Annotated in this window: 45 protein-coding genes and 1 pseudogene (1 of these 46 running past the window's edge); 17 read left to right on the top strand and 29 right to left on the bottom strand. The window is 52.1% G+C overall.

The annotated features are described in order from the left end of the window. The 3 genes in view from FN808_RS06790 to ftsZ are tightly spaced (at most 54 nt apart) and all read left to right on the top strand, a layout consistent with a single transcriptional unit that may run on beyond the window. A protein-coding gene (locus FN808_RS06790; RefSeq protein WP_142713811.1) for a cell division protein FtsQ/DivIB crosses the window boundary here: on the top strand, window positions 1–285 show its 3' end. 468 nt of this gene lie to the left of the window's left edge; only the last 285 of its 753 coding nucleotides appear in the window; the start codon falls outside the window, past its left edge; its stop codon occupies window positions 283–285. A gap of 30 nt (window positions 286–315) precedes the next feature. Beyond that, window positions 316–1581, top strand: a complete 1266-nt coding sequence (gene ftsA, locus FN808_RS06785; protein WP_142713810.1) for a cell division protein FtsA — start codon at window positions 316–318, stop codon at window positions 1579–1581. A gap of 54 nt (window positions 1582–1635) precedes the next feature. Further along, the gene (gene ftsZ, locus FN808_RS06780) at window positions 1636–2970 is read left to right on the top strand and encodes a cell division protein FtsZ (protein WP_185958284.1); all 1335 of its coding nucleotides are present in this window, start codon (window positions 1636–1638) and stop codon (window positions 2968–2970) included. Between the two features lie 1225 nt (window positions 2971–4195). Here ftsZ and FN808_RS06775 read toward each other — a convergent pair. Continuing rightward, complete coding sequence (locus FN808_RS06775; RefSeq protein ID WP_142713808.1) at window positions 4196–5005, bottom strand: sulfite exporter TauE/SafE family protein; 810 nt, start codon at window positions 5003–5005, stop codon at window positions 4196–4198. Then, window positions 5005–5790: a PhzF family phenazine biosynthesis protein gene (locus tag FN808_RS06770; RefSeq protein ID WP_142713807.1), complete on the bottom strand. Its 786-nt coding sequence runs from the start codon at window positions 5788–5790 to the stop codon at window positions 5005–5007. Before FN808_RS06770 ends, FN808_RS06775 begins: the two co-directional genes overlap by 1 nt. A gap of 144 nt (window positions 5791–5934) precedes the next feature. On the opposite strand from FN808_RS06770, the gene FN808_RS06765 reads away from it, so the two are divergent. Continuing rightward, window positions 5935–8334, top strand: coding sequence for an endonuclease MutS2 (locus tag FN808_RS06765; RefSeq protein WP_142713806.1), 2400 nt, complete (start codon window positions 5935–5937; stop codon window positions 8332–8334). Here FN808_RS06765 and FN808_RS06760 read toward each other — a convergent pair. From FN808_RS06760 to FN808_RS06750, 3 genes are all read right to left on the bottom strand, one after another. After that, window positions 8321–9082, bottom strand: coding sequence for a uroporphyrinogen-III synthase (locus tag FN808_RS06760; protein WP_142713805.1), 762 nt, complete (start codon window positions 9080–9082; stop codon window positions 8321–8323). The two genes, FN808_RS06765 and FN808_RS06760, sit on opposite strands and share 14 nt — an antisense overlap. 112 nt (window positions 9083–9194) lie before the next feature. Beyond that, window positions 9195–10340: a BamA/TamA family outer membrane protein gene (locus tag FN808_RS06755; RefSeq protein ID WP_185958283.1), complete on the bottom strand. Its 1146-nt coding sequence runs from the start codon at window positions 10338–10340 to the stop codon at window positions 9195–9197. A gap of 7 nt (window positions 10341–10347) precedes the next feature. Further along, complete coding sequence (locus tag FN808_RS06750) at window positions 10348–10722, bottom strand: carboxymuconolactone decarboxylase family protein (RefSeq protein WP_246068291.1); 375 nt, start codon at window positions 10720–10722, stop codon at window positions 10348–10350. A 98-nt stretch (window positions 10723–10820) separates the two neighbouring features. Between FN808_RS06750 and FN808_RS06745 the strand changes: the two genes are divergently transcribed. Beyond that, window positions 10821–12332, top strand: a complete 1512-nt coding sequence (locus FN808_RS06745; protein WP_142713803.1) for a hypothetical protein — start codon at window positions 10821–10823, stop codon at window positions 12330–12332. A gap of 97 nt (window positions 12333–12429) precedes the next feature. On the opposite strand, the gene FN808_RS06740 is transcribed toward FN808_RS06745, so the two are convergent. From FN808_RS06740 to FN808_RS06720, 5 genes are read right to left on the bottom strand one after another with little or no spacing between them, the layout of a single operon-like run. Continuing rightward, window positions 12430–13410, bottom strand: a complete 981-nt coding sequence (locus FN808_RS06740; RefSeq protein WP_142713802.1) for an FAD:protein FMN transferase — start codon at window positions 13408–13410, stop codon at window positions 12430–12432. A gap of 3 nt (window positions 13411–13413) precedes the next feature. Further along, window positions 13414–13914, bottom strand: a complete 501-nt coding sequence (locus FN808_RS06735) for an Aq_1264-related membrane protein (protein ID WP_491523270.1) — start codon at window positions 13912–13914, stop codon at window positions 13414–13416. After that, window positions 13914–14477 (bottom strand): FMN-binding protein, encoded by a 564-nt coding sequence (locus FN808_RS06730; protein WP_185958282.1) that lies wholly within the window; start codon window positions 14475–14477, stop codon window positions 13914–13916. The genes FN808_RS06735 and FN808_RS06730 overlap by 1 nt, the downstream gene beginning before the upstream one ends. A 59-nt stretch (window positions 14478–14536) precedes the next feature. Then, window positions 14537–15658: an outer membrane beta-barrel protein gene (locus tag FN808_RS06725; RefSeq protein ID WP_142713799.1), complete on the bottom strand. Its 1122-nt coding sequence runs from the start codon at window positions 15656–15658 to the stop codon at window positions 14537–14539. A 57-nt stretch (window positions 15659–15715) separates the two neighbouring features. Next, on the bottom strand, window positions 15716–16780 hold the full coding sequence (locus FN808_RS06720; RefSeq protein WP_221929952.1) for an iron ABC transporter substrate-binding protein: 1065 nt from the start codon (window positions 16778–16780) through the stop codon (window positions 15716–15718). A gap of 133 nt (window positions 16781–16913) precedes the next feature. On the opposite strand from FN808_RS06720, the gene hemG reads away from it, so the two are divergent. Next, on the top strand, window positions 16914–18281 hold the full coding sequence (hemG, locus tag FN808_RS06715) for a protoporphyrinogen oxidase (protein WP_142713798.1): 1368 nt from the start codon (window positions 16914–16916) through the stop codon (window positions 18279–18281). A gap of 102 nt (window positions 18282–18383) precedes the next feature. Then, window positions 18384–20015, top strand: coding sequence for an L-glutamate gamma-semialdehyde dehydrogenase (gene pruA, locus FN808_RS06710; protein ID WP_142713797.1), 1632 nt, complete (start codon window positions 18384–18386; stop codon window positions 20013–20015). On the opposite strand, the gene FN808_RS18870 is transcribed toward pruA, so the two are convergent. From FN808_RS18870 to FN808_RS06700, 3 genes are read right to left on the bottom strand one after another with little or no spacing between them, the layout of a single operon-like run. Then, window positions 19997–20152 (bottom strand): hypothetical protein, encoded by a 156-nt coding sequence (locus tag FN808_RS18870; RefSeq protein WP_185958281.1) that lies wholly within the window; start codon window positions 20150–20152, stop codon window positions 19997–19999. The genes pruA and FN808_RS18870 overlap by 19 nt on opposite strands. Then, on the bottom strand, window positions 20142–20678 hold the full coding sequence (thpR, locus tag FN808_RS06705) for an RNA 2',3'-cyclic phosphodiesterase (protein WP_142713796.1): 537 nt from the start codon (window positions 20676–20678) through the stop codon (window positions 20142–20144). Before thpR ends, FN808_RS18870 begins: the two co-directional genes overlap by 11 nt. Then, window positions 20678–20953, bottom strand: coding sequence for an acylphosphatase (locus tag FN808_RS06700; RefSeq protein WP_142713795.1), 276 nt, complete (start codon window positions 20951–20953; stop codon window positions 20678–20680). Before FN808_RS06700 ends, thpR begins: the two co-directional genes overlap by 1 nt. Window positions 20954–21128: 175 nt before the next feature. Between FN808_RS06700 and FN808_RS06695 the strand changes: the two genes are divergently transcribed. From FN808_RS06695 to FN808_RS06670, 6 genes are all read left to right on the top strand, one after another. Continuing rightward, window positions 21129–22067, top strand: a complete 939-nt coding sequence (locus FN808_RS06695) for a hydrogen peroxide-inducible genes activator (RefSeq protein WP_142713794.1) — start codon at window positions 21129–21131, stop codon at window positions 22065–22067. 196 nt (window positions 22068–22263) lie between these two features. Then, window positions 22264–23217, top strand: a complete 954-nt coding sequence (locus tag FN808_RS06690) for a TerC family protein (RefSeq protein WP_221929951.1) — start codon at window positions 22264–22266, stop codon at window positions 23215–23217. A 22-nt stretch (window positions 23218–23239) separates the two neighbouring features. Continuing rightward, window positions 23240–23668, top strand: coding sequence for a hypothetical protein (locus FN808_RS06685; RefSeq protein ID WP_142713793.1), 429 nt, complete (start codon window positions 23240–23242; stop codon window positions 23666–23668). Beyond that, window positions 23668–24633, top strand: a complete 966-nt coding sequence (locus FN808_RS06680; protein WP_246068290.1) for a hypothetical protein — start codon at window positions 23668–23670, stop codon at window positions 24631–24633. Before FN808_RS06685 ends, FN808_RS06680 begins: the two co-directional genes overlap by 1 nt. 43 nt (window positions 24634–24676) lie before the next feature. Next, the gene (locus FN808_RS06675; protein ID WP_142713791.1) at window positions 24677–26395 is read left to right on the top strand and encodes an ATP-dependent DNA ligase; all 1719 of its coding nucleotides are present in this window, start codon (window positions 24677–24679) and stop codon (window positions 26393–26395) included. A gap of 17 nt (window positions 26396–26412) precedes the next feature. Beyond that, window positions 26413–27363, top strand: coding sequence for a DNA-3-methyladenine glycosylase family protein (locus FN808_RS06670; RefSeq protein WP_142713790.1), 951 nt, complete (start codon window positions 26413–26415; stop codon window positions 27361–27363). A 58-nt stretch (window positions 27364–27421) separates the two neighbouring features. On the opposite strand, the gene FN808_RS06665 is transcribed toward FN808_RS06670, so the two are convergent. The 8 genes from FN808_RS06665 to FN808_RS06630 all read right to left on the bottom strand — a co-directional run bounded on the left by FN808_RS06665 (window position 27422) and on the right by FN808_RS06630 (window position 39494). Beyond that, the gene (locus tag FN808_RS06665; RefSeq protein WP_221929950.1) at window positions 27422–28228 is read right to left on the bottom strand and encodes an endonuclease/exonuclease/phosphatase family protein; all 807 of its coding nucleotides are present in this window, start codon (window positions 28226–28228) and stop codon (window positions 27422–27424) included. Window positions 28229–28389: 161 nt separating this feature from the next. Beyond that, complete coding sequence (locus FN808_RS06660; protein ID WP_142713789.1) at window positions 28390–28788, bottom strand: L-rhamnose mutarotase; 399 nt, start codon at window positions 28786–28788, stop codon at window positions 28390–28392. Window positions 28789–28848: 60 nt separating this feature from the next. Further along, window positions 28849–30159, bottom strand: coding sequence for an L-fucose:H+ symporter permease (fucP, locus tag FN808_RS06655; protein WP_142713788.1), 1311 nt, complete (start codon window positions 30157–30159; stop codon window positions 28849–28851). Between the two features lie 111 nt (window positions 30160–30270). Next, entirely contained in the window at window positions 30271–31641 is a 1371-nt protein-coding gene (locus FN808_RS06650) for an Nramp family divalent metal transporter (protein WP_142713787.1), read from the bottom strand. Between the two features lie 114 nt (window positions 31642–31755). Then, window positions 31756–32535 carry an SDR family NAD(P)-dependent oxidoreductase gene (locus tag FN808_RS06645; RefSeq protein ID WP_142713786.1) on the bottom strand — a complete coding sequence of 260 codons (780 nt, stop codon included), beginning with the start codon at window positions 32533–32535 and terminating at the stop codon, window positions 31756–31758. 19 nt (window positions 32536–32554) lie between these two features. Beyond that, complete coding sequence (locus FN808_RS06640; protein ID WP_142713785.1) at window positions 32555–33868, bottom strand: L-fuconate dehydratase; 1314 nt, start codon at window positions 33866–33868, stop codon at window positions 32555–32557. A gap of 282 nt (window positions 33869–34150) precedes the next feature. Further along, entirely contained in the window at window positions 34151–36037 is a 1887-nt protein-coding gene (locus FN808_RS06635) for a SusD/RagB family nutrient-binding outer membrane lipoprotein (protein ID WP_142713784.1), read from the bottom strand. 25 nt (window positions 36038–36062) lie between these two features. Continuing rightward, window positions 36063–39494: a SusC/RagA family TonB-linked outer membrane protein gene (locus FN808_RS06630; protein WP_142713783.1), complete on the bottom strand. Its 3432-nt coding sequence runs from the start codon at window positions 39492–39494 to the stop codon at window positions 36063–36065. 274 nt (window positions 39495–39768) lie between these two features. On the opposite strand from FN808_RS06630, the gene FN808_RS06625 reads away from it, so the two are divergent. Beyond that, complete coding sequence (locus FN808_RS06625; protein ID WP_142713782.1) at window positions 39769–40848, top strand: substrate-binding domain-containing protein; 1080 nt, start codon at window positions 39769–39771, stop codon at window positions 40846–40848. 41 nt (window positions 40849–40889) lie between these two features. Here FN808_RS06625 and FN808_RS06620 read toward each other — a convergent pair whose 3' ends face one another. The 7 genes from FN808_RS06620 to FN808_RS06590 form a co-directional block, all read right to left on the bottom strand. Beyond that, window positions 40890–43037: a glycoside hydrolase family 31 protein gene (locus tag FN808_RS06620; protein ID WP_142713781.1), complete on the bottom strand. Its 2148-nt coding sequence runs from the start codon at window positions 43035–43037 to the stop codon at window positions 40890–40892. 39 nt (window positions 43038–43076) lie between these two features. Continuing rightward, a complete protein-coding gene (locus tag FN808_RS06615; RefSeq protein WP_221929949.1) occupies window positions 43077–45446 on the bottom strand; it encodes a glycoside hydrolase family 95 protein in 2370 nt (789 codons plus the stop codon). Window positions 45447–45521: 75 nt separating this feature from the next. Continuing rightward, window positions 45522–47108, bottom strand: a complete 1587-nt coding sequence (locus FN808_RS06610; protein ID WP_142713780.1) for a sulfatase — start codon at window positions 47106–47108, stop codon at window positions 45522–45524. 155 nt (window positions 47109–47263) lie between these two features. Then, window positions 47264–48778, bottom strand: coding sequence for an NAD(P)/FAD-dependent oxidoreductase (locus FN808_RS06605; RefSeq protein ID WP_142713779.1), 1515 nt, complete (start codon window positions 48776–48778; stop codon window positions 47264–47266). Further along, window positions 48775–49707, bottom strand: coding sequence for an archaeosine biosynthesis radical SAM protein RaSEA (locus tag FN808_RS06600; protein WP_142713778.1), 933 nt, complete (start codon window positions 49705–49707; stop codon window positions 48775–48777). The genes FN808_RS06605 and FN808_RS06600 overlap by 4 nt, the downstream gene beginning before the upstream one ends. A gap of 40 nt (window positions 49708–49747) precedes the next feature. Beyond that, window positions 49748–51076, bottom strand: coding sequence for an asparagine synthase-related protein (locus FN808_RS06595; RefSeq protein WP_142713777.1), 1329 nt, complete (start codon window positions 51074–51076; stop codon window positions 49748–49750). A gap of 1096 nt (window positions 51077–52172) precedes the next feature. Next, complete coding sequence (locus FN808_RS06590) at window positions 52173–53171, bottom strand: aldo/keto reductase (protein WP_142713776.1); 999 nt, start codon at window positions 53169–53171, stop codon at window positions 52173–52175. A 352-nt stretch (window positions 53172–53523) separates the two neighbouring features. Here FN808_RS06590 and FN808_RS06585 point away from each other — a divergent pair, with 352 nt between their 5' ends. Further along, entirely contained in the window at window positions 53524–54369 is an 846-nt protein-coding gene (locus FN808_RS06585) for a fumarylacetoacetate hydrolase family protein (RefSeq protein WP_221929948.1), read from the top strand. A gap of 94 nt (window positions 54370–54463) precedes the next feature. Continuing rightward, window positions 54464–55249 carry an SDR family oxidoreductase gene (locus tag FN808_RS06580; protein WP_142713775.1) on the top strand — a complete coding sequence of 262 codons (786 nt, stop codon included), beginning with the start codon at window positions 54464–54466 and terminating at the stop codon, window positions 55247–55249. Between the two features lie 307 nt (window positions 55250–55556). Here FN808_RS06580 and FN808_RS06575 read toward each other — a convergent pair whose 3' ends face one another. After that, on the bottom strand, window positions 55557–57374 hold the full coding sequence (locus tag FN808_RS06575) for a sodium:solute symporter family protein (protein WP_142713774.1): 1818 nt from the start codon (window positions 57372–57374) through the stop codon (window positions 55557–55559). Window positions 57375–57548: 174 nt separating this feature from the next. On the opposite strand from FN808_RS06575, the pseudogene FN808_RS06570 reads away from it, so the two are divergent. Next, a pseudogene (locus FN808_RS06570) lies at window positions 57549–57671 on the top strand (IS1595 family transposase); the annotation flags it as partial.

Here is a 57671-nt window from a genome sequence, read left to right as displayed (position 1 = left end):
ACCCTGAGTGGACAGGAAGCGCAAGCTGCATTGAATTTCCTGGGCCAGCTCCGCGAGAAACCGGTCAGCGATGCCACGATCAGTGAAATAGCCTGGACAGACAACGGTATCGTAGCACTGACAAACCAGCACGGCGTCAAACTCATTTTTGGTAAAAAGGACTTTGGCACCCGGCTGCGAAACTGGGAAGCTTTTTACGCAGAGATAATTAAACAGAAAGGCATTGAGAGCATGCGATCTGTCGACTTGAGATTTCAGGGACAGATCGTGACGCACGAACAATGATTAATCATATAACCGTACGTGGATAACATTATGGAAGAGCAAGAAGATAGAATTGTAGTTGGACTGGATATCGGCACCACCAAAGTATGTGCGGTCGTTGCTTCAATTGACCCACAGGACAGAATCCATATTCTGGGCGTGGGAAAAGCTGCGAATGAAGGACTCAACCGGGGCGTTGTGGTCAACATTGACAAAACCGTGAACGCTATTAAAGCGGCTGTTGAACAGGCCCAGCTGGCATCCGGCATTGAGGTAAACTCAGTAAACGTGGGCATTGCCGGCGATCATATCCGGAGCATGCGCAGCAAGGGCGTCATTACCATCAACAACAAGGATAACGAAATAACTGTGGACGATGTGGAGCGGCTGCTCGAAGACTGCCAGCGCATCATGCTGCCCACCGACCAGCAGATCCTCCACGTCATCCCCCAGGAATTCGTGGTAGACGGCCAGGACGGCATCAGCGACCCGGTGGGCATGAGCGGCATGCGCATGGAGGCCGAAGTCCACATTATCACGGGCCTCGTCTCGGCAGCCAAGAACATTTATCGGTGTGTGGAGCGCGCCGGCTACCAGGTGGCCGACATCATTCTCGAGCCCCTGGCCTCCTCTTATGCCGTGCTGGATGAGGAAGAAAAAGAGGCCGGTGTGGTGCTGGTCGACATTGGCGGCGGAACCACCGATGTAGCGATTTTCCAGGACAATACCATCCGTCACACAGCGGTTATCGCAATAGCAGGAAAAAAAGTAACCGATGATATTCGCATGGGCCTCAGCGTACTTGACGACCAGGCCGAGAAGTTGAAATGTGAGCATGGCGAGGCCTACATCGACCTCATTGAAGATGATGAAGCCATCACGGTACCAGGTATAGCCGGACGGCCGCCGAAAGAGATTACCAAAAGCATTTTAGGTAAAATCATCCAGGCGCGCATGGAGGAGATCCTGGAAATTGTCGCCATAGAAACCAAGCGCAGCGGCTACGCCGATGCCCTCAGTGCGGGGGTCGTGCTGAGCGGCGGTGGCTCGTTGATCAAGAATGTGTGTCCCCTCGCCAACGAGGTTCTCGGCATGGATGCCAAAGTAGGCAAGCCCATGGGGCTCAGCGGAGGACTGACCGAAGAGGTCAACAATCCCATTTATGCCACCGGCGTGGGACTTGTCATGCACGCCATCAAGACAGGAAGCGGTCCACAGAACCAGGCCATTGTTCCCTCCTCCACCAAGGGGTCCAGCGTGGAGAAAGTCATGGAACGGCTGGCGGATCGTATGAAAAGCTGGTTCAAGGAACTTTAAATAGTATCATAGCAATCAAGTCAAAAACAAAGCAATCTAAACAAGGAGTCAATTATGAGTAACTTAAATTCTCGTTTCAGTTTTGACATCGACAGTCAAGACAACGCAAAGATCAAAGTTGTAGGCGTTGGCGGTGGAGGAGGAAACGCCGTCAATAACATGATTCACAAAGGACTGACCAGCGTAGAGTATATCGCGCTCAACACTGATGCTCAGGCCCTCAAAAACAGCATGGCCGACATCACCATCCAGGTTGGGGCGAACCTTACCAACGGACTGGGAGCCGGCGCACGCCCCGAAATCGGGCGCGAGGCGGTTGAAGAGAACCGGCATGAAATTGAAGAAGCGATTGAAGGGGCCGACATGGTCTTTGTCACAGCCGGCATGGGCGGAGGAACCGGTACCGGCGGAGCTCCGGTCGTCTCGGGCATTGCCAAACGGAAAGGCATCCTGACGGTGGGCATCATCACTACGCCTTTTGAATGCGAAGGTCCCAAACGCATGAAATATGCCCGTGAAGGTATCACGGAGCTGAAAAAGAACAGCGATACCGTTATTGTTATTCCGAACGAGCGGCTGATGAATATTGCTGATGAAGATACCACCCTGCTCGAAGCCTTTGAACATGCCAACCAGGTACTGTACAATGCAACGCGCGGCATCTCGGACCTCATCCTGATGCCAGGTCTTATTAACCTTGACTTCGCTGATGTCCGCACCACGATGCTCGACGGTGGAGCGGCTATCATGGGAGCAGCCAATGCGACTGGGGAAGACCGGGCTGAAATTGCCGCCCGCGAAGCGATCAACTCTCCCCTGCTCGACGGTGTCAGCATCCGCGGGGCCCGCAACGTGCTGGTCAACATTTCGTCCGGTGCCAACCTGGGAATGAGAGAAACCACCACAGCCACCAGCATCATCCAGCAGGAAGCTGGTGAAGATGCTGAAATCATCCTGGGTACCGTCCTTGACGAGAGTTTTGATGATGAACTGCGGGTCACCGTCATCGCCACAGGCTTCGATTTGGCCGACAACCGCAACGAAGCCCGTGTGGCACCAAATAAGCAGGAAAACAGTGCCCAACCGAAGAAAGGTGCCATGGATGATCTGAAGATGCCGACAACCAGTGAGGTTACGGGACAAACCCGGTACTCAAAATCAGCAGATCAGCCTTTTTACAAGGGCGAGAAAAATCTTAAGCACATGGATCAGCCGGCTATTCACCGGCGGGGACTCAAAAACATCCATTCTCTCGACCAGAAGGATGAAGAGCAGAAAGAGCAGCCCAAAGAACAGCGCAAGGGTGATGAACTGCTCAACAACCGCCGGGAACGAATAGATAAAACAGATTCCGACCAGCCGGCTTTTCTCCGTAAAATCATGGACTAAGTCGCACTGGTTCTGTGACGATTGCTATGATTGAATGACACAAAACTGATATTCCAATCAGTTTCTCCATCCTGCTATATGCAGGATAGATTGCTAAATACAAAGGGAGTCCTTTGATCGGGACTCCCTTTTTTTAACTCTTCTTTTTATAACGGAAGGCGCCAATAACCGGCACCGGTGCGCCCGGCCCGAGGTATCTTCGCGCTCACCTGAACACCCTTATCGCTCCTACCCCGCGACATTTCCCTGATTACTTCTTACCAAAAGCGAAAGCTCCGCCTGGAGAAATTGTAGTTGCAGGTTGAATGTCAAAGGTTGAAGGTTGTGAATCTTTTTCCCTAAACAGCCGGCTATGTAGTTAAGGCATTTAGTCTCTTATTTAGAAATAATGCTTTATTCTTGTCCATTTTTTATCGCTAAAGTGATTGTTCCATTTTTGGAACGACGCATCCCGCATGCGCGGGACCAGCAGAGCTGGAGAACCCAAAAACGTCGCCGGCTGAGAAAACTCAGGAATCAGTCTCCGTCGGTACGTTGGAAAATAATTTAACTTGCTCCGCTGGTCGCGGAGCTTCAGACACCCCCGATGGTTCGGGGTTTATCCTCCGTACCGTCCTCGCCAAAAATGATCCCTGACTTTTCGTTAGGCCGGAGGTTTATTACTCTTTAATGAAAGCGACAAAGCCCACCGGAAGAATTTCTGTTTGACGAGGGGCTGGCGCCAATCCTTGATCAGCGTTTGAGATAGGTATCAGCACCGAGGAGTTAAATTCTTCTTGACCTTTTATGAGCCTTTTGGGTCAAGCCAAAAGTGGTCTATATAAAAAATGATATTGATTAGAAGATAGGGCAACAAGTAATGTATCAGCTAATGCATTACTTGAAAGACTACCCGCATGTCGTATTAACATCGTTTCGGACCTTGGAAAGAAAGTCTTCTACAACTCGAGCCTTTAGCCTTAAGAATAAAAGATCTCTCCCTCTCGGTCGAGATGACTTTGTGGGGCAGATAAAGAAAGAGTAATCATTTGTAAGGCTACTCGCATCAATCTAGCCCCCGTCATTTCGAACGGAACACCCTAGAGTGAGAAATCCTCTATTATCCGGGCACCCTGCGTTAAGATCAAAAAGTTATGGATCAGGGTTTCCCCGACAGCCGGCCTGAGCAGATAAGGTGTGGAAAGAGAGCGGGAGCGGCAATGAAAAAATACAAACAGGATTAAATTTAAAACACTTCCGTCAATAACTTGATCGCCATGCCCACCGCCAATACGGCGAAGGCATACTGCAAATACTGACGGTTTATCTTCAGATTAAACAGTGCTCCCACAAAGCCGCCCAGCAGACCGCCGGCGGCCAGCGGCAGGGCCGCACCGAAATCCACATAACCGATATGATAGGACGTAAGTGCCCGCGTCGTTCCGTTGAAGAAGGCCAGCTGTACCCATCCGGAAAGGGAAATGAGAACGATGGCCAGGGATGAGACGCTGACGGACTTCACAAACCCCTTCTTATACCACAGGTTCATCAGCGGCACCATGACGCCACCGCCGCCGATCCCCGCCAGTGCCGCCACAAATCCCCCCAGTCCCCCTGTTACCACCGACTGCCGCCAGGAGATGGGCCACTGATCGTGGCGGATCTTTTTCGTTTTCCGGGATCCCCTGCGGTAGAACATGTAAGCCACATAGACAAGCAGGAGGCTGAAAAAAATCACAAATACCTGTTGACTGTAATAGCCGGAGGTAATGACGACCTTCCCTGCAAAAATACCCGCTGCCCCCAGCAGTCCCACACGGATGCCCTCTGACCAATAAAAATTTTGCTGCTGAAACTGGCGAATCGAACTTCCCAGGGAAGCGATAAAGGTACAGAAAAGGGAGCTCCCAATGGTCAGAACCACCGGGTCTTCGATTCCGGCATCATTGAATACTACAAAAAGGATGGGCGTAAACAGGATACCGCCGCCCAGGCCGAAAAGACCGGCCACCATACCTGCAACAACCCCCAGCAAAAGCAAGAATAGCAGTTCCATCAGATTGTAATTTGACCTTCCAGGTACGTACACGCTTCTCCTGCAAGCAGTACCCGCCGGCCTCTGTCTTCACAGAATACCGTACCTCCCCGGGCGGATACCTGTCGCCCCACCAGTTCCTTCTGATGAAGCGTCCTGCTCCAGTAGGGTACCAGTATGGTATGAGCCGAGCCGGTGACTGGATCTTCATTCACCCCGGCCGCAGGGGCAAAAAAGCGGGAAATAAAATCAAATCTCTCATCCGTGGAAGGCGCTGTCACAATCACCCCGCGCGTATCAATGGTGCCAAGTAGCTGAAAGTCGGGCGCAATGGACTGAAGCCGCTCTCCGTCCTCAACCACACAGAGTATATCCATATCCCTGTAAACCTTAACAGCGGAAACCTGCAGGGCTTCTTCCAATGCCGCAGGTGGGTCAAAGGCATTAAGCCTGGCCGCAGGAAAATCCATAACCAGTTGCCGGCCCCTCCGGCAGACCTCCAGTTCCCCGCTTCTGGTATCGAAAACGATGCTCTCCCGGTCATAGCCCAGGTGTTCAAAGAGTACGTGGGCCGAACCGAGCGTAGCGTGTCCACATAAATCCACTTCCGTTGCGGGGGTAAACCAGCGAAGCTGGTATCCCTGGCCGGCCTTCACAAAAAAAGCCGTTTCCGAGAGGTTATTCTCCAACGCAATTTGCTGCATGAGCTCATCCGGGAGCCACCCATCCAGCGGGCAGACGGCCGCCGGATTACCTTCAAAGACGTCGGATGCAAACGCATCCACCTGGTAGAGACTAATGTTCATGGATCTGAATATCTGTTGTTTGATAGCATCTGGAGTTAAAGAAATATTTTGTTCTTTTCAAATTCATCATTCCGCCTAAATAAGCTTATATTTTGAAAGAAAATTCCGGCAGCAGCCGGGACGATCCAAGATTCAACACCATCTATGCATCTATTTCCTGAACATTTAAGTGATAAAATTGGATTTGAAACCGTCAGGACGGCCGTACTGAAGAAAAGTCGCTCCGTAATGGGGCGCGAGCGTCTTGCCACGATGATGCCCTTTTCCGACCGATCAGTTATTCAGCGGAGGCTCGAGCAGACCAGGGAGATGATGGATCTTCTGCAGAATGATACCGCCTTTCCGCTTAATAACCTGCACGATATCCGCGAGCCGCTCAAGCAGTCGCGTGCCGGCAACCGGGTGCTTCCCCTCCCTGTTTTTACAGAAATCCTGGAAGTCTGTGTAACCGCCCGCAGGATTAAGTCCTACCTCGGGGACCGTGAAAAGCACTACCCGGAGCTCAAGGAAATCAGCATCGGGCTTATTCCGCTTGAAGAACTTGAAAAAATACTGCAAGATAAATTTACCAACAGCGGAGAGCTCCGCAGCGATGCCAGTCATCAGCTAAAGTCAATACGGAAGCGACTGAACAACAAGCGCAACGACCTTCGCAGCACCATCAACCGGGTAATGAGCCGTGTTGCCAAGCAGGGCCGGGCCTCCGATGAAGGACCCACGATTCGCAACGGCCGCATGGTTATTCCCGTACTGGCCGAATACAAGCGCAAGGTTCAGGGCTTCGTACATGACGTATCCTCCTCCGGGCAGACCGTATATCTGGAGCCGGTGGAAGCCCTGAACATCAACAATGAAATACGGCAGCTGGAATCGGAGGAGCAGCGTGAAATTGAACGGATTCTGCGTGAACTCACGGCAGAAATAGGCCGCAACCGCGATACCATCCGGCAGAACCTGGAGGTACTGACCACCATCGATGTCGTAGCAGCGAAAGCACAGCTCAGTATTGACCTGGATGCCTTTGTACCTGTTCTTTCGGAACGTTCGCATCTGTACCTCAGAGAAGCCTACAATCCGCTGCTGCTGTTAAAAAACCAGACCCTACCGGAAAATAAACAGGAGCAGGTCGTTCCGCTGGACATGGAGCTCACGGCGGAAGAACGATGCCTGGTGATAACCGGTCCCAATGCCGGTGGAAAATCCGTGGCACTTAAGACGCTGGGACTGTGTGCCATGATGGTGCAGTCGGGCTTTGCCATCCCCGCCCGCGACAGCTCGGAGCTACCGGTCTTCAGCAGCATATTCGTGGACATGGGCGACGATCAATCCATTGAAAACGACCTAAGTACTTTCTCCTCACGGCTGGAATGGATGAAGCACACCATTGCCCGCGCCGACCGCCACAGCCTGGCCCTCATTGACGAAGCGGCGGCGGGCACTGATCCCGAAGAGGGAGGCGCACTGTTCCAGGCACTTATTGAATTACTCATCGAACGCAGGGCCAAGGTACTGGTAACCACGCACCATGGCTCTCTAAAGGTATTTGCCCATGATCATCCTTCCGCCGTCAACGGGTCCATGGAGTTCGACCAGGCCACCCTTTCCCCGACCTATCGATTCAAGAAGGGCGTGCCGGGCAGCAGCTACGCCTTCGAGATAGCCAAACGGATGAAGCTCCAGGAGAAGCTTCTGAAGCAAGCCCGCCGACTGTTGGGCGAAGGCAAAAAAGACATGGAGACCCTGATTGCCGAGCTGGAAGCCAAAACCCAGGAGGCAGACCAGCTCAAGAAAAAATATGACCAGCTCAAGTCCAGGACCCAGAAGGCCCGCCATCGCTACGAGGAAAAGCGTTCGGCCATAGAAAAAGAAGAAAAGAGCATCCGCGAAAAGGCCCTAAAAGAGGCCAAATCCATCATGGATTCAGCCAACCAGAAGATTGAACAGGCCGTAGAACGTATTGTAAAGGAGGGGCAGAAGGACGAGGAGGTTATCAGGAAGGCCAGGCAAGACGTCGAAGAGTTTCGCAGCGAGGTGGATGCCGATCTGGAAGCCGTCGAGAATGAAGCATCCGCTTTTGAGGATGTTTCAGAAAAACCCAAGGTCGGCGACCGGGTTCGCCTGGAAGATGCCCAGACAACCGGGGAACTCAAGGAGATCAATGGCAGCACGGCCGTTATTTCGGCCGGCGGACTGCGCATCAAGACGAAGTTCAGCAAGCTGGTCAAAGTTGAGGATGCCTCGCAACAGAAGCCCAAACAGCGCATCAAGGTAAATATTGAAGGCGGCAGCCGATACAAGGTGGTGCCGCCCCAGTTAGAAATACGGGGAATGCGCGGGCGGGAAGCCATGAAAGAGGTTCAGCACTATCTCGACGACGCTATCGCTGCCGGCCGTCAGAAAGTAAACATTATCCATGGCAAGGGCGAGGGCATCCTGAAAAAGCTGGTTCATGAATACCTCGATAAGCGAAAAGAGGTCAAGAAATATCACATGGCCCCCATCGAGCAGGGCGGTGCCGGCTGTACCGTCGTCATCTTCCGGTAGACGGCCGGGGTAATTCGACCTCCAGCTCTTCCAGCAGCGATTCCCAGCTTCCCGCTGCCTGCCGGTCCACAGGAATTCCCTCTCTCTCCAGCTTATCGGTCACTGCCTGGTCCCCGGAAATTACCCGGATCTCGTCATAATCCAGGTCCGGGAAAGCTGCCCGCGTACGATTGACTGACCGGCGGGAATGAAAGAGGACCACCTCCGGCTGCTGATCCTGCAATACGTTTTTATTCTGCTGCAGCTCCTCTTCTCGCGGGCCCTCCAGCCTAAAAAGCACCAGCTCCTCAACCGGGATATCCAGCTCCTGCAACAAACCGGGCAGATCCTCGCTGGTTTTGTCGCCACAGGGGTAGAGAGTTGTACCCAGCCGGCGGACACGCAGCATAAACTCCATCAGATTGATCGCCTTGCCCTCGGCCCGGGGATGAATGGCGGGAATATTTTCTTCCTCAAGATAGTCGGCGGTCGGCTGATTGAGGGCAAGGTTCAGCTGCTGGCGGGCATCCTTTAGCTTATTCAGCTCCTTGAGTTTCTCTATAAAAAAACGAGCGTTACGTTTGCTCCCGTGGACAATATTCTCAAAGTCCTCCATGCGATTCAGGGTATCACGGATGGTGCTATTCATTCCAAGGGCCTCATAGCGCTCCAGCGGGTGGTGAAGCAGGGACACCGGCTTTCCAGCCAGTGATGCACAAAACTGCTCAGCGTCTTCCTCGGCGGCGGTCAATAAAACAGACAGGCTCATTACGTACAGATATCTACTTTGTTGAGGTTAAAAGATCAATGTAAAATACGGAAAAATAACGGCAGGCTCTAAACAGTCCATAACAGGAACCAGTTTTCCCGAGGCCAGGCCATCAGAACAGGTAGCCGACCCCTACGTAAATGCGGCTCACATCGCTGGAAAAACCAATTTCTCCCCGCAGAATAAAATCGGGGTTGAGTATTGACAGGGCTCCGCCCACCCCGATGGTCTGCTTGTATCCTTTAAAAAGATCCCCGAAATCATCCTCTTCCGTAAAGACCCGGCCGGTATCGGTAAAAAGCTGCATACCCAGTTTAAGCCGATAAAATTGGGGAAATTCAAATAGCCAGCTTCGAAGTTCCAGCGTATAGGCCACTGAGGAATTCCCCTGGAACCGGTTGAGGGGATAGCCACGGAGGGTATTGCCGTCAGCCAGCGTCGATCGCTCCCAATAGGGGACGTCGCCCATGGCGTGGCGGGCTTCCAGCAGGTTGGCCACCGTTATCTCATCAAACAGCTTGAAATACTGACGAAGTTCGGCGCGGGCCGTCCCCATCGCATAGCGGCTGACCAGATCAGGGGCATAGCGCAGCTCCAGGGCCAGGCGATTGCCGTGCTGGGGATCAAACTCACGGTCCCTGTTTTCCCAGACAAAGCCCGTCTTCAGAAAGTTGAGCCATCCCCCCCTGCGGCCTCTCGGCTGCTGGCGGCTGAATGATGACGGTTCCCTGGATACATAGGGAATTTGATATTCGGTCTCTGCTCCCGCCAAAAGATCCAGCCGGCTTCTTCCGCGACGATAAAGCGGTTTTCGAAGTTCATAGCCCAGCCCGAAGCCTACTGATTCAAAATAAAAGAACCCCTCCTCCCATCCCTTCTTATCAAAGGGAACTTCATTGCCTATACCGAAGAAATTGTTGGACGTAAATCGATTGAAATAAAGATTCAAGGTAGAGCGGATGGGGCGTCCGAAGGTTTCCGTTTGTTCATATGCTCCCCTGAATTTCACATAGCCCCTGGTTGATGCAAGCGCCGATGCCTTGACATGGCTCCTGAAAGGCTCCATCTCCCCCCTATAATCATAGCGGCTATAAATGATTCCTCCGATCACTCCCTCATTTGAGCTATAACCGGCGGCCGGCACCAGGGCACTGCTCAACGAATCCGCATTGCCCCCGGTATTGCCGGACTGGGCCAGGGTTGTTGCTGACGTCGCTGCAATCAGACCCAACAGTAAAAGCGTTTTTTTTATAATCATCGGCGTTTCATGATTCCAGGCTCCCCTCCTGCTCGAGCAGGTCGATTGTTTCCATGGCATGCCGCATATGCGGGATGACGATACTCCCGCCCACTACCAGGGCCACATTCAGGGCATCCACCATTTCATCTCTTGTATAGCCGGCCCCGGCACATTGTTCCAGGTGATAATCGATACAGTCGTTGCATCGCAGCACGGCTGAAGCCACCAGCCCCAGCAGCTCCTTCGTCTTACCGGGCAAAGCCCCGTCTTTATAGGTGTTGGTATCCAGGTTAAAAAACCGTTTGATTCCCAGATGATCCGCATCAAGGACCTTCTGATTCCCCTGCTCGCGGGCTTGTCGAAATGATTCCAGTCGATTATTTTCTATTTTGCTCATCATTTTGGTACCTTCACGTTGATTAGATGCATTCCAAGATACCACATATTCTCAGGAACTCGAACAAGGAATTCCATAATTGATTCAAGCGGTTCGGATCAATGAAAAGAAGAAACACTCAGCCCAAACATAAGTTGGCCGTCATAGGAGACAGTCTTAGCCAAGGATTCAATAATGGGGGTATCTATCGCACCGACCTCAATTTTCCCGCACTGCTGGCGGAATGCTGGGAGCCCGCCCCTTCCTTCAATCAACCGCGATTTACGGCCCAGGCCGGCATTCCGCTTAACCTTGAGATGCTGCTGCGGGGGTTATCGGACGAGTACGGTGAAAGTATTGAATGGGATGAATACCTGCCTGCCCTCTCCTACCTGTATTCCACCCTGCGCCGGGTCAAACGCTACTGGGAGGGTGAGATGAAACCCCTGAACAGACCGAAACAAACCTCGCCCTATCACAACCAGTCGGTTTGGGGATTTGCCATGAACGACGCCTGGATGGTAACCGAACACCTGAGCCGACGGTTTATTGAAACACAGCCGGAAACCTATTCCATTTTCGACATGCTGCCTGATCACGCCATGTATGTAACGGCCAGTCTGGTGCTAAATCCCACCTTCAATCAACGCTTTGGCCACTCCACGCAGGTAGACAACATTCAGCAGCTGCAGGAGGACGGGGGAATTGAGAACCTTATCGTGACCATGGGCCACAACAATATTATCGGGGCCGTATCGGATCTGAAATTTGTCTTTTCCACCGACGATGACCTGGAGGATTTCCCCTCCAAGCGGGACTATACGGTATACCGACCGGAACATTTTGAACGGGAATACCGGAAACTTGCAGAAAAAGTCAATGCCATCGGTGCCGAACAAATCATCACACAGACCATTCCCTATGTGACCATTCCACCCGTCACCCGGGGCGTCAATGCGGATAAATCGCGACACGGCCACACCGGCTATTTTGATTACTACACCCGTTTCTGGATATGGGACGAGGACTTCAACCCGGACAAGCACCCGCACCTGACCAAGGAGCAGGCCATTTCGCTTGACCAGCATGTGGATGAATACAACGTGATCATCAGGGAAATTGCCGAGGAATACGGCTGGATCGTCGTACCACTGAACCGCTATCTGAGCGGTTTTGCCCGCCGGCGCTTGGGCGGAAAGCTGCGCATCCCCTTTCCTGAAAATTTTGTGCAGGCGATGAACAAGCACCCGATGACCGATCACCTGTTTGAAGACCCCAAAAATCCCAAATTCAGCACCGACTACCTGCGCATCAACCATGACAGCGGCAAGGTGTACAAGGGAGGCATTTTCAGCCTGGACGGCATTCATCCAACAACCACCGGCTATGGACTGATTGCACACCTGTACAAGAAGACCATGGAAGAGCATGGGATCACATTTGACAAGCCCCTGAACTGGAACCACATCATCTCGAATGATACCCTGGTCACGGATCCCCCTTACCTGCTTGTAGAGCTGCGGGGGCTGCTGCGTTTCCTATCGCTCGACCGCCAGCAGAAACTGTCTATTGCAGGCAATGGCCTGCTAAACCAGCTGATGAAAATATTCTCTGCCCGCGACCCCGGGGGCTAACCAACACATGCGGGCCCGCAACAGCAATCCTTTGGTAAACCAACCTCCGGCGGAGCGCTCCCCCGACCCGGTACCTTAAATGAGAATGCTACCCTCTTCATCCCCTGTCGGTGAGCACAATTGTTCTGACCTCTTCAGGAGCAGCGGCCCCCAGATAAGCGGCCGTCGACCAGGCATCCGCAACCATGGCTGAGGCATGAACAGCCGTCACAGATCCCACCGGTTCAGCAGGCTTCGCCCTGTCAGGCAGCAGCAGGTGCCCCCATGAATGATCCGACTCATCATATCGGCGATTTTGATAGGCCCCGCTGGTGCTTAGTGCTTCATTAACCAGTTCCACCGGTTCCCGCACCGGCTCTTTGGTTTCCGGATTCAACAGGTGGACGGTCCACTTCTGCTGGTCGAGTGGTTTTCCAAAGCAATGAATATCGCCACTGAAATTGATGAAACCTGCAGCAACATCGGTCTGCTTCATGACCTCCAGGGCCTTGTCAAGCGCATATCCGCCCGCAATGCCTCCTGTATCGATGGCCATTCCGGCTTCGGCAAGCATCACCCGGCCTCCTTCCAGCTCAATCTTTTCAGAACCGATCAGGCGCTCAATTTTTCTGAGCTCGCGGTCCCCCGGACGTTTCACCGGCTCCGAAGGAGTTTCGCGGAATCCCCATCGCCGCATGGCAGGCTCAATGGTGATATCAAAACGTCCTTCTGATGCCTGATGTACCTCTTTGGCAAAGTGCAATAGCCTCCGGCTTTCTTCCGTCACCGTCATCGCTTCCCGTCCCGCCTGCCGGGTCAGCCTCGCCATCTCACTGTCGCTGTCGTACATCGAAAACGTTTTTTCGAGGGTACGGAAAGCCTGTTCAGCCCGGCGGATGGCCTCGTATCCCTCTTCTTCGCTTTCAGCGATAACCTGAAATGAGATGATGGACCCCATCACCAGGCTCCGGCGATGAACGGATGTAAGTGAAACACCCTTTTCCCTCCATCGGCCGGGCAGCAGGGCCGCTCCACCCAGAAATGCGCCCATCCCGCCTGTAACGGCAATCTCCAAAAACTGTTTCCGATTAATAGCCATACGTCAATTATTCTGTTTTGATAGACAAGATTTCATTACCACCAGGCTCATCCAGGCATAGGTCCCAACCATCAGGGTGCCACTCAGGATGACCACATATACAAAGGGCGACCACAGGTAGCGCATGACCCACAAGCCCCCGAAAGTAACAATGAGGGAGATCAGTGGCTCTACCGCTATGGAGATCTGAAGCCAGGAATCTCTGCCGGTTGCCAGGTAAAGCAGTCCCACAATCAGAAAGAGGGACGAAAGCCCCAGAATATGATTGTGGGTTGTGATTAACATCTCCTTGGCCGGTTTCGGGAACTTCAGCTCATCGGCGGTATCGATTTTGCTCTTGCTGATTCCCTTGTACTGTTCCACAACCCCGGTGGGGGTCAGGTGGGTCGTCACTTCAATCATCACTCCGCCGACAACCACTCCAATAAATGAAACCAGCACAAAAGTGAAAATCAATTTTCTGACAGGTGCCGGCCAGTTTTGCAAAGGGGGCAGTGATTCCATCACGGCAATTCAATATCTTTTATTATTGACATTAAGTCGTGAACCGAATTGGTCAGGGAACGTGCCGAGATCGTTGCCCCACTGATATTCTGAATGGTTCGTCCAAAGACAATCTTCTCAGGATTGCTTTTTCCCTTGAACTGATCACGAAAATACGAATAATCAATTTCATAACCGTAATTCTCCCGGTACTCCAGCACGTCGACCCCTGTAACTTCCCTTTCTTCATTAAAATAAAGCAAATAGGAAAATTTTTCTGACCGGCTCGGAGCAATATCCGGCAGAATATACTGAGTGACATCACCTTCCGGCACCGTGCCGATGAAAAGCGTATCGGGGATAGTAGACTTGGCTTTCAGTCGGCTTTTCATTTTTGGGCGGACTTCCTTCGGGACCGTCACTTTCCGCCAATTCACCTCCTGATCGGTACCCAGTACAGCCTGTACCGACCTGGCAATCAGTTTGCTGTTTATTTGACCGGGATCTACCTGAGCTGCAAGGTAGCGTGGGCCCGCCAGCAGGAGAACGGCAAAGACTGTTATATATAGCCAAATTCTTTTCATACCAACATAAATGAAGGGGAGAAATTTAATCATTCCTCCCCTTTGGTGATACTGATTTTTTAGAAATTATATCCGACGCCAAGGTTGAACTGCTGAATATCCTTGATCCCTTCAGATTTCAACAGCTGGTAGTCGGCCTTGAAAGCCACTTGCGGAGCGGGCTTGTATGTTAAGCCGAAAGTATACTCATAGCGTTCATTCTCAGGGTTGTCCGGTATCGTAACGGTTGAGGCCTGCGTATCGTACACCTCACCGCGGCCAAAGAGGTTGAGCTGCTGCTCTGTTTCTGCATCGCTCAGCCGCAGCAGGTCATAGGCCAGCTCGAGGTACCCACCGTACTGGCTTTCGCCGGCCGCATTTCCGAAGGTCGCGTTCAGATCCTCCACATTGGCCGTTTGACTGTAGACAAATAACCCGCGTGCCTCAAAGCCGCGGTTGGTGTAGATGGCATGACCGTCGATCATATGCATATTCACTCCATCCATGGCATCACCGTAGGTGGCATCGGTAGACAAATCAGAGAAGAAATACGAGGTACCCACCGTCAGGTTCAGGTTCGCGCGGTAATCCAGTCGTCCGGCAACGGCCCAGTTGTCGGTGGAGGCTTCAAACGCCTTCTGACGGGCATCCCGGATGCCCTCGTTCCCGGTTATACCGGAGGCGTCCAGGCCGGCCATCAGGTACAATTCATAACTCAGTCCGGATCTTGATTTTCCGTAGATTCCGGCCCCGGCTTCTCTCCAGGTGGAAGGGATGATGTATTTCTCTACGTTGGGACGCTCTACTCCATTGAATGTGGGCGGCTCGTGAACAGGATTAACTATGCCCATGGGAACCAGCATGATACCCGCACGAACGCCGAGCGCCGGCTGGTAACGCATATCAATATAGGCCTGCTCAAGGGCGACCTCTCCATGCCCGTCCTTGACATAGGTATGTTCTACTTCCAATTCGGACCGGAAGGTAATCCACTCATTAAAGTTATACCCTGCATAGAGGATGAACCGGTGAAAATCGAATTCGCCCGGTGTCTGATCACCGTTGGCATTATAGGTTACATCGTTGTAGTGGAGCTCTCCGTAACCACCAATAGTTGCACCCTGATTTTGCTGGGCAAAGGCCGCCATGGACAGCAAGAAAGTAAATGAAAATGTAAGACTTAATAGTTTAGTAAAGCGCATTGTTATGAAGCTGTTGTTTCTGTTTGAGTTAATGATATATAATTGTAAAATAGTTCTTTAGATGACCCCTACTTCCCGCAGCAGGTTCAGTGTTCCTTCGAGTTGCTGCAGCTTTTCATAATCGTATTCCGGACTCAGCTTAAAGGCGCGTTCCAGATTCAGCATGTAGTCGGGAAGTGTTACGCCATCGATAACCGGATATTCATGTACAGACTCTGCTGCATACTCCTGAGCCTGCCTGGAGAGCAGAAAACCAAGGAATTTCTGAGCCGCTTCGGAATCCTGTGAGGTCTGCAGTTCGGCAGCCCCCGTAACCAAGGCCAGATTTCCCAGATCTCCCTCTTCAAAGTGATACGTTTTAATCGGAGCATTCGCATTCGGTTCGGCCTCTCCATAGTGTTCATGATCTTCATACTCTCCCTCGCCTCCACCATATTTCAACCGGAGAATATAGTAGTGGTTGGTCAGGGCGATATCAATTTCTCCGGCGGCAATAGCCTGGACCATGGGGGTATTTGAGCTATAGCTCTTCGGATCCAGCTGCATCATGCCAAGCAGCCAGCGCCTGGCCTCTTCATCGCCCTGGGTGAGGCGCACGGTCGTAAGAAAATCGTAAAAACTGGAATAGGTGGGTGTCCATCCAACCCGCCCCTCAAACTCCGACATGCCCGGAAGATCCATCACTGAGGTGGGCAGCTGGGTTGAGTCGACATTATTGGCATTATAGGCAAGCACCCGGTATCGCACTGTAACCGGAATCCATTCGTCGGATGAGGATTTAAAAGCGGCCGGTTTATTGAGCAGGGAATCGGGAAGCGGCTTGAGAAGATTCTGTTTCGATGCAATGGCCATGGCTCCCATCGTATTCGCCCAGTACAGATCGGCGGGACTTTGCCCCCCCTCCTCATTCATTACGGCAAGCAGCTCCGCATCGTTGCCGTAACGCACCTCCACATCAATACCTGTCTGCTGTTTGAAATCGGTAACCAGCTGATCCACCAGCGCCTGGCTTCTTCCCGAATATATTACCAGCTGATCAGTAGCAGGTTCGGAGCACGATACCAGTAGTAACACAGCGGCCACAGCCGCTGTTAACCTTGAAACCTTTTTAATTGTTTTCATAAACAAATCTTCACTTGTCATTTATATTTAAACCGTATGCTGTGCAGCACGTAACGCTCGCAGCATGATTATCCATAACGCTTAATTAGACCAATTCTAATTAAGGGAGGGAAAGTATCGAATTTATTACACAATGACCAAAAAAAAATCACCTGTTGGAGTAATTGGCGCCGGCATCTCAGGCCTTACGACAGCCTATATTCTACAAAAAAAGGGCATTACAGCCACCGTTTATGAAAAGAGCGGGAACGTCGGGGGAGCTATACGGACGAGCCAAAAAGATGGCTGGCTGGTTGAAGAAGGGCCCAATACGCTGATGGTCAAATCGCAGGAGGTATGGGAATTGCTGGAGGAGCTCGGCCTGGAGGATGATATTATCGAAGCCAACAGCCAGGCCAAACGGCGCTTTATCCTCAAGGAGGGGCGGCCGGTGGCCCTGCCCTCCTCCCCGGGCCGTTTTCTGACAACCCCTCTGCTTTCAGCCGGGGCCAAACTTCGTCTGCTTAAGGAACCGTTTGTGGCTCCAGCCAAAGGCGATGACGAATCCATTGCCTCCTTCATACAGCGTCGACTGGGCAAACAGCCCCTGGATTACGGGGTCAATCCCTTTGTCTCGGGGGTTTATGCGGGCGATCCACGGAAGCTTTCCATGAAGCATACCTTTTCCACGCTCTGGAAGCTTGAACAACAATACGGCTCCCTGTTGAAAGGAGCCTTCCAGAAAGAAAGAACCGGGAAGTCCGTCAGAAAAGCGCTCATCTCTTTTACCAACGGCAACCAGGTACTCCCCAAGACCCTGGCCCAAACATTGACTGAGCCGGTACAGACTTCCTGCGAAATCAGATCGGCCCGGCAGCATCGTGGCCGATGGCAAATCAGCGGTCGCAGGGCGGGCCAGCCATTCCAGACCGACCATGAGCTGCTTGTTTTGGCACTTCCGGTCCATGCGCTTCCCTCTATTTTTGCATCCGACCATTTCAATCAGCTTTCGGATATTCCCTATGTCCCCTTGAGCGTACTGGCTTTGGGGTTCAGCAAACAGCAGGTCGAGCACCCGCTCAATGGATTCGGGATGCTCATCCCAAAGGTTGAAAAGCGCCGTGCGCTCGGCATGCTCTTCTCCTCTACCCTTTTTCCCGATCGCGCCCCCCGCGGGCACCATCTGATTACCTGCTTCATCGGCGGTGCCCGACAGCCCGGACTGGCCCATAAATCCCGGGAAGAACTGCTGGAACTGCTTCTTCCTGAACTGAATGAGCTATTGGGAATCCGGGAAGACCCTGTGTTTATTCATCACACCTTCTGGAAACGCGCCATACCCCAGTACGAAGTGGGATTCGACCGGCATCTCGCAACCATGGATACGATTGAAAATACGCATCCGGGCCTTTTGCTGAATGGAAATTACCGCCACGGCGTCTCCGTTCCGGACTGTATCTCCTCGGGATTTGCCACCGCCGACAGGGCAGCACGCCTGCTGCAATCAGCAGGCTCCCAATAGTTCGGTGGGAGGGCTCTATTTTCCACGAAAAAATTAGTACCTTACGAGCTGATTATACAACGAACAGGTAGTGACAACCACTGAAAAAACGATCCGAATATTATGGCTAATGCTTTTTTTGAAATTCGGGAACCGGAAAACGAATCCTATAATTCTTATGCCCCGGGTACTCCCGAACGCAAGAAACTCCGCGAAGAAATTGACCGCCTGAAGGGCCAGGAAATTGAGATTCCGGCTATTATCGGCGGCCAAAAGATTAAAACCGACCACCAGCAGGATGTGGTGATGCCCCATAACCACCAGCATACCCTGGGCAGCGTCCACCTGTGCGGTGAGAAAGAAGTAGAAATGGCTATTGAGGCTTCCCAGCAAGCCCGCCGGGAATGGGCCGATCTGCCGTGGGAAGAACGGGCCTCGATATTTCTGAAAGCCGCTGACCTCATTACGGGTCCCTACCGTTACACCATGAATGCGGCGACCATGCTGGGACAGTCCAAGACCCCTCACCAATCTGAAATTGAGGCCGTCGGCGAACTGGCCGATTTCCTGCGGTTTAATGCCTACTACTTGCAGCAGCTTTACCGGGAACAGCCCTACTCGCCCGACGGAATGTGGAACCGCATGGAGTACCGCCCACTCGAAGGCTTTATTTTCGCTGTCACTCCTTTCAACTTCACGGCTATTGCCGGGAACCTGCCGCTGGCCCCCGCCCTCTGTGGAAACGTTTCCCTGTGGAAACCGGCAACCTCTTCAATTTACTCCAGCTATTTCATCATGAAGGTTCTCCACGAGGCCGGAATGCCGGAAGGCGTCATCAACTTCCTGCCGGGCAACGGTGCCGATGTCGGGAACCCTGTCGTTGAAAGTGAGCATCTGGCCGGGCTGCACTTTACCGGCTCAACGGGCACCTTCCAGCATCTGTGGAAAAGCATTGCTGACAACATTGAAACTTACAACACTTATCCCCGCATAGTGGGAGAAACCGGTGGAAAGGATTTCATCTTTGCGCATGAATCCGCCGACGTCGATGCGCTGGTGGTAGCCGCCATCCGGGCCGCCTATGAGTACCAGGGACAAAAATGTTCGGCCGCCTCCCGAATGTACATCCCGGAATCCATCTGGGGCTCGTTCCGCGAGAAGTTCCTGGAGGAAGTACAAAAGGTGAAATACGGCGATGTGGAAGATTTCAGCAACTTCATGGGAGCTGTTATTGACCAGAAGGCTTTCAATACTATTACCTCCTACATCGACTATGTTCAGGAGTCGGATGACGGCGAGATCCTGTTCGGCGGCAACTACGATGATTCTGAAGGGTACTTCATCGAACCAACGCTGGTGCTGGCCCGCGATCCCCATTTCAAGACCATGGAAGAGGAGATCTTCGGACCGGTTCTGACCGTCTATGTCTATGAGGACGATCAGTTCGAGGAAACGCTGCAACTCTGTGATACAACCTCTCCATACGGACTAACAGGAGCTATTTTCGCCCGCGACCGGTATGTGCTCAAAAAAATGTCCGACAAACTGCGACAGGCCGCCGGCAATTTCTATATCAATGACAAGCCGACGGCTGCAATCGTCAACCAGCAGCCTTTTGGGGGAGCCCGAAAATCAGGCACAAACGACAAAGCCGGAAGTGCAGCCAACCTGATGCGCTGGATGTCGATGCGTTCTATCAAAGAAACAACCGTACCGGCAAAAGACTGGACCTATCCCTACATGCGCGAGGAGTGATGCAAAGTGGAACGGGCGATATCGGGGATAACCCCCTCCCAAGATGGTGTTATCTCCCGGTTTCTGTCCCTCTCATCCTTCCCAACCCCTTCGGGTACCTGTTCACTGGTGGTCCGGCGGATTGTGTTACGTGCCAAGCGGGAACCGTTTTATTTGTTCATGAGTGGCTCCCCCGGCATTAAGCCTGCTCTCATAGAGCACGAACTCACTTACCGGTACGCCGGGAATCATCAGCTTTTTGTGCTGGTTAATAAATGACATGACCTCTCTTTTATTACCGCCCCTGGTCCGTCCAATGGTAATATGTGGTACATAGGGACGGTTCTCAGCCTGAAATCCGGCGGCAATAGTTGTTTCTTCCACACGGCGCTGGAGCTTACGCAGTTTTGTTGATTTTGAGACACCCGCCCATAATACTTTGGGACGCCCTCTCCTTGGAAAGCAGCCGAATCCCTTAATCACCAGCTTGAATGCCTGTTGATGAATACCATTTAATTGCTCAATAAGCGGCGGCAGATCCCTTTCACTGGTATCACCCAGGAATTTAAGCGTCAGGTGCATTTGATGCCCGGACTGCCACCGAACCCCGTCGATGGGCCCCCTCAAAGCTGCCAGCTGCTGCCGAACATCCTCCGGCAACGGGATGGCGATAAACAGTCGCATCAGTGATAACGGACTTCAAAGGTATCATATCCCTCGTCCGCTTCTTCCACCTCAACATCGATGTTATCAACCCTGCTGGCCCCGGGGCCGCTCTCACATCGGTTGACCATTTCGCGAATATGATCCATGGGTCCGGCAAAAACAGCCTCTACACGTCCGTCCGGAAGGTTTTTAACCCATCCGAAGACGCCTATCTCCTCGGCATTAACTTTTGCAAAATGACGAAAGCCGACCCCTTGTACTCGACCTTCTACAAATATGTGCGCTTGTTGCATATCAATTGTCTCCTGTTTATCTCTGTTGATCTAAAAGTATAACCATTATATCGCGTTAGCGTCAAAGGTACCAATCTATGAGGAAATATCTAACTTTCAACAATTTATAACCATAAAGTTTGTATAATTCACCTATGCAAATTGAACTTTTATACCGCTAAGACCTTATTTTTCGATGACACTCACGCAATTGTCCTACATTGTAGCCGTGGATCGCTACCGTCATTTCGCTACCGCCGCAGAAAAATCCTATGTCACCCAGCCCACCTTGAGCATGCAAATCCACAAGCTCGAGGACGAGCTGGGCATTACCATATTTGACCGGTCAAAATCGCCTGTGGTTCCCACTGAAATTGGTGAAAAAATCGTTGCCGAAGCTCAAATCATTCTCAAGCAGGCCAAACATATTGAAGACCTGGCCTCCCTGAGCGATGAAAAGCTCCGGGGAACCTTCCGCATTGGAATTATTCCGACCATAGCTCCCTACCTTCTGCCGCTCTTTCTCCGAAATTTCAAAGAGCGCTATCCTGATGTCCGCCTTGTTTTTGAAGAAGTCGTCACAGAGGAACTCCTCGACCTGCTTGATGACGACTACCTGGATATCGGTATTATTGCCACCCCCGTGGAGCGGGGCAATATCTTTGAGGAGGATCTGTATTATGAGCCCTTTATAGGTTACATATCCGAAACCCATCCCCTGGCTGAAAAAGAGACCCTCACAGTCGATGATCTTGATGTGACCAATCTCTGGCTGCTGAATGAAGGGCACTGCTTCCGTGATCAGACTGTAAAGCTGTGCAAGAAATTCAGGAAAAATAAGCTGGAGGATCCCGACATTGAGTTTGAAAGCGGCAACCTGGAAACGTTAAAACAGCTGGTGGAACAAAATTTCGGAATGACCCTGTTGCCCTACCTGGCCAAAAACCAGATCAACGAGCAGTGCGCCAAAGCGCACATCCGGTATTTCGAGGAACCGGTGCCGCAGCGCAAGGTTCGCATGATTTATGGCCGCGAGTACCTGAAGCAAAATATCATCCAGGCCTTTAAAAAGGAAATCCTGGAAGCTATTCCCCCTGAGCTGAAACAGAAAGAGGACGGGGTGCTGGTGGAATAGCCGGCATCACTTAGCTGTTTCATGGTCAGCGGGTCCGGCCGCTGCCGTGAAACCTGCGGCTGGATTAAAGCTGTACAAAAATCACTATTCATCCCCGATCTACGGAGCACGCTGCTGAACCCTTAAAAATACTTAGTAATTCTATAAATGCTTCCATAATTTTGGGGCTTATTCTTCAATTATAAAAACCGTTTTCGTGGATCATTCCTTTTTACTTTGGGGCATTTTCAACGTTTTTATTGTGTCGATGCTGATCATCGACCTGGTCGTCTTCCACAAAAAAGATCAAGAGGAGGGGATCAAGGAGGCATTGATCTGGACGGGCGTCTGGATCGCCATGGCACTTGTCTTCGGTGTGGGGGTCTATTACTTCATGGGATCTCAGACCGCCCTGGACTACTATACGGGCTACCTCATTGAAAAGTCGCTGAGTGTTGACAACATCTTCGTTTTCCTCCTGGTCTTTTCCTACTTCAAAGTCCCCGCTAAATACCAGCATAAAGTCCTATTCTGGGGGATCTTCGGCGCACTGGTGATGCGCCTGCTGTTCATCTTCACCGGGGTGGCCCTTCTCGAGCGGTTCCACTGGATCATCTACATTTTCGGCGCCTTCCTGGTTTTCACCGGCATTAAACTAGCTTTCGAAAAAGATAAGGAAGTACATCCCAACCGCAATCCGGTTTTGATACTGGTGCGGCGGTTTATTCCCACCATCAAGGATTATTACGGATCCCAGTTTTTCGTGCGCAGGATGGGGAAACTGGTGGCGACACCGCTGTTTATCGTTCTCATTGTCATTGAAACTACAGACCTCGTTTTTGCCCTGGACTCCATCCCCGCCATCCTGGCAATCACACGCGACGAGTTTATCGTATACAGCTCCAATGCCTTTGCCATCCTGGGGCTGCGTGCTCTTTATTTTGCTGTTTCGGGCATCATGCGGCTGTTTCATTACCTGCATTACGGCTTGTCGCTTATTCTCATCTTTGTCGGGGTCAAGATGCTGATCGAGGAGTTTTACCATATCCCTACGCCCTATGCGCTGGGATTTGTGGCCGCTTCGCTGACTATTTCCATCGTAGCCTCCATCCTGTATCCACAGGAGGATGAGGAACTTGTCGAAGGAAGTCCCGAAAAAACGAGCCCCTAAGCTCAGTCAATTACGTTTGCCTATGCCTTTTGCCACCCAATGGTTCCTGGTCTACTACAGCATATTGGGCTTGCTGCTCCTGGTGAGCGGGGCCTTCTTCACCTTTCGCCCTGACAAGATCGCCGGCCGCCTGATGGTTTATGCCGAGCGGGAGAAACCGCCCGTTATTCTTATTCGTATTCTCAAATACCTGATCCTTTTTACGCTCCCTGGTCTTGCACTCTCCTTTTTCCCTTTTTCGTGGGTCGAACTGCTGTTTACCGTCTGGAGCCTGATCCTGCTGTATATTGCCGGAGCGCAGCTGGTGCGCTGGAAACAAAGCCGGATGCTCATCCGCCATAACCCGGAATCACTGGCTAAAACGATCCGGAAGGGTGGTGCCATAATGATGTCAGTCGGCTTTGCTATATTCCTGTTAGCGTATTTAGTTGTTAACCGAGCCACAGGCTGATGAACATTGTAAAAGCGGGATCCCAGGGGATTTTGCTACCGGATCTTAACCTTGAGTTTGACTGCAGCGGCACCCCAGAGGGGCATACCTTTATTTCCCACGCTCATGCCGACCACATGCCCCGCAGCAAGGAAAGCCACGTTTACTGCACCGAACCGACCTATAAGCTGATGCGGAAGCGGGGATTCGAAGGGACCGCCGACGTGCTGGCGTACGGGGCGCCCCTGGAAACCGATCGCGCCCGGATAACGCTCTACCCGGCGGGACATATCCTGGGGTCGGCGATGGCTTTTGTGGAAAGTGATAACGGTTCGGTACTTTACACCGGCGATTACCGTACGCCCCCCTCCCCCGCATCCGAGGGATTCGAATTGCCCAGCCGAAACATTGATCATTTTATCACTGAAGCTACGTTTGCACTCCCCATCTACCGGTGGGCCCCGCACAGCAGCCTGGCCGATGATGTTCGGACCTTTGCCTCCTCTTCGCTTGAAGAGGGATATACGCCTGTCTTTTTAGCCTATGACCTTGGAAAAGCCCAGGAAGTCATGTATATGCTGGCTCCCCTCAACCGGACGGTCCAGATTTCTGACGACTGTTTTCAGTTTTGCAGCGTCTATGAAGATGCGGGCTTTGAGCTGGGCCGTTATGAACCATACGACCAGACCAACTTCAGTGAAAAAATCCTCATCGCCACCCATCGCACCCTCAGGCATAAGTTGTCACCTCATATACGAGCCCAACGCATTGCATACTGCTCGGGGTGGGCTGCCGGATCAAGAGGCCGGGGCCGAGGATCAATCAACAGGCGGATCCCGTTATCCGACCATCTGGACTTTTTTGAACTTATCAACCTGTGCCGGGAGCTGCATCCGAAGATGGTTCATATCACCCATACGCCCAATGCTGACGTCGTCCGGCACTACCTGGACGAGCTAAATATTGATTCACGGCTTTTGGAGTAGAATTGTGTAATTTTCAAGGCTGATACAACCAACCTGATCCACCATGGCTTCAACCCCTTTCCTTGAACTTGCGGAGACCGTCCAAAACATGGACGATGCCCCTTACCGGCGTGATAAAATCCTGCTGTGTTCCGCCTATCTTGGATCCCTGCAGACCGATCGCGACCTCGAACTCTCAGCCCAGTTTCTCACAGAAGGCCCTTTCCCGGCCTCTTCGGGAACCCGGCTGTCTGTGGGAAGCCGCACCTACTCGACCTGTGCGGCAGCTTTTTGCAACATTGACTACGAAAAGGTATTCAAACCCTGCAAAAAGGCCCTGGGCGATGCGGTTGAGGCCATTGAAAAACTCATGGCCAATATTGAGGATGCCCGCCGCAAGCGGAATCCCGCCTCCCTGACACTCCCCGAGATACAGTCGCGCTACGAAATGCTCTACCAGCAGTCGTCCCGCCGCGGGAAACAGCAAATCCTGCGGGAAAGCTGGGCTTCTATGACACCGCTTGAAATTAAATATTTTATCCGGATCATGCAGTCGCATCCCCTTCCAATTCATTTCGGTTCAGAGGATATGACCGAAGCCCTGGCCTGTGCCTTTGACCTGCCCGCCGGCAGGGTGCACTATACCCGCATGATTACCGGCAGCTGGGGGCGGACAGCCATCCTTTGCAAGAATGGCCGCATTGAAGAGGCCACATTCTCGCCCTTCACTCCCCTCGACCTCATGTTTCCCTCCCCCTTCCAAGCCCATTCGGAGTTTGATTCCTCGAACTTTGTAGCTGAAGAAAAGTTCAACGGACTTCGCACACAGGTTCACATCAAGAGCAGCCAGGTACGGCTGTATTCTCCAGACCACGGCGACATCACCCAGCGTTTCCCGGATGTCGTACAGTTCTTTGTTTCCCTGGGCCTCCCCGGCACGGTGCTCGACGGTGAACTCTGCAGCTTCCGCAATAACAAGCTGCTGCCTTTTTCCCTGATCCAAAAGCGACTGAAGAGCAAAGGCTCCAATCCCGATATAACAGAGAAATACCCGGTCCTGTTTATCGCTTTCGACATCCTCTTTGACCATCAAAAACTGACCCTGAATCTTCCCTTCTCCGAACGCCGCAAGCTCCTGGAACGCCGGGCTGCCCGGTACGCCTTTCCCATCACCAACCAGTTTAACATACCCAGCAGGCACCAAATAAAACCACTTTACGACCAGGCGCTGGCCCGCGGAAACGAGGGGCTGATCCTGAAAAGAAAAGACAGTTCCTATAAATACGGCCAGCGCGACGCTTCCTGGCTTAAGATGGAAAAGCCTCCCGCATCCCTGCAGGCTGTGATTATGTATGCTCATACCGACAGGCGGAAACGAGGCCGTACCTATTCCGCCTTCACCCTGGGTATTCGTGTAGACACCGATGATCGCTACGAAGAGGAGTTCATCCCGATCGGAAAAGCGCGAGGCAACCTTGCCCGAAAGGTTCGAAGCCGTCTCAACCGTAAGGTCAAGGAATATGCTGTTGAAAAATACGGGCCAACCCTGGGACTCCTTCCCAAGATTGTGGTAGAGCTGGAATATGATGATATTCAGGTAAACAAGCGGACGAAAGCCAATTATGTGTTGTACAAGCCCCGCTTTAGCACCATCCGGTGGGAACTTGCCCCCTCCGATACCGATTCTTTGGAAAGAGTTGAACAGCTTTATCTCGACAATCTTGAAGGCCATCAGCTGGGACAGCACAGCACGCCATCTTTTGTATACCAAAACAGCAACTAACAACCAATCAATATCCCATGAGCAGCTGGACGCTTACATCCATCCCGCCCCACGACTGGTTTCTATGCCTTGACATCGACCAGTATTTTGACCACGAACACAATCCCGAACAGATGTTCGAAGATGGGTTCACCCGCCCCATATCCGTCGGAAATCGTGATGTACTGGTAACTACCTTTTTCAATGGAGATACGGAGCAGCCGGAATTTCATTTCGAAAGCCCGGAATCGCTCGACAAATCCGAAATCGAGCAGGCCAACAAAAGCCTGAGCCGCATTCTGGGTACGGACCTTGATCTGCGCCCGTTCTATGAGCAGGCGGCCTCTGACCCCGTTCTGGGTCCCAGGCTCACAGAACTGTACGGTCTTAAACGCATGGCACGCGCCAACCTGTTTGAAGATGCCATCAACCGCATCATACAAATGCGCCTCTCACACAAGCCCACCGCCAGGAAAATGGTATATGAGGTGCGTAAAAATTACGGCTCCCTGCTAACGGCCGGCGGCAAAAACATCCCCTCCTGGCCCCATCCCCATCAGCTGGTGAAGGCTGACCCGATGAGTATCCGCAAGCTGGGACCGACCAGGCGCAAGGGGGAGTTTATCATCGGTTTTGCCGAAGATCTGCTCTCTGGCAAACAGGATCTCGACATGCTGGAACAATGTGATCCCCAGACTTTTTACGACACCATTACCGAAGTACGCGGCATAGGTCCGACCTCTGCCCAACAGCTTATGCTCTTTAGAAACAGGACCGATGCTATTTTTCCCAGTCACAAGAGCAAAGGAAAAGAAAAAGGACACCGCCGGTGGATTATCAGCAGCTATGGAGAAGAGCCCGATACGACCACGGAAGAAGAGTTCCAGCAAATGACCTCCAAGTGGGACGGCTACGAGGCGGCTGCCCTTGAGTTCCTTTTTGTGAACTGGGTACTGCGCGAAAAAGAAAAGGAACAGCAGGCTGAATAGTCTTGTCACCTGCAACCGTCTTCATTCCGGCCTTGCCCAACCCTTGGACCCTCACCTATCATCGGGCATGCATAACTATGGTGGCTACTACCGGCATGTGATCAGAGTATCCCACCTTGATCGTCCGGTAATCCAGCACCTCCCAATCAAACTCCCTGGACAAAAATATATAGTCAATCCGCTTTTGAGGATTTTCATAAGAAATGGTCGGCCCCGGCTCCACGCCGGACAAAAGGGCGGCATCAATCCACTGCTCCTGCATTGTTCTGTATGATTCGGATTCCGGTGTAAAATTGAAATCACCCCCGAGAAGGATGGGCACATCCATATCCGAAAAATAGTCATTGATCCGTACTACCTGAGCCAGCCGGTTCTCGGAAAACTGGTGCCCCAGATGGGTGCCGCCCACAATGAGGTGATGCCCCGAGGAGGTCTGCACCTTCGCAAACAACAAGGCCCGGTCTTCCCCTCCCTTCGGGACGGGCAGCATTATCTTTTGTGTCTCCAGGGGAACCTTAGACAGCAGCCCCTCGCCGTATCCCCCACCCGCATAATCAATCGCCTTGCCAAAATAGCCATGCATCCCGGTCAATGCGGCCAGGCTGTCCGCCAGACTAAACGGCTGTCCCTGGTTGAGGGCGGCCACCCGTTCAGTCATCTCATCCACTTCCTGCAGCGCCACAAAATCCGGCTGAATCTCCTTGATAAGGTCAGCAACCTCCTGCAGATTGTTCTGTCCCTCATTATAGGGCTGTTCGCCATGATAAATATTGTAACTCATCACGGTCAGGGTATCCTGTGCACAAAGCGGGCTCCACGAGAGGATCCCCAGCCCTATCATTCCAACAATTACTGTTATTCTCATCCTGTTCCTCTATTTATCGATTATCAAACGCAATATTACCCTGGACGGGTGCTGTTTATAAAAACGATTTCAAAGCTAATGTGCCAGTAATTTATTTAAAAATCACCGTGGATGGCCGGCAATCCACACCAGGGAACCTTCCCTCCCGGAGAAGAGTGATTTCACGGGCATTCCTTGAGCTGTCCCTCCTCCGGTGCATATTCCTGCTGCTGCTCCATTTCATAGATCCGTTCCATAAGCCGCCATTTGTCCCCGGCTGAATTGTCTTTCCCCGCCTGCTGGAATTGGGAGACAAAGCTTTCCCACTCACCCTGGCGTGGTTTCTGAGCCAGGGCCTCCATCCCTTTCTCATGATCAAAATCGGGGACGGTATCCATGATCATGAACAGCCGATTGCCCAACAGGTAGAGCTCCATATCCAGGATCCCCACTTCTTTCATTCCGCGGGTAATTTCCGGCCAGAAATTTTCACGGGCATGTGCTGCCTTGTATTTTTCAATCAGCTCTGGATCATCTTTCAGGGTTAACGTCTTGCAGTAACGCTTGAACTGGTGACTCATTATTGTTATCAGTTATAAGTTAAAAGAAAGTTCAATAGTATCAGACGGCTGGACCTGTGGTCATTTTCCCTGCACTTTCGCCGGGGTCAGGCTGTATTGCCTGCTTATAAAACCATAGAATGCAACAACCAGGAAACAAAGGAGCGGAATCCAGAAGGAAATATGGATACTTCCGGTTGCATCGGAGAGCACCCCCTGCAGAGCGGGCAGCAGCGCCCCGCCGCCGATGGCCATAATCAGGCCTGAACTGCCGATCTTGGTATCTTCTCCGAGCCCTTCCGAAGCCAATCCAAAGATGGTTGGAAACATCAGCGACATAAAGCCGGAAATGGCCACCAGGGCAATCACCCCTACGTAGCCGCTTCCGGCAATAACCACGAAGGTACATAAACTGCCGAGCAAAGCCGATCCCATCAATAAGTTTGTGGGACGGATATATTTCATCAGGTAGGTATTGATAAACCGGAACAGGGTAAAAACAATCAGTGCTGCAATATAGTAGTTCGAAGCCCCCGACTCCGTCAGATCAAGCTCCTCCATAACGTATCGAATGGTAAACGACCAGACACAAATTTGTGCTCCCACATAAAAGAACTGGGCCACAACCCCTCCCACGTAATTCTTTTTCTTAAGCAGCCTCTTGATGGTTGCCCGTAAATCGACGGTCGCAGACTCCGTGGATGCCCTGGGCATAGGGACGGCCGCAATAGTGATCCAAATGGTCAGAAGCACGAATCCAAGGGCAACATAGGGCCCCATGACGGCATCCAGCTCGGCTTTTTGAATTGCCTGAAGTTCCGAAGCCGACATCGCTGCCCGCTCCTCAGCCCCGGTCACATTCAGCTGCGACAGGATGTAAAACTTGCTGATGACCACTCCCGAAATAGAACCGATCGGGTTAAACGACTGCGCCAGGTTTAACCGCCGGGTCCCGCTGGCTTCCTCCCCCATCGCGATAATGTAGGGGTTACAGGACGTCTCCAGGACAGCCAGTCCGCCGGCCAGTACGTACAAAGAGCCCAGGAAGAATCCGTATTGCATGGTTATGCTCGAGGGATAAAACATCATGGCGCCAACCACATACATTCCCAGCCCCAGTAATACCCCCGACTTATAGGTGAAGCGTTTGATAAAAACGGCGGCGGGCAGGGCAAGACAAAAATAGGCGCCATAAAACGCAATCTGAATCCATGAGGTCTGGAAGTCCGACATACTCATAATCCGCTTGAAAGCGGCCAGCAGGGTATCCGTCAGGTTATTTGCCAGTCCCCACATAAAAAAGAGGCTTGTAATCAGTATAAACGGTAACAGCGGCGCCCTGATACCGTCTGATTCTGCGCTTCCACCCCGTGTTGATTTATTTTCAGACATATATCGATATAAGTTCTGTTGTATTTGTTATCGATTACCATCCGGTAACATCCCCGTTCTCCCAGCGGGAAGTGAAACGGTGCAAAACCTCACTTCCTTCCCATACCGGATTCACCAGAAAAATTTAATCACCCCGTAAACACCGGCCAGGATAATTGCCAGAATACTCAGCCAGAACGCAACGTCGTACAATTTGCCGGGCCGAAGGTGCCGGTCCAGGCGCACATACCTGAAATGGACAGCGGCAAACACTACCACCAGCAGCAGAATGGAAGTAAAAAACCCTCCTACAATGACCATGGTAACAGGCAGCTGTAAAAACAGAAACAGCAGCGCCCACAAGATCGGGAACACCCACGCCAGAATGGAGATCGTCCGTTCCCGTTCATCGGAATTATAAAAATCAAAGAACCCCAGCTGACCAAAGGCGTCGGCAAAAATACGTGTCCAGCTTGCCAGGGCCGAAAAGAGCGTCGAAAACAGCACAATGCCTGCACACAGCAGAAACACATTGCGGGCACCGCTTCCCATGGTCTGGGTATACATGCCCGAGAGCGTTTCAATCATCTGGTATCCCTGGGGCACCTGGTTCTGGGTATGCAGTACCGCCGCCCCGAGCACATAAAAAGCAGCCGTGACCAGCGTGTAGACGACCATAGACAGAATGGCGTCCCAGTACATGACCCGGATCCATCCCCTGGCACGCTCTCGCCATTCTTCCGTATTTACAGCCGGTCCCGTATAGGCGGCATACCCTTTCTCAAGACACCAATAGTTGTAATACATAATTTCATCTCCCCCCACCCCGGTTATGCCAAAAGCTGCAATCGCCACCCCCGCCATGGCCGCTGGCAGGTTGAACTCCAGGCCCGAGGCGATGTCCTGCCAGGTAAAAGCATAGTCGGTGAACTGCAAAAAATAGACCGACAGAAAGGTAAAAACAGTAAAAAAAGCGATCATAAGCAGCGAAAACCGTTCCACAAAGCGATAGTACCCCCGATACACCAGCAGAGCGGCCGCTACTGTTACCAGTGCAGTCCATAGTACCACAGAAACGGCAGGGAAAACAATATTCAGGGTAATTGCCACTCCACCGATGATTCCGCCAACCTGCAGCAGTTTAAAAAACTGGATGAAAAGCCAGACCCAGACCGACCAGCTGATCTCCCGGAAGGTCCATCCCGGCAGCTTGTTAAAAGCACTCATCACCGTTTCGCCGGTACTGATGGCGTGCTTTCCGAATTCCAGCTGGATCGTCACTTTTACCAGGCAGCTCAGGATGACCACCCAGAACGTAACAAAGCCGGCCCTGGCCCCCAGCGTGGTGGTGGCGATCAACTCGCCAGATCCGACGATGGCAGCCGATAATATGAAACCCGGCCCCAGATGTCTGATAGTCTCCCAAAAAGTATCGGGAGGTTCCTTTATGCCGGATTCCGTTAACACATAGGGATTGTCCGGCCGATTATTTTTTCCCTTCATACATTCCCATTCCTTGCATATGCTTATGCTTGTCTGTCAATACAATCCTTCCCTGCAATATTCTTTCCCTTCCGGTTTCCAACACCACAGTCAGCAACCATCCCTGATCCGGAATCAGGTATTCAGCCTGATAAAACCGCCGTCAATAGGATAATCACTGCCCGTTATGAATGCTGCCTTGTCGGAGCACAGGTAAAGAACAAGGGAGGCGATTTCATCGGGCTGTCCCATGCGGCCAATAGGCTGGGTTTTCGAAAGCTTCTCAAACATCTCCTTCTCCTGTCCCGGGTAATTTTCCTTCAGGTACCCATCGACAAAGGGAGTATGCACCCGGGCCGGGGAGATACAATTGCACCGGATGTTGTCATTGATGTAATCCTTGGCCACCGATCGCGTCATTGTCAGTACGGCCCCCTTGCTCATGGTATAGGCAAACCGGTCGTCAATACCCACCGACGAAACCACCGATGCCAGGTTCAGAATCACGCCGCCCCCCTGATCCAGCATCTGGTCGATGACCGCATGCATACAGTTGTATACCCCTTTGACATTGACTTCGTAGACGCGGTCAAAATCCTCTTCGCTGGTATGCTGCAGATTCCCCACATGTGCGATGCCGGCATTGTTAATGAGAATATCTGTGGTGGAATGATCCCCGGCGATCTCTTCAAAGACCTGGTGAACCTCTTGCTGGTCACTCACATCACAGGCATAGAACCTGCAGGACTGTCCCCGGCCGCGAATCTCATCAGTGACCGACTGGCCGGCCTCTTCATCATAATCCACAATACACACTTCGGCACCGGACTCGGCAAACTGCAGGGCAATAGAACGCCCGATGCCGCTGCCGCCACCTGTTACGACTGCCGTTTTCCCTTCAAATCGAATATCCATGGTTTTCCAACTCTTTGGTTTAAGTAAGATTTGCAATTTGTTGCCACCGGGGGCCGCCGGGGTAGCTGTACTTCTCCAGGCTTTCCTCTTTCATCTGGATACTGAAGCCCGGCTGCTCCGGTACCTGGTAACAGCCCTCACTTATCACCACCGGGTGCAGGAAATGTTCATGCAGATGGTCCACATATTCTATCATGCGATTTTCGGTGGTGCCGCTGATGGCAATATAATCGAACATTGAAAGATGCTGCACATATTCACACAGACCAACACCACCGGCATGCGGACACACCGGGATCCCGAACTTGGCGGCCATCAGCATAATCGCCAGGTTCTCATTGACGCCCCCCACCCGGCAGCTGTCAATCTGGCAAATATCCAGTGCCTCAACCTGCATCATCTGTTTAAAGATAATACGATTCTGAGCATGTTCGCCGGTGGCCACCTGTACGGGTGCTATTGCTTGTGCAATACGGGCATGCCCCAGAATATCGTCGGGACTCGTCGGCTCTTCGATCCACCAGGGATCAAATTCAGAAAGGGCCTCCATATTCCTGATGGCCTCCTCCACTCCCCACTTCTGGTTGGCATCCATCATCAGTTTTCGATCCCAGCCGATCTCCTCACGGATAAGGGCTGCGCGCCGGAGGTCATCGTCCAGGTCACTGCCAACCTTCATTTTCATGGCACCCCAGCCTTCCTCCACCGCTTCAGCGCATAACCGGCGAATCTTTTCATCGGAATAGCCCAGCCATCCCGCGGAAGTCGTATAAGCGGGATACCCATCGGCCATCAGTTCCTTAATCCGTTCTCCTTTAGCAGCCTCCCTGCGGCGAAGTATTTGCAGGGCCTCATCCGGCGTGAGAACATCCGTGATGTAGCTGAAATCAATACAATTCACAATTTCCTCCGGAGACATGTCAGCCAGCAGCCTCCACAGAGGCTTGCCTTCCATTTTGGCATACAGATCCCACAGCGCATTCACCAGGGCGCCCATCGCCAGATGAATGACCCCCTTTTCCGGCCCCAGCCAGCGCAGCTGGCTGTCACGCGCGAGCTGCCTCCAAAAGGCCCCAAAATTATTTTTGATATCCTCGAGCGGCCGATTGAGCACATGGTCCCCCAGCTGCCTGATGGCCTCCACACACAGGTCGTTACCCCGACCTATGGTAAAGGTGAGTCCATGGCCTTCCAGCTCGCTGCCGGTCTTCAGTATCACATAGGCCGCCGAATAATCCGGATCGGGGTTCATCGCATCCGAACCGTCCAGATTCTGACTGGTTGGAAAGCGGATATCTTTAACTTCAATCTCAGTTATCGCAAGGTCCGTCATAGGGCATCTCCAGTATGAAGGCCGGATTCATTTCGCAAACTATCGTTAATATTATGCTTTCGGGACACAGGAGCCAAAGCCCGATATACAAGAATCTATATAATGGGAAATTCAAAATTTTCAAAACTGTCTTTGAACAGTAGTGTTTTCGCTGCTGCCATATCCCACTCCCCCTTGCTGCCGGCCGGGTCTTGGCCAGTCCCCTGTATATTGCCGGTTCAGCACAGGGCCAAATAAAAAAAGGGGGACTTTGAACGTCCCCCCTGTGTCAGTTCCTGTCTTTTAGTACGAAGGTCCCTCACCCCAGTCGGGGGCTCCCTGATCGTACCAGATACGCTCGTCGTGGAGCACCTGCGGGTTATTGCTCCCCGGCGTGAACCCCTGGGCTTCGAGGGCATTCAGGATATTCTGATAGTTGATATTATCCTGGGTTGGCTCATCAACGCCGAATCGACGGGGAATCACCAGGGCGCCCGGACCATCCTCAAACGCTTCGAGCTCCATAAACCGGCTGTCGGTCTGGGGCACACCAGTGCGCAGGGCCGTTACATAGAGCTGAGTGGGCTTGGCAATAAAGTGGATGAACTGCTGAATGTAGATCTTTTCAAGCTGCTCACTCCGGATGCCGCCGCTCAGCGAATAGGCCGGCTGGGACAAGAGCTCCTGTACCTCACCCGGCTTGAGCTTCACAGGAGCGCCATGCTCTGTATCATAAGGCTCATTGTAATAGAGGATGCCGTTTTTACTGGCCAGCCAGTCGTAGGTTTCAACAGATTGACGAACCCCCTCCTGGAAATAATATTGAGCCGTATTGGGAAGTTCAGCACCCAAAACAGCAAGTTCCGCCAGGTAGAGATTGGTTTCAGCCGCGGAGAACAGGGTATTGTGATAGGGGTGGTCCTCCTGGTTGATCACGGTTCGCTCGGGGATATCCGGGTAGGTAATGTCCATATTAGTAGCGTACATCTCCATTTTATAGGCAGACTTGGGTTCGTACGTTTTGCTGCCCAGCTGCCAGTTTTGGGACTGGAAATATTCCTCCGCTACCGTTCCGGAACGGGCGCTGTCCGGGGCCACAGGAGCGCCGTGGTAGCGGACCCATGGTTCGCCCGGAGGGTTCCATCCTTCAAATACCCGTTGCCCGTCCACTACCGAACTTTGAATATATTCCCGGATATAGGATGGGATGTCTTCCTCTTTGCCGGCATCATAAAAAGCCTGAATAACCCGGCTGTTGAAATCATTCTTGTCAAAAAGAAACCGGAGCCGCGGGTCCTGGTTGTCTCGCAGGAAGCTGACGAGGTTACGGGCACCCGGGCCTACCGTGACCGAGTTTCCACCGGAAGGACCGTAATACTGCACGCTTCCGGTCCAGTTAAAGTTATCACTGGTCAAGGTGATGGGACCAAACTGGTTGCCGGTCACCTCTTCGGCAATGGCCAGGGCTCTTTCTCTATCCTGGTGCAGCAGCCGTACCGCAATGCGCAGCTTCAGGGAATTCATAAATTTAGCCCACTTGGTCCAGTCGCCGCCATAGACAAAGTCCTGTTCGCCGAGGTTGACCTGGCTGACAGTCTCCCCCTCATGCTCATGGGTAGAGGCCAGCGCTTCAAGTGCACCATTGAGTTCAGAGAGCCAGGTATTAAAGAGTTCTTCCTGGGTGTCCCATTCAGGCGTCAGCATGGGCGGGTTGGTATACCGGGCCTGCATGGCTTCCGTATAGGCGCGGGCCCCGTAGACATCGCTCACTCGTATGCCGTAATATATCTGGATGGCATACGTTATCGCCCTCAGTTTTTGATAACTTGCCTGCTCCTTGCCGGAAAGATTTTCATCAATATGCTTGCGTATATCAAATAATGGTTCCATAAGGCGGTACCATTTGCTCACCCTGTTGCCGGATGCCTGAAACAGGTTCAGCTGACTGCCGTTTCCGCCCGGGCGTACGGAAACCTGGGTCCAGGGCAGCATATACTGGGCATTATCGTAAAACCACTGGGTATAATGGTCCGGCCCGTTCTCCATCTGCCTGAGCGCATCGGTAAACTGATAGACCAAATCAGGCTCAACAACGGTAGAAGGATCCTGGTTTATTCCGGCAAAATTGCCCCGGTCACAAGCGTTAACAAAGATGCCAAGCGTGATTAATACTATTGCTAATCGTTTCATAATACTTGTTTTAAACTATTAACTGTTAAAGGCTTACGTCAAGCGTAAAGAAGACCGACCGTGAATACGGGGCGGGGGTCCGCTCGAAATAAGAGTAATCGGATTGATTGCCCCGAAAAGTCTCCGGATTCATATTGTTGGGCGATGAATTATACAGGTAAAGCACATTCCTGGAATGTACGCCCAGGGTCAGATTCCGAACCCCCATCTTTTGCGTAAAGGAACCCGGAATACGGTAAGTCAGTCCAATTTGACGTAACGACACATAACTGAGTTCATAGAACCAGTTGTCATTAATGGTGCCGTTGCCCCACGAGTTATTGAAATAGGTGACAGAAGAGGCATGCGAAGGTTCTACGTAGCCGGCCTCATACGCCTCCCGGAACGTCATTCCTCCTACATTCTGATCATTCCCCTGGGGCGTGGTAACCACCGTTCCGTCAGCGAAAACACCCTCGGGGATGACTCCGTCATCATAGGTTCTTCCGTCCGTATCCGCATAGCCGCTGGTCCATGTTAAGCCGCCGTGCTCTGCATCCAGGTTCTTTGTGGAGGTTTCCAGGTAACCCCAGGCCGTTCCATAGCGGTTGGTGAAGGAAGCTACATGTCCCCCGAATCGGCCGTCAACCAGGAAGGAGAACGACCAGTTCTTATACCGGAACGTATTGGAAACGCTGCCCAGGAAATCAGGCTGGATAGAACCGATTTTCTGCACATCCCCGCTTCGCTTGTAGAAGGCGCTGCGGCTGGTATTGTCATAGTTCAGCACTCTCTTGCCGTTGTTCGGGTGATCGACGGCATTCCCCTCTTCGTCTGTCGCCTGGTATCTCGCAGGCAAAATATCCGAGAGAAGTACGCCGTAGTCGCCCCCCACATAGGCGGCGCTGCCGATGCGGTAGTTGCCATAGGCAGGACTTCCGGCCAGCAGCTGATAATCTCCAACGTCTTCATGAAGCGATACGATCTTGTTGCGATTCCGGGTATAATTGAGCGTCATATCCCAGTTGAAATCGCTGTTTCGCACCGGTGTAATGTTCAGACTCGCCTCAATTCCCTGATTCTGAATATTACCGGCATTGATTTTCTGAGCACTCACGCCACTGCTCATCGGTGCATCGATATTCAGAATCTGGTCATAGGTGTTCTCCCGGTACCAGGTAAGATCCAGGCCGAGACGGCGATCCAGGAACTGAACATTGGCACCCAGCTCATAGGCCCGCTTCTGCTCCGGCGACAAGGTGGGACTGATGAGGACCCGCTGGTTAAAGCTGTTGGTATAGATGAGTCCACCTTCGGTTTGAATATTGCCGATACTGTATCCCTGGTTGATGCTGTAGGGGTTGGTATCGTTTCCTACACGAGCCCAGGATGCCCGCAGTTTACCAAAGGACACCCAGTCTGGTAAATTGAGGGTTTCATTGAATATCCAGGAGGCACTGACCGACGGATAGAAAAAGGAATAATCTCCGGCTCCATCGGCATATACAAGTGCTGATGACCAGTCGTTACGCCCGGTCAAATCCAGGAAAAGCTGATCTTTCCATGAAAAGCTCAACAGGGCATAGATCGATGAAATCTGTTTCTCATTACCAATCCATGCCCAGTTGTTTCTGAGATCCTTGCTATTCTCAAGGAAAAAGCGTCCCGGCACAATGAGGCCGCCATTGGTATTGGCTCCCGATTCGCTGGTTTTTGTGTGGAAGATTTCTCCACCGATGGTTCCATTGAAGCCAAGATCGCCAACGTTCTGGGCCATCCGGGCCGTAAACTTGACGGTCTCCTGCTGCTCGTAGTGATGAGCAAGCCGGTAATATCCCCCTTCGTTGCGATAGCCCTGGCCGAGATTTTCCTCTTCCGATGTATATTCAAACACATTCATATTCCCTTCAAGCGTCAGGTTCAGCCAGTCGGTAACGTCGGCTGTTACGGTAAGAATCGGACGCCAGGTATTTTCAATGCGCCGGGTTGTATTCTTATAGATGCCAAACCACAGGGAGTTGCCCGGCACATAGGCATAATCATCATTGAACGAGGTGCTGGGAACGCCGCCGTGATCGGCTACGTATACATCAGAATTCCGGTACTTCTCCGTTGAATAGGCACGGTTAAAGGCATAGGCGGTATAGTCATCCCCGAAGTTTTCCGGTGGATTCTGGGGCCGTGACCGCGTGTAGTTCATGGATCCGCGCACGGTAAGGTAATCGGTAAATTCATAACTGGCTTTCAGCAATCCGGAATACTTGTTCAGCTGCTGGCGCGGATAAATACCTTTGTTCAGATCAATAGAGCTGTTTACATAGAACGAAAGCTTATCCGCTCCACCACTCAGCGTAATGTTCGTCCGTGAACTTACCCCCGTGTCGTAGGCATTTTTCCAGTTGTCGGGATAGGCCTGGTAGGAGGTCATCTGCTCATCATAGCCCTGGATCTGGTCCCGGGAATCAAAACGAGGCCCAAAGTTATAACCACTGGCCCCGATGAGAGAAGGCACCCGCTCTCCGTCGACGGAACGGTAGTTGAACTGTCCGGTATCGAAACGGTGGTAGTCGCCATTGTCGTCCTGTTCACCATAGCTGACATAACCAGCAATCGTTCCCGGGCCAAATTCATTTTGCAGATCGGGCGTATCATATACATAGTTGACCCCCGTTCGCTGGCTCACCTGAATGCCAATGCCATTTCCCTGGGTGCCCTCTTTGGTCTCAATGACTACAGCCCCGTTTATGGCACGAGATCCATAAAGCGCTGTTGCGGCGGCGCCTTTGAGGATAGACACCGATTCAAAGTTATCGGGATTCAGATTCCGCAACTGGTTGCCCCAGTCGGCGGGCGCTCCCGACCATTCCGAACCTCCGGAAGTCTCATTTTCCAGAATCACGCCATCAACAACAAAGATAGGCATATTGTTGGGATCCAGTGTGGAAGCACCGCGGATAGAAAACTTGCTGCCTCCAAAGATACCGCCGTCCGTGCTCGAAATGTTAACCCCGGCAGCTTTACCCTGGAGTGCCTCAATGGGGTTCATGGCGTTGGCTTCCGCCAGATCCTCTCCCCCGACGTTGGTAACAGAATAGCCGAGATGGCGTTCATTCCGGTTAATACCGAGCGCAGTAACAACCACCTCTTCACCGCTTACCGCTGCTGGCGTCAGCTGAATATCAACCTGTTCCCGACCGCTGATGGGGACATTCACGGTTTGATAGCCGATGAAAGACACAACCAGCGTGTCGCTCAAAGAGGAGACGGAAAGCTCATAATTTCCATCTGCATTGGTCGATGTTCCCGTCGTCGTCCCCTTCACCAGGATATTGACGCCGGGCATGGTTTCTGACGTACTTGCATCCGTAACCGTACCCGTAACGGTGGTCCGCTGCGCGTAGAGGTTGACGGCTGTACCAAGGAGCAATACAAGCATTACCCCCATTCCTGTTTTCAGCTTCTGTATCTGTTTTCCCATAAGCAATTCCAACTCTTTAGGTTTATTGTGGATGGTATCTGTACGAAATGAACATAGAAATAATAAAAAGCAGAAACAAGAGTAATCTCCCTTTGTGTGCGCACACAAATGATATGTGTGCGCACACACAAAAAAATACCTTTCTAGAAAAAACTCCTTTAATTCAAAGAGAAAAATTAGTTTTTTATCCCTTATTATATAAGGAAAGGCAATAGCTTTCGGTTTTTCTTTCTGCTTAACAGAGAAGGGCAGATGCTTTTAGTTGGCATAAATTATGGGCAAAAGACAAAATATTCGTATCAAGGATATCGCAAAAATGGCCGGAGTCTCGGTGGGAACCGTTGACCGGGTTATACATGAACGGGGAAACGTATCCGAAGAAGCAGAACAGAAAGTCAAAGCCGTTCTTAAAAAAACGAACTATTCACCCAATCCCATTGCCCAGAGCCTTGGGAAAAAAAAGGAATACCAGATATCCGTCCTCCTTCCGCACCCGGAGCAGGATGAATACTGGAACCTGTCAAAAGAAGGAGTGCTTGAGGCAAAAAGGGAATGGGAGTCCTACCATATGCACATTACCCTTGACACTTTTAATCTTGATAAACCGGAATCCTTTTCGAAGGTATCAGCGGAAGTGATGGAGTCAAAGCCGGATGCGATACTGACAGCCCCCATTTTTTACAAGGAATCGCTTTCGTTTTACCAGACACTGAAGCAGGCCGCCATCCCGTATATACTTGTCAATACCGAGATTGATTCGCAGCTAAATAAGCTGGACCCGCTGTGTATCATCGGACAGGACCATCACCAGAGTGGCCGGGTAGCCGCAGAGCTCACGCATATTGCGCAGCACGAACCGGGACAGCTGGCGGTTATGCACATCCATGAGAATATCGAGCGCTCCATACATCTCAAGGAAAAAGAACAGGGCTTCCGCAGTTATTTTAATGAACTTGGCAATACGGAATTCGAAGTCCTGACCTACTCCTTCCTGGATGGAAGCGAGTCCTTTGAATCGCAAATAAGCCAATGTATTGCGGCAAATGACTTTAAAGGCATATTTGTTCCCACTTCATCAGGAACCTACCTGACCGCCAAGGCTCTTGAAAAACACCAGAAACAACAGCAGACCCAGCTTATAGGATACGACCTGCTGGAACAGAATATCCATTACCTCAAAAAGGGCACCATTAACTTTCTCATCAATCAGGATCCCTATCATCAGGCCCTGCAGGGTATTCGTTACCTGGTAAACCATCTTTTGCTGCACCTGAAGGTCCCCTCATCCGACCTGTTGCCGCTCGAAATCATTACACGCCAGAACCACACTTCCTTCTTAAACGGTCAGCATTAGCATCATAGAACGACAGTTCCACAACCTTGAGCTTCACCTGATTAGGGGGGCATAAATCTCCAGCTCACCTCACCGACCGTATTGGGCTTATTCTTTTCGGCAGGAGCAATCGTTCCCTCCCACCGGCCATCCTGTGCTTTTTCCACCCTGATTTCCCTGAACTGGTACTCCCCGTCTTCATAGTCGTACGTCAGCCCGTCATCATCATAGAGCAGATACGATCCTGCTTTCTCCCCATAGTGGCGCACTTGAATATTCACTTTTTCGCCGGCTCCGGGGGCGTGCATCCTAGCCGGCATCATCGGAATAATGCCTCCGTCTTTTACAAAAACCGGTATTTTATCCAGTCCCGGAGACACGGTAATAATCTCACTCTCTCCTACGTAATTACCGGTATAAAAATCGTACCAGCGACCGTCGGGCAGCACGACCTCCCGGCTCTCCTGCCCCTCAAACATGGGCGCCACCAGCAGGTACTCCCCTGCCATATACTGGTCATTAATCTCCTTTCTGACCGCTTCGGCATAGGGATTTTCTTCAAGCCCCTTTTCTGTGGCCTCCATCTTCAGCCCCGACCGAAATCCTTCCTCCAGATTCATGGCGCGAAAGGGCGGGATGCCCTTGAAATGGTATTTGGCATATTCGCTGTACCAGTAGGGCATCATGCGCATGCGAAGCCGAAACATTTCTCTTACCTCCTGCTCAACCTCGGCAAAAGACCAGGGTTTTGTTCCGCTTGACCATGCATTGATCATGGCCATTGGTGAAAAGACCACCGACTGTACACGCCGAAGCCACTCCTCCCCCGTCTCGGATGCCCTCACTTCGGGTGTCCAGAGCACCCCGGAAAAACTGCTGTTGATAAGCGCTGTGATGAAGTTCCGGTGATTATAGTAATCATTATAGATGACATAGGGAAAAGAGGTACCTCCCCCGTTGGATGCCCGCACGAGCCCGAACGTACGACGATTTCGTTTTTCAAACATATCCTCGCTGTAGCGCTGAACAAGCAAGCCGTATGTCTGGCGCATCTGTTCCGCTGTCACCCCGGAGGGGAATGTTGCCACATCCGGCCAGACCCACCGGTCATACCCATCCACCTCATCAATTTTATAGCCGCTCACTCCCCTATCTACCTGGTTCTCCTCCAGTTGTGAAAAGAATATATTTCGTCCCTCCCTCGTGTTAAAATCAGGAACCATCCCAGCCCAGACGGTATGGGAGGCGGTGTAGGGGGCTATGGAATCGGCAAATGAAGCATCCGGAGACACATAGGGATTAATCCAAAGGTTCAGCCGAATCCCCTTGTCGAGCATCTCGCGGACAAATGTCCGAGGCTCAGGAAATCGTCCCCCATCCCATTCAAAGGTGCCGGGATACGATTTACTTTGCCAGCCCGGCTCAAGCCCAATGAAATCAAGCGGGTATCCCCTCTCTGCAAAAGCTTCTGCTTCCTGCCTGATGTCCTCAGCCGAATATAAACGGTGCACACGCTGGGTGAACCCCAACCCCCACCGGGGCGGCAGTGGACCGCCCCCGTTGAACAAATTATACCGGCGCACCGCATCAAGAGGGGTGGGCCCGCCGAAAATATAGACTTCGGCCCCTTCCGCCGGCACCAGCATTTCCACGCTATCCGAATACGGACGAGAAGTCCAGTCCGGGTCGGTATTGCGGTCTCTTGCAACCGGAGGGTCCTCGCTGTCTTTTCGAGCCGCAGTACCGGCATACACCTTTATATACCGTGCCGAATTTATAAATACCCCGTATCCTTTTGAAGAGACATAAAAAGGAGTGGGAGCGTGTGTCCTTCCATTATCTTCACCTCCATAATGATCGACATGCAGTCGCAGAATCCGGCCGCGCTGATGTACCGTCTTAAAATTAAGGCCAAAACCGTAAAGCTGCTCTTTGCGGTCCAACGGAAACCGGAGGTAGGTCTGACCGTCGACGACCCGGGCGGTTATCTCATCAGCGGGCAGAGGAAATGAGGAATCCCCCATCTCCGTCAATCCTTCCTCGCGTGGTTCAGCCCCCGAGGCGGTTAACAGATCGTATGCTTCCGGTTTGCCTGCCTTTGCCTTCCAGATGCCGGGTTCCACCTGCTGCCAGGACAGATTCTGGGCTCTGGCCGGAGCAGCGGACAGGACAACGGCAATACAGCAGATCAGAAGGTTGTGTATGCTCATCAATTGATGGGTTTTGGTGAGATTACAATTCTTAAAATATCAAAACATCAAGGTAATGACCTCTCCCGGATTGGTCTCAAGCTCATAGATGTAGACCGCCCCTCCCGGCCCGCTGACCGGCTGCCCTCTTCCGGCCAGGCTGCTATCTGACTCCTGCACAGGGAAATGTGTTTTCAGCCGCAGTGTTCCTCCCGAATTGGAGGTAATAACGGCCTCGGTCAGCCGACCTTTGGCCCACCTCATGTCAACGATAAAGTTGCCACGGGCTTTCAGGCCACGAACCCGCCCCTCCTTCCATGCCTTCGGCAGGGCAGGCAGCAGCTCAACATAGCCGGCATGCGACTGCAGCAGCATTTCCGCAATCCCCGCCGTTCCGCCAAAGTTACCATCAATCTGGAAAGGCGGATGCGTATCAAAAAGGTTGGGCAGCGTTGATTTGGTATACAGTGCCAGTATATTCTCACGGGCCTTTTCCCCATCTTTGAGGCGGGCAAAAAAGTTGATAATCCAGGCCCGGCTCCATCCCGTATGTCCCCCGCCATGCTGCAGTCTCCGGTCAATGGTCTTTCGGGCCGCCCGGAACAATTCGGGGGTGTCATTCGCATTAATGGCCTTGCCGGGATGGAGTGAATACAGGTGAGAGATATGACGGTGGCCCGGCTCGGCCTCTTCAAAATCCTCGTTCCATTCCATAATCGTTCCGTTTGCCCCGATTCTTACAGGAGCAAGATCATTTTTCAGTTGCTGAAGCGTATCCCGGAAAGCGGCATCAAGCTCCAGCATCCGGGATGCCTTTATCGTTGCTTCAAACAATTCATGGAGTATCTCCATATCCATCGCAGGCCCCATGGCTATGCTGGCCTGCTTGCCCTCCGGGGTGATATACTGATTCTCCGGCGACATAGAGGGACCTGTGACCAGATACCCCGTCTCGGGATCTTTCACCAGGTAATCCATAAAAAAGGTGGCGGCAGATTTCATCTGAGGATACGCCCGCTCTCGCAAAAAGGCCTCACTTCCCGTGTACTGATAATGGTCCCAGAAATGCATCGTCAGCCAGGCCGCCCCCATGGGCCAGAGTCCCCAGTATGTTTTGCCAATAGGCTCTGTAAAATGCCAGACGTCGGTTGTATGATGAGCTACCGCTCCCCTGCTGCCATAGGTCTGGCGGGCTGTTTCCCTGCCTCGCGGTCTCAGCTTTTCCACAAAATCGAAGAAAGGGCCGTAGGTCTCCGAAAGGTTGGTCAGGTCCGCCGGCCAGTAGTTCATCTGAAGGTTAATATTGATGTGATAATCGGCATTCCAGGGAGGAGCCATGCCTTCGGCCCATATTCCCTGCAGGTTGGCGGGCAGCGAACCGGAGCGGGAACTGCTGAGCAGCAAATAACGGCCGTACTGAAAATAAAGTTCTGAAAGATGGGGAGCCGGCCCTCCCTCCTGCCTCAGACGTTCAAGCCGCCGGTCGGTTGCCGTATCCCCTACCCTGTCCGGGGTTAAATCCAGGGACACCCGGTTGAACAATTGCTGATAGTCCCTGATGTGCCGCTGTTTCAACTGTTTGTAGGTGAAGGCCTGGGCGTGGTCCAGTCGTTGCCGGGTGAGCTCATCCGGATTCTTATTCTGATAATCTGTCGCAGCTGCGAGCAGCAGCGTTACCTCATCGGCATTGGAAATATGAAGTGTTGAATCGGCGGCGTTCACAGATCCCCCACTGACATTAACCCTCAAACGGGCCGTATACCGCACCCCGTCTCCGTTGCCGGTATGCTCGCGCATGACGATTTCATTGGCCGACAAGGTTACCGCTTCATGCTGACTCGGTCGATTGAGCTGCAGTTCCAAAGATAATGCACCAGGTTGGTCAGCTGAAAGATTCAGGGCCATTAACTGATCAGGGTAGCTGGAAAACAGTTCCCGCTTATAACGGATGCCCTCCTGCTCGTAATGCACTGATGCCACCGCTGTGCTTAGATCCAGTGCTCGCCGGTAGTCTTCTGTTTTGGACGCCCCCGGGAAATTCAAATACAAATTCCCAAGCGTCTGATAGGTATGCTCGCCCTGTTCCAGTCTTCTACCCATGATTTTTTCCTGTGCCAGCCGCTCGGCTTCCGTATATTCACCCGCAAACAAAAGCTGTCGAACCGAATCCAGGTGTGCCCTGGCCTCCGGATTTCCCCGATCGATCGGATGTCCCGTCCACACACTTTCCTCATTCAGCTGGATTCGCTCCCGATCGATGCCTCCGAAGATCATCCCGCCCAGGCTGCCATTGCCCACCGGCAGCGCTTCGGTCCACGCCCGGGCCGGTGATTCATACCAAAGCTGCAGGTCCTGCTCCTGGGCTTTCAGTGCAGAGAGGTTAAAGAGCAATAGAGTTAGGATGCAACCGTATGTTTTCATGAAGTGCATAATGCAAAGCTTTTTCTCCCATTTAAATCCATTACCAGCCTGTTCTCGCAGCTGCCCGCCAGCGGCCGGCCATTCCTATTCCTCTGCCAGCACCGGTAATCCAACGGGTTTCCCCGTCACCTTCGAGACCGGTGTCTGGGCCCCTGCTGTCCGCATCCGGGGAGTCATTTTTTCAGCAAGTCTCCGGGCTACCTCTCTTCGCTCGTCAAGCAGATTCCGGGTCTCCCCAATATCCTCGTCCAGGTTATAGAGCTCCCACTCCTGGTTCCGGTAGAAATAGATCAGCTTCCATGCCCCATCCCGAACCGCGGTAAAAGGTTCATAGCCCGGGCCGTCGGGTCCCCATTTATGCGGATAATGCCAGAATAAGAGGCGGTCCTCTCCCGAAGCCTCTGCATTTTTCAGCAACGGGAGAAAGCTGCGGCCATCTGTGGCTCGATAGGCCCGGTGCGCCGAACCAAGCCCGGCGAGCTCCAGGATTGTCGGATAAAAATCCTCTGAAATGACGGGGGTATCATTTCGGCTTCCGGGCTGAATGGGGAAGTGCTTTTGCAGCGGCAGCTGCCCTGCTTCCTCAGCCCATGCCGCTATCATGGGAACCCGAATGCCCCCTTCATATGCCGATCCCTTCCCGCTTCGCAAAGGTTTGTTATGCGTATTGCCCCCTGTCCCCATGGGCGTTGAGCCGCGGGAATGAACGCTCAGTCCGCCGTTGTCCGACATAAACAATATGATGGTCTCTTTTGCCACCTCTTCCTCTTCAAGATGCTTCAACAGCTGACCCAGGCTCCGGTCCATGCCCTCAATCATGGATGCATACTTTGCTTCGGCGCTGTCGATACCTGCCTCCAGGTACTTCTGGTAATAACGCCGATCGGCCATGATCGGTGCATGTACCGTATAATGAGCCATATTAATATAGAAAGGCTTGTCATCGGCAACAGCTTCATCAATGGCCTTGTTGGCTTCTATCGTCAGGGCTTCCGTCAGGTTGGCCTGGCTTTCATAATACTGTTCCATGCCGGGCACCCCCCAAATGGAATCTGTTTCGCTGTTACCATACCTGTCTTCCGGCCAGTAGCTGCCCGGGGCCCCCGCAGCGTGCCCTGCAACATTCACATCAAATCCAAGATTTTCGGGATCGGCTCCCGCCGTTTCCAGTGCCCCAAAATGAGCTTTCCCCACATGAATGGTCCGATACCCCTGTTTTCTCAAAAGCGAGGTAAGCAGAAGAGTATCCGGCTGCACCCCTTCCACCCGCCATTCGGGAGCGAACAGGGGAAAGTCCGATTCCGGCTTTACCCGGTCCATTGCCCGTACATCATTGCGCAGTGTCCAGTCTGTAATGTTGGTGTTGGCCGGATTCTTTCCCGTGATGATGCTGCTGCGTGTAGGCGTACAGACCGGACTGGCAGAATAGGCATTGGTAAAAAGCATCCCCTGCTCGGCCAGCCGTTCCATATTCGGCGTTTCATAGCGCTCATTAAACGGGGTCTCCTCCTTGTGGAAAGGAACCGAGGTGTCTTGCCAGCCCAGATCATCCACCAGGAATAGAATGATATTGGGTTTCTTCTCCTTTTCCTTTTGCTGAGAATCATTGCAGGAAAGTTGAATAACCGTCACCAAAAGCAGGCACAAAAAGAACAGGCTATTTTTTTTCATCGATCATCAAATTTAATCTCAGTTACTGATCACAGAGCTTTGTCCATGGCAAATCACAGGCCGTGGTCGTGCAGGAAAGCTGAACTTCTATACCGAAGCATGTGAAAATACCTATCAAAGGATAATTAAAGAAAATTCATTCTCCAATTATCCATCTATATGTCAGCGGCGGTATGTTCATACATATGGGGCGTGGCCGGATCCAGCAGACCGACGGTGTTATAGGGTTCGATGGCCTTTTGAACTTTCTGGCGAAATGACCGGACCATTTTCCCTGTGAGGTCAGATGCTGAAACAAGCTGCTCCAGCTCCCGGTGGCACTCTCGGATCAGTGTCGGCAGCTGGGGATGATTGGCCGACAGGAACCCGTGTGCTTCAATATCGAAGGATCCGCTGATCCGTTTCTTCTCATAACAGACGGCCGCCATAAAATAGAGCATGGCATAGGTGCTGAACAGCTCAAAGTTTCCCCGGGCCTTGTAGCAGCCATCGACCAGTAGATCAATAAAATGGAGCTCATTAAAGACGGCTTTTTCATAGCTGAAGAGGTACTCATTCCTGGAAGCAGACCCTAACGACCTGTTTTCAAACGCGTACAAAAGACGCTCGACCCCAGACAGGGTATGGGCAATGCCCGTGCTGTGCAGTGGATCGACAAAGCCGGCTGTATGCGGCAGGGCCACCCATCCCTCACCGAATATGCGATCTGCTCGCCGCTGCAATCGCTGGGTCGCCGTCAAGCTGCCGGGCTGTTCAGCATAAGCGGCCTCTTCAAACAGTTCGGTCAATGAGGGATAGCGTCCGACTACCTCTTGCCAGATCATCTCTTTATTGCCTGACCAGCGGGACTCTTGATTACCATCGAGGACAAGTCCTGCACTGGTGATACCATTATTAAAACGCAGCATCCAAAGCCAACCCTCATCCAGCAGATGGTGCAATGCTGACCAGTCGGGATCATAAGGATAATCCCTGCTGGAAATACCATGGTCATCCAGCCACGACTGCCAGGGCTTCACATCAGTGAAATGAGAATAGACGGCCGAAGAGTGGGTCTTAAAATGCTCATCTGAGGAGCGAACCCCCAGCTGCCAAAGCAGCGAGCCGTTGCCCGTCGCATCAATAATCCAGTTGCTGCTATAGGTCTTCAGCTTTTTTTGATAGTAGGCCTTCATCTTCCAGAACCCGTCTGTCCGATCCAGGGACGTTATGGTTGTCTGGTCCACATAATCAATGCCCGCCTCCTGCACTTTCGAGACGAGAAATGCGTCCAGCTCCGAGCGGTACCAATTCGTATCAGACTGCTGGTCGTCCGTACTGGCAGCCACCAGTAACTCACGGGCATGCCGCTCATCCGTCCTAAAGGACTCGCCTGGATGGTGGCGATAGTAGCTGAACCCCCGCTTGCGTCCACAGGTTATTCCAGGATGATGCTTCTGCCAGCTTCCATAGCGCGAAAAATGGTGCAGCCAATCCAAATCATAACGGTCGGCAATATCACGCAAGATCATATCAGCTATGGGCGTGGACGACTCGCCTACCGCAAAACGCGGGTGGGATCCTCTTTCAATAAGGATCACCCTATAACCCAGTTTATCCAGCCCAAGGGCCATCAGTGAGCCGGAAAAGCCCGAGCCGATCACGGCTATATCATACTCTTTATTTTTCATCCGTTACAATAGGAACATACTGCGGGAGGTCGGACCTGCTGCTCCCGGTTCATCTTTTTTAATCGTTGTTTGCGTGCTTCCAGACAGTGGGGACAATCGGCAAACTGTTCAATATCCCACAAGTCCACAAAAATTCGCCCCCTTCCAAGTCGAAGGGCCTGCTCAAATGCTTCTTCCAGGGCATTGATAGTGGGAGGCACATAAGCCCCCTGGCTGCGCAATTTCTCCATCGCGCCGTTTCCCGCTCGCGTTGGGATGATACTGCACGCCGTAACCCCGCATTCGAGGGCGAACGCCACACTTTTGACCGCCCACTCAACATTTTCCCGGGGATCCGTCAGAAAAGGAGGATTCAGAAGAACGAAGGCGCGCGATTCAATCTCATGCCGGGCCAGGAAATCCGCCGCTTCTGCAAAAATCTCCGTTGTAACCTGTTTGTTAAGGCGCGGCAGCACCTCCGGATGGATGGTTTCCAGTCCCATGGCGATTTCGAGCTCGCCCTGCAGCAGCTGCTTGAAATCAAGACAGGCGTCGCTGCACAATTTGGGATGATTTTCAATTATGACGCGCTCACAGGAGTCCAGCAGCCGGGCGATGGCGGGATAATCGGCGGGGGGGATGGCCTTCCTGTCAAAAAAATTGCCGCTGTTATAGAGTTTGACGACCTGTGCCTCCGGAAGCCGTTCCAGGGCATACGATATCTGTGCAGGCACCGCCCCCGGTTTGACTGGTTCGTCGAGCGTATTTTTCCACAAGTCACACATTACGCACTTGAACGGGCATTCGCTGTTGGTCAGGAAAATGGTATTGACCGCTTTCAGCTCGCCGTCGTTTCCCCGCTCCCGTTCATGCAGAAAGTGATACGGCCGGTCGCGACGCACCTCGTTCTTATCCGGACGCAAAGCTATGATTTCGGATGTTTCCAGCATGATTTCAGGCGGCAATTTTTAATCTCATCTTCCGACAGCGCTACCCGTACAGGGAGGAAAAATAGCGCCGATAGACCATTTCATCCTCGGCAAACAGCTCCTCCGTCTTCTCTTCCGGTGCGGCCCCGTGCTGCAGCCGCCGCTTGGGAAAAGCAGGCATATCCATCCCCGTCACTGCCTTGATGCCCCGCTGTACAATTTCCCCTTTCAGGGCATAAAGCTCTTCATGGTCCCAGTCGGTGAGCTGAATAAACGGGATGCCTTCCGACACTTCTATCACGTTGGGCAGCGTATAGGGACTAAAAGAGGTGAATCCATAGTAGCGTGGCGGCGCATACGTCCGGACATGCCCGCGGCTGAGCCCCCCCGAATAGGTAAGCGAGTGCTTGATCTTGTCCACGCCCCACCCCTCGTGATAGAGCATCTGATTATTCAGCACACTGCGGATCGTCAGCTCCGGGTTTTCCTCAATGGGGTAATCCTTCATATTTTCATCGCCGCCGTCGCCATCGGCCAGGTACTTCCAGTCGGGATACCGCTCCCGAATTTTACGGCACAAGGCTTCGGTCATGGTGGCGGCTTCCACATCCAGTGACTTATAATCTTCCACAATGCGGATGGTCTTTTTGTAGTCTATTTCCTCCGCGGGAACATCAACAACCTCCAGGAACAGCGACAGGTCCAGCTGATCCAGAAACCGGGCGGCCTGTTGCGCGTCTTTGCCCCCCTCTACCGACAACGTGAACGCTTTCAGGCGCTGCGGTGACATCCCCATCTCCAGCATCAGGTGGTAAAGCACCAGGAAAACGGATCCGCTGTCAATACCGCCTGAAAAAAGAACCCCGATCGGCTCCTTTTCGGGGAGGCCTTTCAACCACTTTTGACATTCAGCAGCCAGGGCCCCGATATAGCGGGCACCGATAGCATCCAAATCGCCATCCAGCACATTTTGCCGCGGGTCGAAGTAGCGTTTGTACTCCGGACTCGGGTCCGGACAGCCTATCAGCTGCAGGCGGGTCAGATGATGCGCCGGCACCATCCGCGTATACGAAGGATGAAACTGCTCGTGCAGTCCCTTTTGCTTGAGATAGTCGTAGATCTCATCAATACGCTCGGCCACAATCAGCAGGGGCCCGGAAGCCTGCTTGGCCAAAAAATAGCGCATGGGACGGCCGATGGACCGGGCCATAAAAACTTCCCTGCCCTTCTTTTTTACGATTGCAAAAGACCCGTCGATTTCGCGAACGCGCCGTGGATCCTCCGAAAGCACCGCTGCTTCCGCTTCCTCCAGCGACATATTGAAAATGATGTTAAGATCGGGGTCAAGAAGATTTTCAAAATCCTCCACATAATGATGAGATGCAGCCATACGAAAAAAATTAGGTTAGCAGAACGGTTGGAAACACTGTCTAAATATAGGGGAAAACGAGAGTATTAGAAAATGGTGTAACTCGACATGCACTGATTTATTTACGGAAAAGGGTACGTTCTGAGTTATTCATTTTTGTCACCAAAGGGATGTTCCTTTATGAAAGCGAGAAGCCCCATCTAGATAAAGATCTGTTGCAAGTTGTATGTTAAAGGTTGAAGGTTGTGAATCTATTTCCCCCAAACAGCCGGCCTTGGCTGGTGAGGCGTGGAAAGGGAACGGGAGCTGCGATAACGAAATAAATGGGGAAAGCAGGGGTAAAGGCAGCAAGTGATCCGGGGCAATAGGTGAGTTGAAGTTACAGAAAAACCAATATCTACATTTATTTCCGCAGCGAACGGTCCCGGACGCCGAAGCTGCTTCGCCGGTGGTTTTTACGCCCCTTTTGACCATTCAAAAGGGGTTAAATAAAAAAAGATAGATTTAAATTAAAGGAGAGGGCAACAGGTAATTTATGTGCTGTTCATTTTTTATCGCTAAACCCCGTACAAGCCGGGGCCAGCAAGCTGGAACGAAAAAAAGTGTTGGGGAAGAGCAAGATGTTGTAAGGGCTAAAACCTTTCCCTCATGGATCGCTCTTCCACAGGAGTAGTTGAACTAAATAATGTTTCCCGGCTCTTCCCCAAACCCCTGATACTTCCTTATGAAAGTGACACGTCCCATATAGAGTTAGTTTTGTTGCAGGTTGTATGTTAAAGGTTGAAAGTCGTGAATCAATTTCCCCCAAACAGCCGGCCTTAGCTGGTGAGGCGTGGAAATAGTTGTTCCTTTTTTGAATGAGCAAAAAAGGAACCAAAAAAACTCACCGGCTGAGAAAGCTTCGGCGCCCCACCGCGGCTCCCGTCGCTAAAATCATTTAGCTCCTCCCGCTGGTCGTCAAACAGGAAATGATTTATGGCCGCTCCCACTCGCCACGATGAAACGGGCCCCTCACCTTTCGTTAGGCCGGAGGTTTATTACTCCTTTATGAATGTGACAAAACCCAGCCCCGGACGGACGCCGGGGATGGGCAGATATAAAAGCATGGCAACCGTTATCAGCTCAGATCGAGTTCCAGCTTGTCAAGTTCGCTGTTGATGGCTGTGATCTCCTCCTCAGTCAGTTCAATATCAGCCGCCCCGGCGTTCTGGGTGGCCTGCTCTACATTCCGGGCCCCCACCAGCGCAATGGTAATTCCCGGCTGCTGTATCGTCCATTGGATGGTAAGCTGGGCCAGTGTGGCATCGTGCTTTTCGGCAATGGGACGGATATTGTCCAGGAAAGCATTGGTCCGGCGAATATTTTCATCCGAATAGTATGGACTCTCGGGCCGGGCATCGCCTTCCGCAAAATCCTGACCGGCCTCCATTTTTCCAGTCAACAGCCCGCGCTGCAGGGGACTATACGCCAGGATCCCCTTCCCGTGTTCTACACAGTAGGGTACAATATCCTCTTCAATGTCGCGCCGCAGCATGCTGTAGGGCACCTGGTTGGAAGCGATATTAATATAGTTGTCTGACTCCTTCATCTGCTCCACATTGTAATTGCAAACCGCTGCTTCCCGCACCTTGCCCTGCTCCTTGAGCCGACTCACTGCTTCCATCGTCTCTTCGATGGGCGTCGTCGGGTCGGGCCAGTGAATCTGATAAAGATCGATATAATCGGTATCCAGCCGTCGGAGGCTTTGTTCACACTCCCTGATAATACTTTCTTTGGCAGCATACTCATGCACATCTATGGGATTTCCATCGTTGTCGACACTGGCAAAGCGAAAATGCCCCTTGTCCGTATCCCAGCGCAAACCGAATTTAGTGAGTATCTGAAGCTTTTCCCTCGGAATGCTGCTGATGGCTTCGCCCACAATTTTTTCACTTAGCCCCTGCCCATACACCGGAGCCGTATCAATAGAGGTAACGCCGTGATCAAAAGCGGCCCGAATGGCATCCACAGAATTGTTTTGTTCGGTTCCTCCCCACATCCAGCCGCCGGTTGCCCAAGCGCCAAAGGTAACAGCAGACAGTTTAAGATCAGTATTCCCAAGCGTTCGATATTTCATAGTCAGTCAATGATATAATTTTGAATAGCATTTACATCCAGGAAAAGCAACAACAGGCCCTGTTGTCGAGTTCCTGCGTCAGCCAACATACCATTTATCTGCAAATAACTGAAAAACCTTTTCGCTGTCCCCAAAAGTTTTGATATCATGGGGATGGCTATTTAAATAAATGATGATCTTTTTTACTTTCCCGGGGTCTGCGGCACCTGTTGTTGCAGGCAGAGGCAGATCATGAACATCTATTGTCGGTGATAAGGGACCCATTGGCCGGCACCCGGAAAGGTGCGGCTTCCATGACGGCAGCCACTCTTATTCCATAACCATAATTATCTAACTCTAAACAAGCTATCCCGTGAAACTTACAACTTTAAAAGATGGCACCGCCACCGCCATTGTTGACGGACAAAGCATTTCATTAAATGACCTGGGCTTCAGAGGCTCACTAATGGACTTAATAAAAAGCGAACCCAGTAATATCGAGCAGGTCAAAAAAACGCTGGAAGAGTATACAGGCGAGGGACGGCCGGTGAAAAAAGAAGACTATGACGCCCCTGTCAGCACCCCTTCCAAAATCGTGGCCATCGGCCTCAATTACCTGGATCACGCCTCGGAGTCGCAGATGGATGTGCCCGATACGCCGCTGGTCTTTACCAAATTCTCCAGTTCCATCATCTCGGCAACCGACACTATAGAAATTCCGGTAGACCTGACCCGGGAAGTGGATTACGAGGTTGAGCTGGGTATTGTCATTGGCAAGAATGCCAAGAATATCAGCCCGGAAGAAGCCCTGTCTCATGTCTTCGGCTACACGGTAATCAATGATATCTCTGCGCGGGATCTTCAGTTCAGTGACGAACAGTGGGTCCGCGGAAAATCCCTCGATACCTTCTGTCCCCTGGGGCCCGTTATTGTAACAGCCGATGAGATCGACGATCCGCAAAATCTGGACATCGGATGCAGCGTCAACGGACAAACCCTGCAGGAAGCCAATACCAGGGATATGATTTTCGGTGTCGCCGAGCTCGTATCCAGCCTCTCCCATTCCTTTACCCTGGAAGCAGGAGACATCATTGCCTCCGGGACCCCGCAGGGTGTGGGCTTCAGCCGGAAACCACCGATCTACCTGACAGCGGGTGATACCGTACGGACCTGGGTCAGCGGCATCGGCGAACTCAATAACCCGGTGAAGGAAATCTGATTGCACCGTTTCCCTCTGGAAGATTATTTTGGCGGCCCCGTCATGTCAACCGCCGGGGCTGGCCGGATACTCCAACTCTTCAATTACAGCAGCTATGGATCTGGAACTCAATGACAAGGTCATTTTGGTTACCGGGGGCGCGGGCCTCACAGGCAGCATCGGGGAAGTCATCGTGCGGCATATCGCAAACGAAGGAGGCATCCCGGTCATCATTGATATAAGCGACCGGGGCCGCGACCTGGCATCCGAGCTTTCCAGGCAGGGAAAGGAAAGCCTGTTTGTACAGGCCGATCTCACTTCCAGGGAGGGTTGCCAACAAGCTGTCATTCAGGCTGTTGACAAATACGGCCGCGTAGACGGGCTGGTTAACAACCTCGGTATCAACGACGGGGTGGGCTTTGAAGATTCCTACGAGGCCTTCATGGATTCCCTGAAACTAAACCTCGTCCATTTTTTCGAGGTGACGAAAACAGCCCTTCCCCACCTGAAAGAATCATCAGGACCCATTCTCAACATCGCCTCCAAAGTTGCACTGACAGGACAGGGAGGCACCTCCGGCTATGCCGCGGCCAAGGGCGGGGTGCTGGCATTGACCCGCGAGTGGGCCCTCGAGCTGCGGGAATCGGACATCCGTGTCAATGCTATTATCATCGCCGAATCCTTCACTCCCGGCTACAAAGAGTGGCTCAGTACCTTCGACCAGCCGGAACAGAAGAAAAAAACAATCACTGACAAGATTCCCCTCGGCCGACGCATGACCCGGCCTGCCGAAATTGCCGACACGGCCCTCTTTCTGCTCTCCCCCCGCTCTTCGCATACCACCGGTCAGTTCATTCATGTTGACGGTGGCTATGTGCACCTGGACCGGGCTATTTCATAACTCATATCAGATTATCCGGGATCCCATCCGGTTCCATCGGAGCTTGACTTCCATTTCAATCTCGGTATCCCACGGGTCCGTCGAGCGTTTATACAGGTACAAGCGCCCCACCGTTCACCTCTCTGTTTAAAGCGGACTGATGCTCCCTTTCATAAAGCTCAGCATCCGGAAAAAGGAGAATAAATAGCGTGTCCTTCATTGTATTGAGGGTATATAGCGGATGCCGGCCCTCTTTCCGCCGCATGGGCGTGCCCGTCCCGGGCACTTTATTGAACCACCGGCTTGCCCCCGTTTATGGAGCAGGGAATTACTTATAGAGTTCCTGCTCCGAGGGACCGATATTGATCAGCTTTCGCCAGGCCTTGAAAAGCATCACGCTGGATACCAGGGCAACAACGGTGAATGTGCCAGCCAGGATCCATTGTCCATAAATCCAGTAGCCGGTGGCAAACAAGGTCCCGTACACAGCGAAGCAGCCCAGCAGCATACAGAAAATACCCTGGGGCACCCGCCAGGCTTCATCCTTGTACACCTGCACTTCCCTGCCTGCTTTCTCGGCGACATCCAGCACTTTCTGCCAGCCGGGTCCGCCGGGACGTGCAATTTCATAGAAATTCAGCAGCGTCTTCTGAGAGGTCGGACGGACCATATAGGTAACAGAGACCCAGCCAATCGTCGTCAGGATCACCCCAATGACAATCTCTTCCCAGCCGCTCAGCTGAGGGAGGCCCGTATAGGAGTGGAAGAACTGAAAATAGACGGCTACCACGAAAGAGATCACCATGGCCGCAATTTCGCTTCCGGCATTGATGCGCCACCAGAACCAGCGCAGGATAAACAAGAGTCCCGTTCCCGCCCCGATCTGCAGGAGAATCTGGAAACTGTCGAGGGCATTCTGCATGAGCAGCGCCAGCCCCCCCGCAACGATCATAAGTACAACCGTAGAAAGCCGTCCCACCATCACCAATTCTTTTTCCGAGCTCTCGGGATTTATAAACCGCTTGTAGAAGTCATTCACGAGGTAGGACGATCCCCAGTTCAGGTGCGTTGAAATCGTTGACATATAAGCCGCGGTCAGCGATGCCACAACAAGCCCCAGCCATCCGGTGGGGATAAACGTCAGCATGGCCGCATATCCCATATCATCATCCGCTACCGAGGCGGCATCCGGGAAGGCCTCCTGCATGGCCGCCACATCCGGGAACACAATAATAGAGCACAGCCCCACGATAATCCACGGCCAGGGGCGCAGAGCGTAGTGTGCGGCATTGAAAAAGAAGACGGCCGCTATGGAATTATTCTCATCCTTGGCCGCAAACATACGCTGGGCAATATAACCGCCTCCGCCGGGCTCTGCCCCGGGATAATAGACGCTCCACCACTGCACAGCCAGCGGTATAATAAAGACACCCAGCGCCTGTGCCGGATCCGTAAAGTCGGGTAAAATATTGAGCTGGCCCACCACTTCAGCATGGCTCAGCAATCCCTCAAAGCCCCCGACCTGCGGGTGATTAAGCGCCACATAGGCCGCAATAAGGCTCCCCCCTATTGCCAGGAAAAACTGGAAAAAGTCGGTCAGCAGGACGCCTCTCAGCCCCCCCAGCGAACTGTAAATTACCGTTACAACGCCCGTAATCACCACCGTCTCTACCGGCGACAGGCCCATCAGCACCCCGGCAATCTTGATGGCCGCCAGCGATACCGTTGCCATAATCACTACATTGAACACAAAGCCCAGGTAAACCGCCCGGAACCCCCGAAGGAAGGCAGCCATCTTGCCACTGTAGCGAAGTTCGTAGAATTCAACGTCGGTGAGTACGCCCGAGCGCTTCCACAAGTGAGCATAGACAAAGACCGTGAGCATGCCCGTTAACAGAAAAGCCCACCATACCCAGTTCCCCGACACGCCATCCGTACGAACGATATTGGCAACCAGGTTTGGGGTATCCGTGGAGAAGGTGGTGGCAACCATGGAAATACCCAGCAGCCACCAGGGCATATTCTTTCCTGCAGCAAAATACTGGTCGGAATTTTTACCGGCCTTCCGGGCTACCGCAAAGCCGATGAGAAGTGAAAAGAGCATATAAGCTCCAATTATGGTCCAGTCAATTGGTGCAAGTTCCATAAACGATAATCCTGTTAGACGAACATTTGAGGGTTAATATTCCAAGATGCTGAGCTTCAAAAACAAACGTATTTTTTATATCAAAACCAACTGTATATTTGCATACTTCTTTAAAATTGGTAGGGTCTTATGAAGTATAGCATGTTATAAAAGTTTGTAACATATTGCTATACAATGAATAACAAGTATTACAAGCGTTCAAGAATTTCTGAGGCCAAATTTCGGCATTTAATTCGATGTTTTTCGTTGGATTTAACCGCGACTGAAACGGCCGAATTGACCGGAATTTCGTTGCGC

The sequence above is a fragment of the Fodinibius sediminis genome, from assembly GCF_900182555.1.
Taxonomy (GTDB): Bacteria; Bacteroidota; Rhodothermia; order Balneolales; family Balneolaceae; genus Fodinibius; species Fodinibius sediminis.
The sequence above is the reverse complement of the archived record's forward strand: the minus strand, read 5'-3'. Positions and strand labels throughout refer to the sequence as shown.

What these genes read in the sequence shown, in the direction of transcription:
- hemG (WP_142713798.1), top strand. Translation starts at nt 16,914, where the DNA reads ATGACCAAAAAAAAATCACCTGTTGGAGTAATTGGCGCCGGCATCTCA.
- FN808_RS06700 (WP_142713795.1), bottom strand. Translation starts at nt 20,953, where the DNA reads ATGCAACAAGCGCACATATTTGTAGAAGGTCGAGTACAAGGGGTCGGC.
- FN808_RS06725 (WP_142713799.1), bottom strand. Translation starts at nt 15,658, where the DNA reads ATGCGCTTTACTAAACTATTAAGTCTTACATTTTCATTTACTTTCTTG.
- pruA (WP_142713797.1), top strand. Translation starts at nt 18,384, where the DNA reads ATGGCTAATGCTTTTTTTGAAATTCGGGAACCGGAAAACGAATCCTAT.
- FN808_RS06755 (WP_185958283.1), bottom strand. Translation starts at nt 10,340, where the DNA reads ATGATTATAAAAAAAACGCTTTTACTGTTGGGTCTGATTGCAGCGACG.
- FN808_RS06695 (WP_142713794.1), top strand. Translation starts at nt 21,129, where the DNA reads ATGACACTCACGCAATTGTCCTACATTGTAGCCGTGGATCGCTACCGT.
- FN808_RS06580 (WP_142713775.1), top strand. Translation starts at nt 54,464, where the DNA reads ATGGATCTGGAACTCAATGACAAGGTCATTTTGGTTACCGGGGGCGCG.
- FN808_RS06775 (WP_142713808.1), bottom strand. Translation starts at nt 5,005, where the DNA reads ATGGAACTGCTATTCTTGCTTTTGCTGGGGGTTGTTGCAGGTATGGTG.
- FN808_RS06685 (WP_142713793.1), top strand. Translation starts at nt 23,240, where the DNA reads ATGCCTTTTGCCACCCAATGGTTCCTGGTCTACTACAGCATATTGGGC.
- FN808_RS06720 (WP_221929952.1), bottom strand. Translation starts at nt 16,780, where the DNA reads ATGAAAACAATTAAAAAGGTTTCAAGGTTAACAGCGGCTGTGGCCGCT.
- FN808_RS06630 (WP_142713783.1), bottom strand. Translation starts at nt 39,494, where the DNA reads ATGGGAAAACAGATACAGAAGCTGAAAACAGGAATGGGGGTAATGCTT.
- FN808_RS06590 (WP_142713776.1), bottom strand. Translation starts at nt 53,171, where the DNA reads ATGAAATATCGAACGCTTGGGAATACTGATCTTAAACTGTCTGCTGTT.
- FN808_RS06645 (WP_142713786.1), bottom strand. Translation starts at nt 32,535, where the DNA reads ATGGATATTCGATTTGAAGGGAAAACGGCAGTCGTAACAGGTGGCGGC.
- FN808_RS06770 (WP_142713807.1), bottom strand. Translation starts at nt 5,790, where the DNA reads ATGAACATTAGTCTCTACCAGGTGGATGCGTTTGCATCCGACGTCTTT.
- FN808_RS06760 (WP_142713805.1), bottom strand. Translation starts at nt 9,082, where the DNA reads ATGAGCCTGTCTGTTTTATTGACCGCCGCCGAGGAAGACGCTGAGCAG.
- FN808_RS06625 (WP_142713782.1), top strand. Translation starts at nt 39,769, where the DNA reads ATGGGCAAAAGACAAAATATTCGTATCAAGGATATCGCAAAAATGGCC.
- FN808_RS06620 (WP_142713781.1), bottom strand. Translation starts at nt 43,037, where the DNA reads ATGAGCATACACAACCTTCTGATCTGCTGTATTGCCGTTGTCCTGTCC.
- FN808_RS06740 (WP_142713802.1), bottom strand. Translation starts at nt 13,410, where the DNA reads ATGGCTATTAATCGGAAACAGTTTTTGGAGATTGCCGTTACAGGCGGG.
- FN808_RS06610 (WP_142713780.1), bottom strand. Translation starts at nt 47,108, where the DNA reads ATGAAAAAAAATAGCCTGTTCTTTTTGTGCCTGCTTTTGGTGACGGTT.
- FN808_RS06765 (WP_142713806.1), top strand. Translation starts at nt 5,935, where the DNA reads ATGCATCTATTTCCTGAACATTTAAGTGATAAAATTGGATTTGAAACC.
- FN808_RS06615 (WP_221929949.1), bottom strand. Translation starts at nt 45,446, where the DNA reads ATGCACTTCATGAAAACATACGGTTGCATCCTAACTCTATTGCTCTTT.
- FN808_RS06600 (WP_142713778.1), bottom strand. Translation starts at nt 49,707, where the DNA reads ATGCTGGAAACATCCGAAATCATAGCTTTGCGTCCGGATAAGAACGAG.
- FN808_RS06750 (WP_246068291.1), bottom strand. Translation starts at nt 10,722, where the DNA reads ATGATGAGCAAAATAGAAAATAATCGACTGGAATCATTTCGACAAGCC.
- FN808_RS06640 (WP_142713785.1), bottom strand. Translation starts at nt 33,868, where the DNA reads ATGACGGACCTTGCGATAACTGAGATTGAAGTTAAAGATATCCGCTTT.
- FN808_RS06665 (WP_221929950.1), bottom strand. Translation starts at nt 28,228, where the DNA reads ATGAGAATAACAGTAATTGTTGGAATGATAGGGCTGGGGATCCTCTCG.
- FN808_RS06595 (WP_142713777.1), bottom strand. Translation starts at nt 51,076, where the DNA reads ATGGCTGCATCTCATCATTATGTGGAGGATTTTGAAAATCTTCTTGAC.
- ftsZ (WP_185958284.1), top strand. Translation starts at nt 1,636, where the DNA reads ATGAGTAACTTAAATTCTCGTTTCAGTTTTGACATCGACAGTCAAGAC.
- FN808_RS06670 (WP_142713790.1), top strand. Translation starts at nt 26,413, where the DNA reads ATGAGCAGCTGGACGCTTACATCCATCCCGCCCCACGACTGGTTTCTA.
- FN808_RS06605 (WP_142713779.1), bottom strand. Translation starts at nt 48,778, where the DNA reads ATGAAAAATAAAGAGTATGATATAGCCGTGATCGGCTCGGGCTTTTCC.
- FN808_RS06735 (WP_491523270.1), bottom strand. Translation starts at nt 13,914, where the DNA reads ATGGAATCACTGCCCCCTTTGCAAAACTGGCCGGCACCTGTCAGAAAA.
- FN808_RS06575 (WP_142713774.1), bottom strand. Translation starts at nt 57,374, where the DNA reads ATGGAACTTGCACCAATTGACTGGACCATAATTGGAGCTTATATGCTC.
- FN808_RS06635 (WP_142713784.1), bottom strand. Translation starts at nt 36,037, where the DNA reads ATGAAACGATTAGCAATAGTATTAATCACGCTTGGCATCTTTGTTAAC.
- FN808_RS06650 (WP_142713787.1), bottom strand. Translation starts at nt 31,641, where the DNA reads ATGAAGGGAAAAAATAATCGGCCGGACAATCCCTATGTGTTAACGGAA.
- ftsA (WP_142713810.1), top strand. Translation starts at nt 316, where the DNA reads ATGGAAGAGCAAGAAGATAGAATTGTAGTTGGACTGGATATCGGCACC.
- FN808_RS06675 (WP_142713791.1), top strand. Translation starts at nt 24,677, where the DNA reads ATGGCTTCAACCCCTTTCCTTGAACTTGCGGAGACCGTCCAAAACATG.
- FN808_RS06660 (WP_142713789.1), bottom strand. Translation starts at nt 28,788, where the DNA reads ATGAGTCACCAGTTCAAGCGTTACTGCAAGACGTTAACCCTGAAAGAT.
- thpR (WP_142713796.1), bottom strand. Translation starts at nt 20,678, where the DNA reads ATGCGACTGTTTATCGCCATCCCGTTGCCGGAGGATGTTCGGCAGCAG.
- FN808_RS06745 (WP_142713803.1), top strand. Translation starts at nt 10,821, where the DNA reads ATGAAAAGAAGAAACACTCAGCCCAAACATAAGTTGGCCGTCATAGGA.
- FN808_RS06680 (WP_246068290.1), top strand. Translation starts at nt 23,668, where the DNA reads ATGAACATTGTAAAAGCGGGATCCCAGGGGATTTTGCTACCGGATCTT.
- fucP (WP_142713788.1), bottom strand. Translation starts at nt 30,159, where the DNA reads ATGTCTGAAAATAAATCAACACGGGGTGGAAGCGCAGAATCAGACGGT.
- FN808_RS06730 (WP_185958282.1), bottom strand. Translation starts at nt 14,477, where the DNA reads ATGAAAAGAATTTGGCTATATATAACAGTCTTTGCCGTTCTCCTGCTG.